This is a genomic window from Clostridium sp. C8 (assembly GCF_001010885.1).
GTDB lineage: Bacteria > Bacillota > Clostridia > Clostridiales > Clostridiaceae > Clostridium > Clostridium sartagoforme.
This window is the reverse complement of record NZ_LBMX01000092.1, coordinates 57672-115342: the sequence shown is the minus strand read 5'-3', so window position 1 is coordinate 115342 and position 57671 is coordinate 57672. Positions and strand designations below refer to the sequence as shown.

At 28.1% G+C, this 57671-nt stretch carries 64 protein-coding genes (2 of these 64 cut by a window edge); 50 read left to right on the top strand and 14 right to left on the bottom strand.

Annotated elements, in window-relative coordinates; genetic code table 11:
* Positions 1-838, bottom strand: the 5' portion of a protein-coding gene (locus tag AAT22_RS15210; protein ID WP_047001843.1) for a DnaD domain protein. It extends 167 nt beyond the left edge of the window; 838 of the gene's 1005 nt are visible here — the first part of the coding sequence; its start codon is at positions 836-838; the stop codon falls past the left edge of the window.
* Between the two features lie 165 nt (positions 839-1003).
* Between AAT22_RS15210 and AAT22_RS15205 the strand changes: the two genes are divergently transcribed.
* Positions 1004-2107: a peptidoglycan DD-metalloendopeptidase family protein gene (locus AAT22_RS15205; protein WP_052953978.1), complete on the top strand. Its 1104-nt coding sequence runs from the start codon at positions 1004-1006 to the stop codon at positions 2105-2107.
* Between the two features lie 48 nt (positions 2108-2155).
* Here the strand turns inward: AAT22_RS15205 and AAT22_RS15200 are convergent, their stop codons facing one another.
* The 4 genes from AAT22_RS15200 to AAT22_RS15185 form a co-directional block, all read right to left on the bottom strand.
* Positions 2156-3349: a S8 family serine peptidase gene (locus tag AAT22_RS15200; protein WP_047001842.1), complete on the bottom strand. Its 1194-nt coding sequence runs from the start codon at positions 3347-3349 to the stop codon at positions 2156-2158.
* Between the two features lie 127 nt (positions 3350-3476).
* Positions 3477-3908: a DMT family transporter gene (locus tag AAT22_RS15195; protein ID WP_047001841.1), complete on the bottom strand. Its 432-nt coding sequence runs from the start codon at positions 3906-3908 to the stop codon at positions 3477-3479.
* 82 nt (positions 3909-3990) lie between these two features.
* Positions 3991-4446, bottom strand: coding sequence for a dUTP diphosphatase (locus tag AAT22_RS15190; RefSeq protein WP_016207917.1), 456 nt, complete (start codon positions 4444-4446; stop codon positions 3991-3993).
* Between the two features lie 148 nt (positions 4447-4594).
* Positions 4595-5137, bottom strand: a complete 543-nt coding sequence (locus tag AAT22_RS15185) for a hypothetical protein (RefSeq protein ID WP_016207916.1) — start codon at positions 5135-5137, stop codon at positions 4595-4597.
* Positions 5138-5418: 281 nt separating this feature from the next.
* Between AAT22_RS15185 and AAT22_RS15180 the strand changes: the two genes are divergently transcribed.
* From AAT22_RS15180 to AAT22_RS15035, 33 genes are all read left to right on the top strand, one after another.
* The gene (locus AAT22_RS15180; protein WP_016207915.1) at positions 5419-6678 is read left to right on the top strand and encodes a UDP-N-acetylglucosamine 1-carboxyvinyltransferase; all 1260 of its coding nucleotides are present in this window, start codon (positions 5419-5421) and stop codon (positions 6676-6678) included.
* A gap of 22 nt (positions 6679-6700) precedes the next feature.
* A complete protein-coding gene (locus AAT22_RS15175; RefSeq protein ID WP_016207914.1) occupies positions 6701-7492 on the top strand; it encodes an MBL fold metallo-hydrolase in 792 nt (263 codons plus the stop codon).
* Positions 7493-7515: 23 nt separating this feature from the next.
* The gene (locus tag AAT22_RS18880) at positions 7516-7677 is read left to right on the top strand and encodes a CxxH/CxxC protein (RefSeq protein ID WP_016207913.1); all 162 of its coding nucleotides are present in this window, start codon (positions 7516-7518) and stop codon (positions 7675-7677) included.
* 46 nt (positions 7678-7723) lie between these two features.
* A complete protein-coding gene (locus tag AAT22_RS15170) occupies positions 7724-8221 on the top strand; it encodes an SEC-C metal-binding domain-containing protein (protein WP_047001840.1) in 498 nt (165 codons plus the stop codon).
* A 175-nt stretch (positions 8222-8396) separates the two neighbouring features.
* Positions 8397-9038, top strand: a complete 642-nt coding sequence (locus AAT22_RS15165; protein WP_016207911.1) for a lactate utilization protein — start codon at positions 8397-8399, stop codon at positions 9036-9038.
* A 204-nt stretch (positions 9039-9242) separates the two neighbouring features.
* Positions 9243-9857, top strand: coding sequence for an Hsp20 family protein (locus AAT22_RS15160; protein WP_047001839.1), 615 nt, complete (start codon positions 9243-9245; stop codon positions 9855-9857).
* Between the two features lie 73 nt (positions 9858-9930).
* Positions 9931-10410 carry a 23S rRNA (pseudouridine(1915)-N(3))-methyltransferase RlmH gene (gene rlmH, locus AAT22_RS15155; protein ID WP_047001838.1) on the top strand — a complete coding sequence of 160 codons (480 nt, stop codon included), beginning with the start codon at positions 9931-9933 and terminating at the stop codon, positions 10408-10410.
* 173 nt (positions 10411-10583) lie between these two features.
* Positions 10584-10844, top strand: coding sequence for a hypothetical protein (locus AAT22_RS15150; protein WP_052953977.1), 261 nt, complete (start codon positions 10584-10586; stop codon positions 10842-10844).
* 123 nt (positions 10845-10967) lie between these two features.
* On the top strand, positions 10968-11810 hold the full coding sequence (locus tag AAT22_RS15145) for a DNA adenine methylase (RefSeq protein WP_047001837.1): 843 nt from the start codon (positions 10968-10970) through the stop codon (positions 11808-11810).
* Positions 11803-13095 (top strand): hypothetical protein, encoded by a 1293-nt coding sequence (locus tag AAT22_RS15140; protein ID WP_047001836.1) that lies wholly within the window; start codon positions 11803-11805, stop codon positions 13093-13095. The genes AAT22_RS15145 and AAT22_RS15140 overlap by 8 nt, the downstream gene beginning before the upstream one ends.
* Positions 13096-13189: 94 nt before the next feature.
* Positions 13190-13528: a hypothetical protein gene (locus AAT22_RS15135; RefSeq protein ID WP_047001835.1), complete on the top strand. Its 339-nt coding sequence runs from the start codon at positions 13190-13192 to the stop codon at positions 13526-13528.
* 17 nt (positions 13529-13545) lie between these two features.
* Positions 13546-13857, top strand: a complete 312-nt coding sequence (locus tag AAT22_RS15130; RefSeq protein WP_084820783.1) for a hypothetical protein — start codon at positions 13546-13548, stop codon at positions 13855-13857.
* 142 nt (positions 13858-13999) lie between these two features.
* Positions 14000-14308 carry a DUF960 family protein gene (locus tag AAT22_RS15125; protein ID WP_047001834.1) on the top strand — a complete coding sequence of 103 codons (309 nt, stop codon included), beginning with the start codon at positions 14000-14002 and terminating at the stop codon, positions 14306-14308.
* A gap of 17 nt (positions 14309-14325) precedes the next feature.
* Positions 14326-14682 carry a hypothetical protein gene (locus tag AAT22_RS15120; RefSeq protein WP_047001833.1) on the top strand — a complete coding sequence of 119 codons (357 nt, stop codon included), beginning with the start codon at positions 14326-14328 and terminating at the stop codon, positions 14680-14682.
* Positions 14683-14826 carry a hypothetical protein gene (locus tag AAT22_RS19180; RefSeq protein WP_156174342.1) on the top strand — a complete coding sequence of 48 codons (144 nt, stop codon included), beginning with the start codon at positions 14683-14685 and terminating at the stop codon, positions 14824-14826. It abuts the gene before it with no gap.
* Between the two features lie 218 nt (positions 14827-15044).
* Entirely contained in the window at positions 15045-15302 is a 258-nt protein-coding gene (locus AAT22_RS15115; RefSeq protein WP_047001832.1) for a Mor transcription activator family protein, read from the top strand.
* Between the two features lie 33 nt (positions 15303-15335).
* Positions 15336-15662 (top strand): hypothetical protein, encoded by a 327-nt coding sequence (locus AAT22_RS15110; RefSeq protein ID WP_047001831.1) that lies wholly within the window; start codon positions 15336-15338, stop codon positions 15660-15662.
* A gap of 2 nt (positions 15663-15664) precedes the next feature.
* Positions 15665-16492, top strand: a complete 828-nt coding sequence (locus AAT22_RS15105; protein WP_047001830.1) for a hypothetical protein — start codon at positions 15665-15667, stop codon at positions 16490-16492.
* 643 nt (positions 16493-17135) lie between these two features.
* Positions 17136-19691: a hypothetical protein gene (locus AAT22_RS15100; protein ID WP_047001829.1), complete on the top strand. Its 2556-nt coding sequence runs from the start codon at positions 17136-17138 to the stop codon at positions 19689-19691.
* Between the two features lie 78 nt (positions 19692-19769).
* Complete coding sequence (locus tag AAT22_RS15095) at positions 19770-20129, top strand: hypothetical protein (protein WP_047001828.1); 360 nt, start codon at positions 19770-19772, stop codon at positions 20127-20129.
* A gap of 23 nt (positions 20130-20152) precedes the next feature.
* Positions 20153-20533 carry a hypothetical protein gene (locus AAT22_RS15090; RefSeq protein WP_047001827.1) on the top strand — a complete coding sequence of 127 codons (381 nt, stop codon included), beginning with the start codon at positions 20153-20155 and terminating at the stop codon, positions 20531-20533.
* Positions 20534-20792: 259 nt separating this feature from the next.
* Complete coding sequence (locus tag AAT22_RS15085) at positions 20793-22490, top strand: recombinase family protein (RefSeq protein ID WP_047001826.1); 1698 nt, start codon at positions 20793-20795, stop codon at positions 22488-22490.
* Between the two features lie 172 nt (positions 22491-22662).
* Entirely contained in the window at positions 22663-23175 is a 513-nt protein-coding gene (locus AAT22_RS15080) for a HEPN domain-containing protein (protein ID WP_047001825.1), read from the top strand.
* Between the two features lie 257 nt (positions 23176-23432).
* Entirely contained in the window at positions 23433-23960 is a 528-nt protein-coding gene (locus AAT22_RS15075; RefSeq protein ID WP_047001824.1) for a hypothetical protein, read from the top strand.
* A 95-nt stretch (positions 23961-24055) separates the two neighbouring features.
* A complete protein-coding gene (locus tag AAT22_RS15070; protein ID WP_047001823.1) occupies positions 24056-24262 on the top strand; it encodes a hypothetical protein in 207 nt (68 codons plus the stop codon).
* Positions 24263-24349: 87 nt separating this feature from the next.
* On the top strand, positions 24350-25507 hold the full coding sequence (locus AAT22_RS15065; protein WP_047001822.1) for a helix-turn-helix domain-containing protein: 1158 nt from the start codon (positions 24350-24352) through the stop codon (positions 25505-25507).
* Positions 25508-25549: 42 nt separating this feature from the next.
* Entirely contained in the window at positions 25550-26236 is a 687-nt protein-coding gene (locus AAT22_RS15060; RefSeq protein ID WP_047001821.1) for a hypothetical protein, read from the top strand.
* Between the two features lie 317 nt (positions 26237-26553).
* The gene (locus AAT22_RS15055; RefSeq protein ID WP_047001820.1) at positions 26554-27285 is read left to right on the top strand and encodes a DUF5986 family protein; all 732 of its coding nucleotides are present in this window, start codon (positions 26554-26556) and stop codon (positions 27283-27285) included.
* Between the two features lie 32 nt (positions 27286-27317).
* Positions 27318-28463 carry an XRE family transcriptional regulator gene (locus AAT22_RS15050; RefSeq protein WP_047001819.1) on the top strand — a complete coding sequence of 382 codons (1146 nt, stop codon included), beginning with the start codon at positions 27318-27320 and terminating at the stop codon, positions 28461-28463.
* A gap of 49 nt (positions 28464-28512) precedes the next feature.
* The gene (locus tag AAT22_RS18635; RefSeq protein WP_052953976.1) at positions 28513-29469 is read left to right on the top strand and encodes a hypothetical protein; all 957 of its coding nucleotides are present in this window, start codon (positions 28513-28515) and stop codon (positions 29467-29469) included.
* Positions 29470-29785: 316 nt separating this feature from the next.
* A complete protein-coding gene (locus AAT22_RS15040) occupies positions 29786-30361 on the top strand; it encodes a hypothetical protein (RefSeq protein ID WP_047001818.1) in 576 nt (191 codons plus the stop codon).
* A 162-nt stretch (positions 30362-30523) separates the two neighbouring features.
* On the top strand, positions 30524-30664 hold the full coding sequence (locus tag AAT22_RS19175) for a hypothetical protein (RefSeq protein ID WP_156174341.1): 141 nt from the start codon (positions 30524-30526) through the stop codon (positions 30662-30664).
* Positions 30645-30953 (top strand): methylated-DNA--[protein]-cysteine S-methyltransferase, encoded by a 309-nt coding sequence (locus AAT22_RS15035; protein ID WP_047001817.1) that lies wholly within the window; start codon positions 30645-30647, stop codon positions 30951-30953. The genes AAT22_RS19175 and AAT22_RS15035 overlap by 20 nt, the downstream gene beginning before the upstream one ends.
* 220 nt (positions 30954-31173) lie before the next feature.
* On the opposite strand, the gene AAT22_RS15030 is transcribed toward AAT22_RS15035, so the two are convergent.
* The 6 genes from AAT22_RS15030 to AAT22_RS15005 all read right to left on the bottom strand — a co-directional run bounded on the left by AAT22_RS15030 (position 31174) and on the right by AAT22_RS15005 (position 37375).
* Complete coding sequence (locus tag AAT22_RS15030) at positions 31174-33198, bottom strand: FtsX-like permease family protein (protein ID WP_047001816.1); 2025 nt, start codon at positions 33196-33198, stop codon at positions 31174-31176.
* Complete coding sequence (locus AAT22_RS15025) at positions 33188-33955, bottom strand: ABC transporter ATP-binding protein (protein ID WP_016207905.1); 768 nt, start codon at positions 33953-33955, stop codon at positions 33188-33190. Before AAT22_RS15025 ends, AAT22_RS15030 begins: the two co-directional genes overlap by 11 nt.
* A gap of 62 nt (positions 33956-34017) precedes the next feature.
* Positions 34018-34434 carry a hypothetical protein gene (locus AAT22_RS15020; RefSeq protein WP_047001815.1) on the bottom strand — a complete coding sequence of 139 codons (417 nt, stop codon included), beginning with the start codon at positions 34432-34434 and terminating at the stop codon, positions 34018-34020.
* Positions 34435-34626: 192 nt separating this feature from the next.
* On the bottom strand, positions 34627-35640 hold the full coding sequence (locus tag AAT22_RS15015) for a sensor histidine kinase (protein ID WP_047001814.1): 1014 nt from the start codon (positions 35638-35640) through the stop codon (positions 34627-34629).
* Complete coding sequence (locus tag AAT22_RS15010) at positions 35637-36305, bottom strand: response regulator transcription factor (protein WP_016207902.1); 669 nt, start codon at positions 36303-36305, stop codon at positions 35637-35639. The genes AAT22_RS15015 and AAT22_RS15010 overlap by 4 nt, the downstream gene beginning before the upstream one ends.
* Positions 36306-36430: 125 nt before the next feature.
* Positions 36431-37375 carry a WYL domain-containing protein gene (locus AAT22_RS15005; protein WP_047001813.1) on the bottom strand — a complete coding sequence of 315 codons (945 nt, stop codon included), beginning with the start codon at positions 37373-37375 and terminating at the stop codon, positions 36431-36433.
* Positions 37376-37503: 128 nt separating this feature from the next.
* Between AAT22_RS15005 and AAT22_RS15000 the strand changes: the two genes are divergently transcribed.
* The gene (locus AAT22_RS15000) at positions 37504-38034 is read left to right on the top strand and encodes a dihydrofolate reductase family protein (RefSeq protein ID WP_047001812.1); all 531 of its coding nucleotides are present in this window, start codon (positions 37504-37506) and stop codon (positions 38032-38034) included.
* Between the two features lie 133 nt (positions 38035-38167).
* Here the strand turns inward: AAT22_RS15000 and AAT22_RS14995 are convergent, their stop codons facing one another.
* A complete protein-coding gene (locus tag AAT22_RS14995; protein ID WP_047001811.1) occupies positions 38168-38848 on the bottom strand; it encodes an ABC transporter ATP-binding protein in 681 nt (226 codons plus the stop codon).
* Positions 38841-39998, bottom strand: coding sequence for an ABC transporter permease (locus AAT22_RS14990; protein ID WP_047001810.1), 1158 nt, complete (start codon positions 39996-39998; stop codon positions 38841-38843). Before AAT22_RS14990 ends, AAT22_RS14995 begins: the two co-directional genes overlap by 8 nt.
* Before the next feature lie 177 nt (positions 39999-40175).
* On the opposite strand from AAT22_RS14990, the gene AAT22_RS14985 reads away from it, so the two are divergent.
* The 10 genes from AAT22_RS14985 (at position 40176) to AAT22_RS14935 (ending at position 51092) form a co-directional block, all read left to right on the top strand.
* The gene (locus AAT22_RS14985; protein ID WP_047001809.1) at positions 40176-41063 is read left to right on the top strand and encodes a cobalamin-dependent protein; all 888 of its coding nucleotides are present in this window, start codon (positions 40176-40178) and stop codon (positions 41061-41063) included.
* A gap of 91 nt (positions 41064-41154) precedes the next feature.
* The gene (locus AAT22_RS14980) at positions 41155-41826 is read left to right on the top strand and encodes a response regulator transcription factor (RefSeq protein WP_047001808.1); all 672 of its coding nucleotides are present in this window, start codon (positions 41155-41157) and stop codon (positions 41824-41826) included.
* Position 41827: 1 nt separating this feature from the next.
* Positions 41828-42841, top strand: a complete 1014-nt coding sequence (locus AAT22_RS14975; protein WP_047001807.1) for a sensor histidine kinase — start codon at positions 41828-41830, stop codon at positions 42839-42841.
* Between the two features lie 870 nt (positions 42842-43711).
* Positions 43712-44836 (top strand): RNA-guided endonuclease TnpB family protein, encoded by a 1125-nt coding sequence (locus AAT22_RS14965; RefSeq protein WP_016207892.1) that lies wholly within the window; start codon positions 43712-43714, stop codon positions 44834-44836.
* 184 nt (positions 44837-45020) lie between these two features.
* Positions 45021-45788: an ABC transporter ATP-binding protein gene (locus AAT22_RS14960; protein WP_016207891.1), complete on the top strand. Its 768-nt coding sequence runs from the start codon at positions 45021-45023 to the stop codon at positions 45786-45788.
* A complete protein-coding gene (locus tag AAT22_RS14955) occupies positions 45781-47754 on the top strand; it encodes an ABC transporter permease (protein ID WP_016207890.1) in 1974 nt (657 codons plus the stop codon). The genes AAT22_RS14960 and AAT22_RS14955 overlap by 8 nt, the downstream gene beginning before the upstream one ends.
* A gap of 476 nt (positions 47755-48230) precedes the next feature.
* Positions 48231-48839 (top strand): hypothetical protein, encoded by a 609-nt coding sequence (locus AAT22_RS14950; protein WP_047001806.1) that lies wholly within the window; start codon positions 48231-48233, stop codon positions 48837-48839.
* Between the two features lie 106 nt (positions 48840-48945).
* On the top strand, positions 48946-49503 hold the full coding sequence (locus tag AAT22_RS14945) for a hypothetical protein (protein WP_016207888.1): 558 nt from the start codon (positions 48946-48948) through the stop codon (positions 49501-49503).
* Positions 49504-49741: 238 nt separating this feature from the next.
* Complete coding sequence (locus tag AAT22_RS14940) at positions 49742-50080, top strand: metalloregulator ArsR/SmtB family transcription factor (protein ID WP_016207887.1); 339 nt, start codon at positions 49742-49744, stop codon at positions 50078-50080.
* 13 nt (positions 50081-50093) lie between these two features.
* Positions 50094-51092 carry an NADP-dependent oxidoreductase gene (locus AAT22_RS14935; RefSeq protein WP_016207886.1) on the top strand — a complete coding sequence of 333 codons (999 nt, stop codon included), beginning with the start codon at positions 50094-50096 and terminating at the stop codon, positions 51090-51092.
* Between the two features lie 213 nt (positions 51093-51305).
* On the opposite strand, the gene AAT22_RS14930 is transcribed toward AAT22_RS14935, so the two are convergent.
* Positions 51306-51824, bottom strand: a complete 519-nt coding sequence (locus AAT22_RS14930; protein ID WP_016207885.1) for a GNAT family N-acetyltransferase — start codon at positions 51822-51824, stop codon at positions 51306-51308.
* 231 nt (positions 51825-52055) lie between these two features.
* On the opposite strand from AAT22_RS14930, the gene AAT22_RS14925 reads away from it, so the two are divergent.
* The 5 genes from AAT22_RS14925 to AAT22_RS14905 form a co-directional block, all read left to right on the top strand.
* Complete coding sequence (locus tag AAT22_RS14925; RefSeq protein ID WP_047001805.1) at positions 52056-54293, top strand: excinuclease ABC subunit UvrA; 2238 nt, start codon at positions 52056-52058, stop codon at positions 54291-54293.
* A gap of 116 nt (positions 54294-54409) precedes the next feature.
* Positions 54410-54886, top strand: coding sequence for a flavodoxin (locus tag AAT22_RS14920; protein ID WP_047001804.1), 477 nt, complete (start codon positions 54410-54412; stop codon positions 54884-54886).
* A gap of 23 nt (positions 54887-54909) precedes the next feature.
* Positions 54910-55275 (top strand): hypothetical protein, encoded by a 366-nt coding sequence (locus tag AAT22_RS14915; protein ID WP_047001803.1) that lies wholly within the window; start codon positions 54910-54912, stop codon positions 55273-55275.
* Between the two features lie 316 nt (positions 55276-55591).
* On the top strand, positions 55592-56755 hold the full coding sequence (locus AAT22_RS14910) for a 5-bromo-4-chloroindolyl phosphate hydrolysis family protein (RefSeq protein ID WP_047001802.1): 1164 nt from the start codon (positions 55592-55594) through the stop codon (positions 56753-56755).
* A 22-nt stretch (positions 56756-56777) separates the two neighbouring features.
* Positions 56778-57671 carry the 5' portion of a toxic anion resistance protein gene (locus tag AAT22_RS14905; RefSeq protein WP_047001801.1) on the top strand. The gene runs 249 nt beyond the window's last position, so 894 of the gene's 1143 nt are visible here — the first part of the coding sequence; it begins with the start codon at positions 56778-56780; the stop codon falls past the right edge of the window.

Here is a 57671-nt window from a genome sequence, read left to right as displayed (position 1 = left end):
CTATTTGTTTTAAGGTTCTTAAGTTATCCTTATTCCAGCTTGCTAATATTCCATCTATATATTTAAAATCTGCTCTATTTAACCTTTGAAAGCATATATCACAAGCTTTTTTTATGATATCTAAAGAAAAATTATAAGTTGTAGTCCATTTTTCTAACATATCTTCTTGCGGTTTCATTATTTCTGTATTTCTAATACCTAAAAATTTAAGAATTTCTCTATAAGTGCCCCACTTATCTTCCGTTTTTCTTATATAATTTTGAGCATCATAAATAGTTTTTATATTCATTTCATTCCAAGCTAATGCTACCTTTTCTATATATCTGTGATTTGTTTTTCCTTTGGAAGCACAAAACTCAATTAGTAATAGTATCAATTCTGAAGAAAAGTCAAAATCTTTTTTCCATCCTATATAAGTAGCAAACTCACTAGGGGATAGAGGACGGCCTAATAATTTTTCAATATCCTTTAGCATACCATTATTAGTTTCATCTGATAATTCTTCTAATAAATTGAATTGATTTTTACCAACAGATTTATCCTCAGAAAGATCTATAAATTCTATTTCAAAGTTTCCCATTCGATCTATTGGAATTAATTTAATAATACCTTCCTCATTCCAATAGTTAAGTGCATTTATTATATCAGACTCTAAAAGATTTAATGTAGTAGCTAATATTGAGGCGTTAACGCCTATTTCACCAGTAAAATTATATTTAAGCATTAAAAGATATACTTTAATAAATTCCCCTCTAGCTTTTGGTATATACTTTTCAATAAATATATTGCTTACAGGAGTAAAGTCTAAAGGCTTTGATTTAAGCATAAAAGTGCTCATAATTACATCTACCTTTCTAAAAGTAATATTACAATAAGTTAATTATAACAAAGTGAAGTAATAGGCTCAACATAACTAAGGAATATAAAAAAAGAATATTATTTCTAAATTTGGCAAAACTAAAAGATGTGTTGCTTAACATTATTAAAAATGAAAGGAGTTTTTATGGATAAAAAAGGAGACTCGATAAGGTTAGTTGAAAAATTTACAGTATCGATATTTATAATTATACTTGTAGTAAATATTAATTTAATTAAAGCAAATGCAAAGATAAATGAACCATTTAGTAATATGAACTTAAATAACAAAACATATACTATATCTAATAGAATATCTAATAATAATATAATTGATAATCTATTAGTTGCATTAACAGGAAAAGTAAATGGATATGAGTTAGTTTTAGAGGATAGGGTAGTAGGATATACTTCACTAGAAAATAATATGAATAATATAAAAGATTTAGTATTACAAAAATATATAAATGAAATTAATATTAGACAAGATGCAGTATTATCTTTTGAAATAGAAGGAGATATTAAGCTAAAGGAAGATAGATTTGATGTATCTTTATTACAAACTAATAAAGAGTTATCTGATTATATATATGACTTATCAAAGGAAGATAAAAATAACATTAAACTAAGTTTAAAGTGTATTGATGAAGAAATAGTTAAGGTGCAGCCTAGCACAACGATAATCCCTACTGAAGATATGTATTTGGGAGAAAGTAAAGTCGAATATGGAGAAGTAGGATTGAAAAACCAAGTAAGGGAAGTTACATATAAAAACAAGGAAATTACAGAAAGCAATATAATAAGAGAGGAAATTATAAAAAAAGAAGTAGGTAAAAAAATATATAGGGGAACTAAGAACCCTTATGATTATGGTATGGCTTTTTTAAAAAGTCCAACTAGGGGGGGATATATGACCTCTGGGTATGGAGAAAGATGGAATTCATTTCATAAGGGGATAGACATCGCGGGAAATATAGGAGACGATGTTCTTGTTGCTATGGATGGAGAAGTAATTTACTCTCAATATAATGATGGAGGCTATGGTAATTTAATAATTGTTAAGCATGAAGATAATATGAATACATATTATGGACACTTAGATGATTTTTATGTAAAGGTTGGAGAGAAAGTTAAAAAGGGCGATATAATTGGAGCTATAGGAAATACTGGCTTTAGTACTGGTCCTCATTTACATTTTGAACTTAGAGTAGATGATGAACCTGTAGATCCAACAAATTATATAGTACAATAATATTAAATATACAAATATAAAATGAAAGGTACTACTTTAAGTAACCTTTCATTTTACTATAGACTTAATATTTACTTTACCATCGCCTTGATAATTCTTTGGAATCTCTACTGGTTCGCAGGCAATTTTTAAAAGAGACCTTATATCTTTTGGTGTTAAGCTTTGATCACCTTCATAGACTAAAGCACATATACCGGAAACATAAGCAGCAGCTAATGATGTACCAGTAAATGTCTTGTATGAGCTATCAAGCTTTGAAGGGTATAATTTAATACCATCTCTTTCAGAGATATAATTGGTATTAGAGTTTAAAGATACTATATTAACACAAGCAGCGCATAAGTTAGGTTTGGAGTCTTTCTTTAAGCCTCCTATTGATGAATAAGTATAAGGTTTAATTTTGGAAGTGGAATCATATCCTGAAACAGTTATACAATCGTTACATAGTGCGATTCCTGTAATAGATCCATCAAAGTTTCTATTGCTGCCACTTGGAACTATACAAGTTATATTTTTACTATTTTCTAAAGATACCATTGAGCTAAAACATTTTTGAACAAATACATTATAATTTAAAAGCTCAAAGGGTAAACATAAAACTTTAATATTATTTTTTTCACTTGTTTCAGCTATAAGTTCCATTGCATAAAGTATGTCAGATATAAATCCTTTGCCACTTTTATCAAAGGCTTTATAGCAGTGAATATTACAATTTGGAGCAATACCACGATACATTCCATTGGATTTTTCACCATTTCCAGCAATAATTCCAGCGGTACAAGTTCCATGGCCATTATCATCATAAGGATATTTAAGATTATCTATTATATCTACAAATGTAGATATTCTATTTATTGGAGTAACTAAATCAGGATGAGGATATACTCCAGTATCTATTATAGCGACACCAATGCCATTACCCTTACTTTTTGTTTTGTTAGATAGTCTAACCTTATTTGCAGTACTAACACTCATACCACATAAAAATAAGTACTCATCAAAGCAAATATATTCTACTTCAGGATATTCCAATAATCTGTGAATAGCCTTAGAATTTAATTTTGCACAAATTAAATTACAATGTTTTATATTATTTATAAGCATACCATTATATGAGGATATTTTTTTTATTAAACTTTCCTGAAATCTTTTATATTTAATAATTACCCTATAATTATTATAGGGTTTTGATAACATACAGTTTTTTAAGTTTAAGTCTAATTTTTTATTAGAAGAAAACATAATATACTCCTAAAATTGATTACAATATATAGTATATTAAAAGTATGATTTTTGTTAATAGTTATAAATTAATATATAAAAAAAGGTAATATGTAAGTTTTCTTAAAGAGTAAAAAAAAGAGAAGTATTAACTTCTCCATTTAAAAATAATAATTCCTAATATCATAATAGCTATACCTATAAATTCCTTTAAGTGAAATGATATTTTTTCTGTTCCAAACAAGCCAAAAGCATCAATCATGCCAGCAGAAGCTAATTGGGCAACTAAAATTATACCTATACCACATGTTGCTCCCATAGCACCAATACTTTTCATAACAGTAAATATAATTATAACACCTAAAAATCCACCTAATAAATAAAGCTTATTTACATCTTTTATAGCTTTAAAATTACCTTTCCCAAATAAGGTTACAATAATTAGAGTAACTATTAAAGCAGTTCCTTGAACTATAACATTTGTTTCCCAGGTTCCTACCTTTTCTTCTAACTTAGTATTAAATATACCTTGTAATGTCATGGATATGCCTGAAATTATTGCATAAATAATTGCCAACATTTAAATCACCTCTAAGATAGTATTCCATTTAAAGATGATAAATATGAAAAAACCTTCTATGTTTTTTATAGAAGGTTTTTTGTTATATACTAATAAATGACTCTGTGATTTTAGATTCTGAATAACCTAAAGTGATTCCTAAGCTAATAAAATCTTCAATAAGAGTTATATAATGATCTTCAGATGGTGATATTATTAAATCATTTAAGTCTATAAATAAGTTTAAAAATTGATCGCTTAAACAGTAATCATTTGGCTTTATAATAATTTCTTGTATACTGTCATAATGTCTATAAATTCCAAGATTAATTATATGAGAAAAACAATCTAAGTATTTTTCAAATAATATAGACTTATTTACTGGAATATCTTCTGATAACCAATATTTATAACATTGGGTCTCGTCAGCTAGATAACTAAGCTTTGTATGTAATTCTAAGTGTTTTCTAGCCCAGATTTTATATTCGCTTAAAGTGTTATCAATAATAATATTTTTATTTTTTTCCTTTTGTGCTTCAAAAAAAGCTATTATTTCCATAAATATCCCCCTATTTTTAAGGATTTACTATTATATATTTTACAAAAATATTTTACAAATGAAAAGCGGGGTAAACGAATACAAAAAAATAAATTTTTTTATGTTAAGAAAAATAAAAAAAGTGTTTAAATTTAAACACTTTTTCAACTTATAAATATAAATTCTTTTTTAATGGATAACTTTTTATTAAAGTTTCCCTTTTATTGGTAGATACCTTCCAAATTTCAATTCTATCAACTTTAAGAGTTTCACAATTAGATTTAAAGTTAACTTCGCCATCAAATTTTTTCATATCCTTAGGTATATAGTTAAGATTAGCTAAGGATATATGCATTGATAATTCACTATTATAATTTTGTATATTAAACCCATGTAATTTTAATGTATCACTCATTAATCTATTAAGCCTTTTGATATATCCTACATCTTCTATTTTCATATTTAAAGTCTTATTGGTTTCAGAAACTGAAACTTCTGTAGATAATTGAACTTTAAAGTTTTTATAGGGCTTAACTATCTTATCTATCACAACATCTAATTTATCTATATTAGGATTTTCAATTATTTCTAAGGGAATATAAGGTGTTGGCGAATTCCTATTTGCTCTAAAACGTTTAGATAGATTTTTTTGGATTGGATTTAAACTTTTATAAGACTCATCATCAAATAATGCCACTAAATAGTATTTCATAGCTTTAGCCTCTCTTATTAAATTAATTTGTATAGATACAAACTATGTTATAAATTATAACATATTACAAAAAAATTAAAAAGGAAATATAAATAAAAGTTCAATATTATAAAGGTTAGTAAAAAAGCTTTTATTTGGAAGAAAAAACTCTATTTCCTTAAATTATTTTTATGTTATAATGAGTATTGTAAGTTTTTAAGAATGTCACAGAAAAATGGTTAATAGTTGAAATAATAGGAAAGATTAATATATATACATAAAATATGATAAGGGTGAAATGGATGGAAAAATTAGTTATAAGCGGGGGAAAATCTCTAAAAGGTTCAGTAGATATAAATGGTGCCAAAAATTCAGCTGTAGCTATATTACCAGCAGCAATAATGGCAAGTGAAGGAAAATGTACAATAGATAACGTACCAGATATAGAAGATGTACATTGTCTTGAAAGAATATTAAGAAGTCTTGGATGTACAGTAAATAAACTAGATAACAATACTTTAGAAATAGATGCTACAGATGTAAGAAGTGTGGAAGCGTGTACTGATGATGTAAGAAGAATGAGAGCTTCATATTATTTTATTGGAGCTTTATTATCAAGATTCAAAAAAGCAAGAGTGGAACTTCCAGGGGGATGCCCTATAGGAGTTAGACCAATAGATCAACATATAAAAGGATTTGAAGCATTAGGAGCTAGTGTAACTATAGAACATGGAGCAGTTATTGTTGAAGCTGAACATTTACATGGAGCAAATATATTTTTTGACGTTGTAACAGTTGGAGCAACTATAAATGTTATGATAGCAGCAACACTAGCAGAAGGAACAACAGTACTTGAAAATGTTGCAAAGGAACCTCATGTAGTAGATGTTGCAAATTTTTTGAACTCTATGGGAGCAGATATAAAAGGTGCTGGAACAGATATAATTAGAGTAAAAGGTGTAGAAAAGTTATCAGGATGTAATTATAGTGTTATACCAGATCAAATTGAAGCAGGAACATTTATGATAGCAGCAGCAGCTACTAAAGGTGATGTAACTATAACTAATGTTATACCAAAGCACTTAGAATCAATTGCAGCAAAACTTATTGAAATGGGAGCTACAGTTGAAGAGGGTGATGATAGTGTTAGAGTATATGTTGAGAGAGACTTAAAAGGAGTTAATGTAAAGACAGCTCCATACCCAGGATTTCCAACAGATGTACAACAACCTATGTCAGCTTTATTAAGTATAGTACCAGGTAAGAGTTTAATTGCTGAAAGTATTTGGGAAAGTAGACATAAGCACATAGATGAACTGAAAAAAATGGGAGCAACTATAAAGGTAGAAGGAAGAACTGCTATAATTGAAGGTAGTGAAAAGTTAGCAGGAGCTAGTGTTATAGCTACAGATTTAAGAGCTGGGGCAGCAATGGTTATAGCTGGATTAGTTGCAGAAGGTGTAACAGAAATATTAGAAATTGAACATATTGATAGAGGATATCCGCATATTGAAGATAAGTTTACTGCATTAGGTGCAGATATTGTGAGAGTAATAGAATAGTATCTGCATGGGGGATAGTAAAATGAAATTTTGCTCATTATATAGTGGGAGCAGTGGAAACAGTATGTTTATTGCTTCAGAGCATGCTAAAATATTAATAGATGCGGGTTTGCCAGGAAAAAAAATAGATGACGCTTTAAAAATCATAGGAGAAAATCCAGGAGATATAGATGGAATATTTGTTACTCATGAACATTCAGACCATATAAGAGGAATTGGGGTATTATCGCGTAAATATGATATTCCAATATACACTAACTCAGACACCTGGTCAGCTATGGAGGCAGGAATAGGAAAAATAAAAGAACATAATATAAGAATAATGGATAGAAGGTCCACATTATCTATAAAGGATTTAGATATAACATCATTTAATATACCTCATGATGCAGTTGCACCAGTAGGATATACAATGCATTATAAAAGAAAAAAGATAAGTGTGACTACAGATTTTGGAATATATACAGAAGAGATAAGAGATAATATAAAGGACTCGGATATAATATTATTGGAAAGCAACCATGACGTAAATATGCTAAAGTTTGGACCGTATCCCTACAATTTAAAACGAAGAATTTTAAGTGAAGTTGGACACTTATCTAATGAAGATTGTGGCAAAGCTATAGTTGATTTAATTAGATATAAACCAAACAAAAAGATAATATTAGGACATTTAAGTGGTACTAATAATCATCCAGACCTGGCATTAGAAACTGTTATTGGAGTATTGAGGGAAAATGATATAGTATCAAAATTAGATATAGAATTAACTATGGCTGATAGACACAGTCCAAGTAACATAATAGAAATTTAGTTATTAGGAAGAAGATGATTTATATGGATAGTAGAAAAATATACGCATGTAAGGATCATGTTGAAGATGCAATGGATGATTTTATTAATTATGAAGAAACATTTCCTATTATAGAAGAAGTAAAAGGTGTTAAATGTAATTATTGTGAAAATGATTCATGTTACATAATTAAATCAAAAGAGTAAAACTTATTAAATTAATTATAAAACCATTTAAAAAGGAGAATGAACTATGAGTTTATATAAGCAATGGACAGATATGGTAGTTGAATATGTTAAGACAAAAGGAGAACAAGCTTTTTGGGATGAGTATATGGAAATTGAAAAAGCTATATACAAAGAAATATTATCTAAGCATAAAGATAATTTCAAATTTACAATTAGTGATTTAGCAGCTAAACATAATACAACAGAAGAATTCGTTATGGGATTTGTTGATGGAATAAATGATAGCTTAAAAGAAACACTTGATTTAGAAGTTTTATCAGCTAATGATGAAATTTCATTACAAGTAGATTTAGAAAAACTTTATATTAATATGTTAGATGCAAAAGCTGAATACTTATATACACTACCACAATGGGAAGGAATATTCTCGCCAGAAAAGAGAAAAGAATTACAAAAAACATATAGAGAATCTGTTATTGTAAGAAATGAAAATAAAGTAGGAAGAAATGATCCTTGTCCATGCGGAAGTGGAAAGAAATATAAAAAGTGTTGTGGAAAATAATTTTATTAAAAGGCCTATGAATTTGGGTCTTTTTTTGTTATAGAATTAGATAATATATAAAGTACAAGTAATAATAAATATTTATATAAATATATTTTAAAAGTATATTAGTTTAAATTTAAAATTCATTTTATTATAATAAATATGAAAATAAAAATTATTGGGGGAAGATTATATGGATAGTAGTTTAAATTGGGTTAATGAACAAAGGATAAAAAGGACAATAGAGTCATTAAATAATAATAATATGAATGGATATTTAGTAAATTCAAAGGAAGAATTATTCTTTAAAATTGAACAATTAGTTTCTGAAGGTTCAGTAGTATCTTGTGGTGGATCAATGTCCTTATTTGAATATGGAGTTATAGATTATCTAAGAAATGGAAGATATAAGTTCTTAGACAGATATAAGGAAGGTTTAACATCAGAACAAATTACTAAAATATTTAAAGAGAGCTTTTTAGCGGATGCATATTTTGCAAGTAGTAATGCAGTAACTGAAGATGGAAAGTTATATAATGTTGATGGGAATGGAAATAGAGTAGCAGCAATGTTATATGGACCTGATAAGGTAATCCTTTTAGTAGGAGTAAATAAAATAGTAAAAGACATAGACGAAGCTATAAAAAGAAACAGAGAAATATGTGCTCCAGCTAATGCAAAGAGACTAAACAAGAAAACTCCATGTACAAAGGTTGGATATTGTATGGATTGTAAAAGTAATGAAAAGGTATGTAGAGAATTTACCGTTATAGCAAGCCAAAATAGGAAAGATAGGATCCACGTAATATTTATGAATGAAAATATAGGATACTAGTACAATTCATACTGGATAATTATTGATGTAACTTATTCTAGATTACTAAAAATAAATTAAACTTAAAAACTTTATTAGAGTTTTTATTAAACTTAATTTTAAGTTCTTAATTTTTATTGTGATATATCTCCTTTTATTGTGTCAAAAAGCCTTATATAAAATAAAATTATATTATATAAGAATTTTTTAAGTAGGAGATATAATATGTTTCAGATATTCCCTTTTTTAATGAACAATATGACTGGTGGAATGTTTAATGGAAATAGTAATAATACTAACAATATAAATAATTTTAATAGTAATTATGGATATACTAGTTTTACTAGCAGTAATAATATATTTGGAGCTTTTGGAGGTACGTTTAATACTGTATTTAGTGAAGTTTTTACTTCATTAGTCACAAACGAAAGTTTAATGAATAATATAGTAGACTCAGTATTAAATAGTGAAGCTTTAAATTCGGTCTTTAGCAGCATAGAAGATGAATTAGACTTAAAATTTATTGATTATGGAGATAGATATTTGATAGAAGGAAAGTTAGTTGGTCTAAATAAAAAAGATATAGATATAGACTATGAAGAAGATCACATAAGAATTAAAGTTAAAAAAAATCAATTTTTTAGTAATGAAAATTCAATGGTTGCAATCTTTCAAGAAGGATCAAATTTAGAAAAAAGCTATTATGTTCCTAATGTTGAACCAAGTAAGATACAAGCTGTTTATAATGCAGATGTACTTAGAATTTATTTAAAGAAAAAAATTCCAATAGAAAAAGGAACAACGGTAATAGACGTTGAAAACTTTACTAATGCAGATTAAATTATTTATATCGATAATAGCATAAAGCATCCACTAGTTAGAAAAAGATAAAACTTAAGAGGAGAAAATGGTTATGAATATAACAATAATTTCAGTAGGTAAATTAAAAGAAAAGTATCTAAAGCAAGCAATAGATGAATACTCAAAAAGATTAACCAGATATTGCAAACTAGATATAATAGAGCTTCAAGATGAAAAAACACCAGATAATGCTTCGGAAAAAGAAGAAATGCAAATAAAAGAAAAAGAAGGCGAACTTATACTATCTAAAATAAAGGATAATATGTTTGTGATTGCAATGGACTTAAAAGGAGAAAATCTAACTTCAGAGCAATTTGCAAACTACATAGAAAACTGTGGAGTAATGGGAAACTCAAACATAGCCTTCATAATAGGCGGAAGCTTAGGATTATCACAAAATGTTATAAAAAGAGCAAATTATAAACTGTGCTTCTCAAAAATGACATTTCCACATCAATTATTTAGAGTAATGCTTTTAGAGCAAATATATAGAGCGTTTAGAATAATGAAGGGGGAACCGTATCACAAGTAAATGAGGTTTTTACTAAAATTGTAAAAGTTAATTGAAATATATGACATTCCAATAATAGGCTTTAATACCTTGTAATATATATAATAAGTTAAATTATATATATTTAAAAATAATGTTTATTGTAATATAATTGATGTAAAGGTAATTATATATTTAATGAGAGGTGTTAGTATATGGGGGAATTATGTAAAGTATGTGGAAAAATGTTGAATCGCTCTCAATACAGTAAGGATGGACAGCTTAAATCTTGTCCTAATTGTTCGACAGCAAATGGAGAGGAGCATGTATATTATTCATACCCTGAATATTTTGGCACGACTCCAAAGAGGGCATCAAGCAATAGACCAGATGGACCACAGAGTCACTGTGAGAGTTGTAGATTTGAAAAAGGGAGTTATCCGAATCCTGTATTATGCAGTGAAATTGAAAAATAAGTGTGGTAAGATGTAACCTTTGAACTCTCAAAGGTTATTTCTATGTAGCAAAAGTGTGGAAACGTATGTTCTTTTTAGCGAATTTGATTTATAATTAAATATATAATACTTTGGAGGGATAATATGAAAAAGAATAAAATAGTCTTAGCCGCACCTGTATTGAAGTGGGTAGGTGGAAAAAGACAGTTAATGAATGATATAGTAAAGTTATTACCCAAAACATATACAACATATTATGAGCCCTTTATAGGTGGTGGAGCAGTATTATTTGAATTGCAACCTAATAAAGCCGTTATTAATGATGTTAATGGTGAGTTAATAAATTTATATAATGTAATTAAGTATGATGTAGAATTATTAATAGAAGATTTAAGAAAGCATGAGAATACACCAGAATATTTTTATGAAATTAGAGAACTGGATAGAGATAGAAATGAGTATGGAAAATTATCTGAAGTTGAAAAAGCATCAAGAATAATTTATTTAAATAAGACATGTTTCAATGGTTTGTTTAGAGTTAATAAGGCTGGAGAGTTTAATTCACCATTTGGAAAATATAAAAATCCTAATATAGTTGATGAAGTAACACTTAGAGCTGTGAGTAAGTATTTTAATAAAGCAGATGTAAAAATTTTGAATGGTGATTTTGAAAGTAGTTTAAAGGGAATAAGAAAAGGGTCTTTTGTATATTTAGACCCACCATATGACCCAGTTTCTAATAGTGCTAACTTTACTGGGTATGACAAAGGTGGATTTAATAGAGATGAGCAAATAAGATTAAAAAAGTTATGTGATAAGCTAAATAAAAGGGGTGTCAAATTTTTATTATCTAACTCTGCTACAGACTTTATTAAGGATTTATACAAAGACTATGATATAACAATTGTTAAGGCTAAAAGGGCTATAAATTCAAATGGTAATGCAAGAGGGGAAGTAGATGAGGTTTTGGTGAGGAATTATGAGTAAAGGTAAAAATGATATTGCTTGGGAAAAACTATTTAGTAAATATGATATAATTTCTAAGGTTGAAAAGAAGGGTAAGTTTGAAATATCGTCAAAAGAGATTAATGAGGAAAGGGAAGCTCGATTAATGACTAAATTTGACCATAAAGTAAATTTACCTAAAATATTCACAGATAATAAATTATCTATATTACCTATTACAAGAGGAAATTATATTATAGCAAAATTTGAAACGTATAGTAAATTTGAAAATGTAAATCCGGAGATTGTAAGAGTACAATTTCCGGAACATATTACAAGCATAGATTATGAGAATATAACAAGTGAAGCTATGGCAATTAATTGTGCTTATGTTTCAGGAATAATTCATGATTTTGTAGAGGATGAAGAATTATTGCCAACAGTAAGTGGTAGGATGAGCTCGGATTTATTTAATTTTAAAATAAAAAATATAGCTACAAAAGATGATATGGATATTGAAGTTGTAAACTCTCAGATAGAAATTGATGGAGGATATGAGGGAATTCGAACATTGGCATTAATAGAAGCTAAAAATTCAATATCGGATGATTTTATAATAAGGCAGTTGTATTATCCGTATAGATTATGGAGTAATAAAATAGATAAAAAAGTAAAACCAATATTTATGGTATATTCAAATGGTATTTATAACTTATATGAGTATGAGTTTAAAGATAAAGAAAATTATAATTCATTAGTATTGGTAAAACAAAAAAACTATACAATTGAAAATATAGACATAGAGATAAAGGATATAATAGAGATTTTTGAAAATACAGAGATTATGGACGAGCCTGAGATACCATTTCCTCAAGCAAATAGTTTTAATAGAGTTATTAATTTATGTGAGTTGTTATATAAAAATGATATGATGAAACAAGAAATAACTGAAAATTACGATTTTGACCCAAGACAAACTAATTATTATACTGATGCGGGTAGGTATATTGGTCTTATAGATAAAAGAAGAGAAAAAGGTGGAGTGAGATTTTTTTTGACTCCAGGGGGAAGAAACATATTCAAGTTGAAATATAGGGAGAGACAATTAAAATACGTGGAGTTAATATTTAAGCATAAGGCTTTTAGGGAATGCTTTAAGGAATGTTTAATATCTAGTGAGATTCCAACAAGGGAAGAAGTTGTAAGGATTATGGAAGAATCAGAATTATATAGAATTGAGTCATATGATACTTATAAACGAAGAGCTTCCACTATAACAGGATGGGTTAACTGGATAATAGAATTAACAAAAATAGTATCTGAGTAAAAATTTAAATATATATTATTACTATAGAAAAGCTCTTACTTGTATTGAGATATGCAAGTAAGAGTTTTTTATATTTAGAAGGGAGAAATGTATAATGAAGAAGATTTATTCAAAGGAGCAATTGGAAGAATTAAGATATTATCCAATAGAAGTTATTAATAGTATATCTGAAACTATAGAGATACTAGATGACAATTATGGAGCAAATAGAGATATAGAATCTGACTTAGGTGGATATTTACTTATAGCAGAAAATATCGTAGATATCGAAATATTGAAGCAAGATAAATTACAAGATTTAGTGCCAGAATATACTGATATCATTGAATGTAGTGAGGGAATTAATTGGGTTTCTTCACTATTTTTGATTTCAAGCGATTTTTCAACTGTAGTAATAACAACAGAAGAACTTTCTAAGTTCCTATTAGAATAAAAGGAGGTTAATTTAATGTGAATAAGAAGAATTTAAAAGAGGAAAAAATAATTAAGGAAACTAAGTACTGTAAGATAATGAATCAAGGCAAAGTTGGAGATGATGAATACACATATACAATTGAAAAGATATATATCAAGGAGCTGAAAAGAAATGAAGTAAGATTCTGTGTCTACAAGGCAACTAGAAGAGGTGATGAAACATACATTCCAAGAAGTCTTGATGTCACAGAACTAGAACTAATAGAGCTAATAAAAGAATCAATAAAGAGTAAAGTATTTTCAGAGGAATTTATAACAATGTTAAAACAAGAAATAAGTAAGGTATAAAGTCTTAATTGCTATTGATGTAGTGATTAAGGCTTTTATTATTTTAGGAGGAAAAGTGTAATGAAGAGAATTTTATGTGTAGGTGTAATTAGAAATGGAAAGATAACTATAAAAACTTGTGCTGAAAAGGAGATAAGAAGAAATGTTTAGTAGAAATAATAGATATGTAACTAGAGGAGTAAATGAGGAAGTAGACATAAGATTACAGCTAATTATGTGGAGCATGATTGATAAGTTAAAGGATGAAGGAAATGTTGAATTAGATTACTTACAAGTTTTCAAGATAAGAAAAGAAGGCAATAAGGTTGTAATAAATCAAAGTCAAGAAGTTCCTGAATACTCATGCACATATGAAATAGAGCTAGAAGATATTCAGATAGATGATGGTATTAAAATCTATGTAATTGATAGTGGAGAATATTCAACTATGCTTCTACCATCAGAATACTAATTAAGGAGGGCTAAATAATGAGTAAACTAAGTAAAGAAAAGATATTTAATTATGATAGCAAAGAGCTTCTAGGAGTAATGCGTTTCGACTTCTATGATGGAGTACTAGCGAATCAATGGTTTTCAAGAGAATTAATAATAGAATTGAATGATAAAAAGGAAATAGAGCTAAAGAGGTTACAAGAAGAGCTCAACTATATTCAATTTACATTGATAAAAGAATTTAATAAAGTTGTAGAGCTTTGCAATGGTACAGGTTATAGTAAAGAAACTTTAGTATATATAGATTTAGATATTGCTAAGTATGTAATTAAACTAATACCAGTTAAAGATAATTATTCATATATCTATACGTATTTCAAGGGAAATCAGTAAATGGACATTAATAAAGTATTAGATATAATAATTGAAATTCTTATTTTAATAAATAAAGGAATAGAAGCTAATAAAGCAATTTCAAGTATGGCTACTAAACATGATGTACCAGAGGCAATAATAAATAAGTTTTTAGAGGTTTAATATAGAGGAGGAAGTGAATTGAATTGAATATAGGAACAATACTTAAAGTATTAGGAACTTTAATAACTATAGTAGCTACAATTTCAGAAAGTGTTAGAGATAGATGAGTATATAGAAGTATCATTGGAATTTTACAAGAGATAATTCCAATGATACTTCATTTAATGGTAGTTATTATTAAATATGTAACTATTTTTGACGTAAGGAATTTGTGATATATGAAGTTTTGTAGTAATGATTTTAATGGAATATATGCTGATATGTATGAGCAGTTAGGTGAAGAGCTTGTAAGAGAAATATATAAACATTATAGAGGTCAACAAGTTACTTTTCCAATGAGGATATATTCGAAAGAATATATTATTAGATATATTTCAGAAAAATATGATGGAAATAATTTAAAAGAAGTGGCTAGAGAATTGGGTTATTCAGAGAGGTGGGTGAAAACTTTAATAGATAATAACCTTAAAAAATAATACATTAGGTAAACAAGAGGGGGAAATGAAATTATGAACATTTTTGATGCAGGAGGATTAACAACCTTTATAGCAGTAATAATTACTTTAGTAGTAGGAACAGGAATATTTATATTACTACATAAAATTTTTGATATTGTACACTTTGGATTTGGAGCTATTATAACTATGTGGGTCGTATGTTGTATAATAGGAGCTTTTATAGTTAATTTCTTAGGTGGATTAGTAGGAGGTATATTTTCAGTAATATGGTTTTTAGTGAAGTTGGTAGCTGGAATTGCAATAGTAGGTTCTATTGGAATGTTTATTTACAATAAGCTAAGTGGAACTAAACAAGAAGAATCGAAAGGTAATGAGTAGTTATGAATATAAAGGGAAAAGAGATTAACATTAATAAAAAAATATTAATAGTAGTAGGAATAATAGTGCTTGTTGGTATTGGTTTTATAGGAAAAGGTAAAAATGAAGAAAAGAGAATTATAGAAAATAGCGTAAAAGCTATAGAAGCTGGTGATTATGAATATGCAAGAACTGCACTAGCTAGTGTTGTTGATGGTAGCAATAGTAAAAAGATAGACAAGCTTTGGAATATAGTAACTTGTTATCAAAATGCTACTGACCAATTATATAGTTACAATAATATAGAAAAAGCAAAAGAATATCTTGATAAGATGGATAGTGACTATAAAAAATATGATAAGTTAAAAGCTGATGTTGATAAAGTTAAGGAAGAAGTTAAATCAAGAGAAGATTACATAAAAGAAGTTGATAAAATTATTGAAGAAGTTGAAAAGTTAATGGAAGTTAAGGACTGGGACTCATATAAAAAAGCACAGGAAATGGCTAATATAGATAAGTTAAAATACTATTCAGAGTTACCAGAAAGACAACGAAAAAGACTTGATGAATTATATGGAGAAATTAATGATGGTCTTTCAGAGATAAGAAATGAAATAAATAAAAAGGAAGAAGCTTTAAGAGAAGAAAATAATAAAAAAGCAGAGGAACTAGAAGAACAGCAAGGGACAGAGCCAAGATACTTTGTGCCACATTTAAATAAAAGATTAACAATGGAAGAAATGCAAGAAGAGTATAATAAAACATCAACTCCATTTGATTATATAGGGGATGCTGGAATGACATATATGTTCAATCCAGGAAGTGCTAAGCCAACTGAACCAGCATATTAGTAATAATAGAGTCTTAATTTACTTATAAAGTAAGTTAAGGCTTTATTTTTTTGCCAATGGGAAGTTTTTTCTAAGGAAAATATCGTTGTTATCGTCATTACCGAAATATCTATTTGACGATAACAACGATATTTTCAGTTTAATAATTGGCAATTAGAAATACAATTACATAAAAATAAATATTTATGCAGTTAAGGTGGGGATAATGAATAAATATTCAAATAGGAGTAATTTTCAAGTGATAAGAATAGGTTGAAGATAAGTAATATCAAGGGTTTTAGGGTAATAGACCTTGGAGTAAGGAAATCCTAACTTCGAAAGAGATATCTCCTTAGGGGCTAGGAAGTCTTGGGTCAGGTGACAATTTGCTTGATGAATTAAAATACACGAAAATGTTGGTATGACTGGATTTGAGGGGGTTTACATATAAAAAAATGTTGGTATAATACTAAATATAAGGTAAGCAACCTAATAAGTTATGTATAAATATAAATAGTCTAATTTTTAATTTATCTGCAATATTAGCAGTGATGAGAAAGAGTGTGCAAAGATTAGAAAACGTTTACAAAAGACGGATAGTTAGTTAGGATAGAGTTACATATCTGATAGGGTTTATAACTTAATTATATGAGGAGGAATAAAGATGATAAAGAGAAACAATGAGTTAAAAACTGAGGTTATGAAAGGATTAAAAGCACTTGAAAAAATGAATATGCCTATAGAAGTTAGGATGATTAAGACTAAAAATGGGATAAGAAGTGGGTATTATCAAGATAAGGAGAAGCTTATCAATGATATTCAAAGATATGATGGAGTGGATAACATCTTTTTCACACTAAATGCTTTTTCAGAGGACTTAGTAGCTAGGGGAAAGGATAAATTAATAGCATATGCTACAAACACTACTACTGATAATGAGATAGAAAGAAGGAAGTTACTTCTTATAGATATAGACCCAGAAAGACCAGCAGGTATATCTTCAACTGATGATGAACTTGAATCAGCCAATGAAGTACGAAAGCAGGTAGAAGGATATTTGAGTAATAAGGGGTTTTCAAAGCCAGTACTTGCTTGTAGTGGTAATGGGTATCATCTCCTATATAAGACTGATTTGCCTAATACTAAGGAGGTAACTGAATTAATTAAGAAATTATTAGTTACTTTAGATAAGAAGTTTAGTAATGATAAAGCTAAGATTGATAAAACAACTTATAACGCTTCAAGAATAACCAAGCTATATGGAACAATAGCTTGTAAAGGAGACAACATGGAAAATAGACCTCATAGAAGGTCAAGGATAATAGAAAGTCCTGATGTATATGAGGTTGTCAATGAAGCTTTAATAAGTAAAGTTATCTTGGAAGAAGAAGGTCAATCAATTAATAAGGAAGTAAAAACAAGCAAAAGCTCAACTAAGAAAAATACTAAATATAGTGGCATAAATGTTGAAGAATGGCTTGAAAGATACAACATAGATGTATCATATGTAAAAGAGGAGTCAGATAGAACTTGTTATGTATTGGAAAGATGCCCTTGGAATGAAAACCATACAGATAAATCAGCTTCAATAACTCAATTTCATGAAGGCGGAATAAGTGCCAAATGCCATCATGATAGTTGTTCCCATGAGAGTTGGAAAACTCTCAGGGAATGCTATGAAGGTAAAAAAGACAGAGATACAAATTCTAAAGAGGAAAAGAAAAGTCAAGCTGATGTAATGATTGAGTTAGCAATGGATGCTGGAGATACCTTCTTCCATGACGAGCTAAATGAAAAATATGTAGCAATTGAAAGTGATGGAAATCCAATAGTACATAAAATTAGTTCACAAGACTATAAATCTTTTTTAGTGAAAAGATTCTTCAAGGAAACTAAAAAAGCTCCTTCAAAGGATTCAATTAATCAAGCCGTTGGTGTATTAGAAGCATTAGCTCAATATGATGGAGAAATGATTAATGTTTCAAAGAGATGTACTGAAAGGGATAATGCAATTTACTATGATTTAGGGGATAAGAATTGGACTTTCATTAAGATTACCAAGGATGGTTGGGAGATTGATAATAGTGGTCATATACTATTTACAAGACGTAAGACTATGAAGGAGCAAGTTATGCCAGAAAAATATGAAGATATATCTATAATAAATAAACATTATAGGTTCAAGACAGAAGAAGATAAGATTTTACATACAGTAAGTACTGTTACTAAGTTCTTAAATATAGGTAATCCTATAGTTGTTTATCATGGAGAAAAGGGGGCGTCCAAAACTACTACTATGAGAATGGATAGAAGTATAGTTGACCCATCGGCAAGAGATGTTATATCAATGCCGAAGAGTGCAACTGATTTATCATTAGTTCTTCATAATAATTATTTACCATGCTTTGATAACATAGATACTATTTCTGCTGAAAAGAGTGACATCTTATGTACAGCAGCTACTGGAGGGGGATTCAGTAGAAGAAAGCTTTATACAGATGATGAAGAAACTATATATGAGTATAAAGTACCAGTTATTCTTAATGGAATAAATGTAGTTGCAACAAGACCAGACTTACTTGATAGAAGTTTACTTTTAGGTCTTGAAAGAATACCAGAAGATGAAAGAAAGGAGGAGAGCGAAGTGTGGAAAGACTTCAATGATGATAAGCCTAAAATGTTAGGAGCTATATTTAGCATAATTTCTAAAGCTATAAGAATTTATCCTGATGTTAAGTTAGATAAGCTAGGAAGAATGGCTGACTTTACAAGATGGGGGTATGCTATAGCAGAAGTGTGTGGAATAGGTGGAGAGATTTTTTTGAAAGCCTATCTTGATAACCAAAGCAAAGCTAATGATGAGGCTGTTAATTCTAATCCTATAGCAGTAGCAATAATAAGACTTATGGAAACAACTCAATGTTTTGAAGGAACACCATCTAAGCTTTTAGATACTTTAAGTGTTATTGCAGAAGAAGAGAAGATTGACATTAAATCAAGAAGATGGGTGAAAGAGCCTAATGTTCTAATGAGAAAGTTAAATGAATTGAAATCTAACCTTTTACTTGAGGGAATAACATTTACTTCTACTAACACTAGTAGAGGAAGAAAGGTTGAGATACGTAAAAGTCCTAAAGAACTTATGAATGGACAAGCTAGTGCAGATAGTTCTTCAATTAGCTCACTTATAGCATTAGAGCCAGATAAAATTAATTTTTAATAAGTTAATGACGTTATCTAAGTTCGATACTTCGATAACGTCGATATTTTCAAGATAAAGGGATGGAGGAGAAAGAAGATGAGATTTTTTGAAACATTACAAGATAAAAAGGTTGCATTATATGTAAGAAAAGAGAAAGGTGAGGAAATTACAACTAGTGGATATGGAAGATTACAATGGATAGAAGACGATATAAAGGAGCATGTTGCAGAGATTGATATCTTCATAGATGAGCATGAAGACGTTAGTAATTTATATAAAGTCATTAAAATGGCTAATGAATGTAGAATTGAAGCTATAGTTTTATGGACTATAGATGATATAGATTTATCTTTAATTAAAGAACTTATTGAGGTTTGTTCAGTTAGGGAAGTAGAGTTGATTAGCTTTTGGGAGCATATAATACCTGTTAAAGAGCTAATAAACAATTTTAATTAATAGATAGGAAGGAAGAAATAAAGATGAAAATTTTAAAATCATTAAAAGATAAAAAATTAGGAGTTTACTTAAGAAAAGAAAGTCCAGCTGAAAATATTATAACTGGATACGGAAGGCTACAATGGTTGAAGTATGAACTTGAAGAATACAAAGGAGATAAAAAATTCTTTATAGATAGGTCTAATGAAGATACTAATTTAAACTTTCTAATTAAAGCTATTAAAAGTAAGGAAATAGAAGCAGTGTTAATATGGACATTAGATGATATTGATTTAAATTTAATTAATAGTTTATGGGTAACTTGCTTTATGAATGAAATACAATTAATTAGTTTTTATGAAGGTGTAATAGAAACTAAAGATATTATCAATACATATACTGGACAATTTTCAATCACTAGATAAAAAACACTAAGGAGGAACAAGAGATGAGCAATAAAAGAAATGTAGATGAAATTATTGATATTATATCAGAAATAATACTAAAACACTTATCAGAAGAGAAAAAGACCAAGTATCATAACAATTGTAACCCATTATAAACTGAAAATATTGAAGTTACTGAAGTAACGAAGTGGCTTCAATATTTCAGGTAATTAAAGTAATAAGACAAGTATATATTATAAATCCGATAATATAAAAAGTAAATTGGAGGAGTATAAAGATGGATTTTAAAACTTTAGCACATAATATAATAATGGAAAAAAGAAAAAAGCGTATAGCAATATATTGTAGAGTTTCCACTGTTGAACAAGCGGAAGAAGGTTACAGTATTGCTGAACAAGAAAGGCTATTAACTGAATGGTGTAGTAAGATGGATTACGTAGTAACCAAGTGCTATTCAGATAGGGGAATTAGTGGAAAGGCTATTAATAATAGACCAGCCTTGAAGGAATTATTAAAGGATGCAGAAGAAAAAAAGTTTGACATGGTGCTTGTATGGAAGATAAATCGTATTAGTCGTAAATTAACTCATGTATTAGAAATAGCTGAAACATTAGAAATGAACAACATAGCTTTTAAGTCATATTCAGAGGAGTTTGATAATAGCACTCCAGCTGGTAAAATGCAGTTTCAGATGATGGCTTTAGTTGGAGAATTTGAGAGAGGAACTATAGCTCAGAATGTAAAGATGGGAATGTGTGCTAAGGCGAAATCTGGAGAATGGTGTGGTGGACAAGTGTTGGGATATGATTTAGTTCCAGTTGAGAAGCAACAAGGAGCTAAAAGAACTAAAACAGTACTTACTATTAATGAAAGAGAAGCAGAGTCAGTTAGATTTATATTCAATGAATATGCTAGTGGTAAAGGATATAAAGCTATTACTAATCAATTAAATAAGCTATGTTATAAGACTAAGAAGGGTAATAACTTTTCAGTAGGTTCAATAAGAGATATACTAACTAATCCAGTTTATATAGGTAAAATAAGATATAATGTAAGACAGAATTGGTCAGAAAAAAGGAGAAGAAATATAAATGCTAATCCAATAATAACTGATGGAATACATAAAGCTATTATTGATGAAAAGCTATGGGATAAGGTACAAGCAATTTTAGAAAGCAAGAAGGGTAAGCCTTCAAGAATATATGACGGAGAATATCCACTAACAGGAATACTAAGATGTCCTAAATGTGGAGCTGGAATGGTAATAATGAGAACAACAAACACATTAAAAGATGGAAGTAAAAGAAGAATAGCTTACTATGCTTGTGGAAATTGGAAGAATAAAGGTATAGCAATATGTAGCAGTAATTCAATAAGAGTTGATAAGGCTAATGAGTATGTATTTAGTAAGTTATCAGAGTTATTATCTAATGATAAAATGGTGAAAACAATAGTTGATAATGTTAATAAGGAAAGAATTAGAAAGGTAAATCCTGCAAAGAAAGACTTATCAAAAATAGATAATGAATTAGAGAAGCTAGATAAAAAAAGGGCTAAGTTATTTGAAGCTTATGAAGATGAGATTATAACTAAGGAAGAGTTTAAGTTAAGAAAAGAAGAACTAATGAAGAGAGTTAAGACTTTAGAAGAAGAGAAAGCTCCATTATTAGTAACACTTTCAGATGATGTAAATGAGGAAGTGCCATATGAACTTGTTAAAAGTATCTTAGAAAACTTTAGTAAGGTATTAACTGAAAGTTCAACAAGAGAGCAACAGAAGAAGTTATTACATATGATAATTTCAGAAATAACTATTAATGAATTAAGGGAGATTGATTCAATTAAGATTAAATTAGATGATAACTTAATAAATTATTTAAGTAATGAAGAAGGAGTATCTATGAAGGGTACTCCTTCTTCATTTATGTTAAGAAATGTTGGGATAAAGACATTGAATTTAGATATCGCTATATAGATATCACCAGAATGTAATATTGAGGTTGTTATTAGATGAAATTATAATATATAGTATATAGAGTTAATTTATATATAAGAGTATATAATAGTAAGAAAATTGAATATTATAGTAGAATTAGTTGTATATAAATTTAATGATATAAATATATAATTTTACAGGGAGAACCTCAATGAGAAAAGAAAACATGAATTTAGGAAGAACTACATATATTAACAATGGTATAGATATGGCAAATATTTTCTTTAATATTTCTCAAGAAGATGAGAAGACATCAAAAATTTTATATGAAAAAGGATATTATAATCAATCTGTTTATTTTTGTATACAATCTATGGAAAAGTATGTGAAGTTTTTTATTTGTAAAAAAGTTGATATATCAAATAAATATTTTGCAAATAAAATAAGAGAAACAGGACATTCAATAGATAGTTCAATAGATTTTCTTATAGAAATTATAGCTGGTAACGATAATTTACTAAGAGAGCAAATCAGTAATCAAATTAAAAATCAAATATTGCATGGAGTAAAGCTTTCAAGATTGTATAATGCAGTTAGATATCCTTTTTACAGTGAATATAATAAAAGCTATAAAATTTTAAAAATGTCACTAATAGATTGTAAAGAGATGTATATGATGTTTGAAGCACTTAAAAAAATGTTACAAGATTTAGGGAGAATTTAAATATATATTTTTTATGTTAAAAATATTAGTATAAAGAATTTTAATTTAAATAAAACTTAATAAATTATTTAAGCAATGAAGAAGGAGTATCTATGAAGGGTACTCCTTCTTCATTTATGTTAAGAAATATTGAGATAAATACATTGAATTTAGATATTGCTATATAACAATAAAAAATAAAATGAAAAAATATTGAGGATAGTATATAAGAAGGTATATTATTTTAGTATAAAGAATTTATTGGAGGTAATAAGCCTATGACATTAGAAATTAATTTTAAAAAATATATAGAGGAGATTGAATTAATAGATGCTCAAAATCGTGTTGAGTGTGATTTATATTCAATAATTGCATATATTATAAGGGCCAGTAAACAAGGTGTGAATATTTCTTTAAGAGATGTTTCTACAAGGAGAGGAACTGAATTTTCTAAAAGGTTTATAGGTGATTCGGGATTTCCAGACTTTGTAATAAGAGCAAGAGAGATGAGTAATGACGCGAAAGTTCTTGGAGCAATTGAGGTAAAATATGTAACTGAAGATTTAGATTTGGAAAAACATTTAGAGCAGTTAAGTGGGCATATTAACTCATATAAGCAAGTAATTTATACAAATGGACTTGTATGGAGATTTTATAAGTTAGATAAATATAAAAAAGATGAACAACCTGTATGGGAATTTAGACTTGCAGAGGAGAGGAAAGGCAGAATTGAATGGGGAGGTGGTGATGAATGGAAAAAATTATCAAAAAAATTAGATGATATAGATTGGATAGGACAAAAGTAATTTGTAAATATTAAATTTAAGTTTAAATAATAGATAAATATTATAAGAATTCATAAAGAGCATAAGAAAGAATTTTAGGGAAGTATTGGAATAAAGTGCAACAAAAGAAATTGGTTCATATGATATTATCAGAAATAAGAATAAATGAAGTAAGAGAAATAGATTTAATAAAATTAAAAATAAATGATAGTCTAGTAGATTATCTAAGTAAGGAAGAAGGAGTATCTATAAAGGGTACTCTTTCTTCTTTTATGTTGAGAAATCTTGATATAAATACATTAAACTTAGATATTGCTATATAAATTTTATGTAATATGTTGGGAAGCTAGATATAAATGTCAATACTATACATATAAGATTTAGCAGTATCTATGGGAGGTATTTATAATATGTTAATAGTATTGGAAAGAAAAAAATTATATGAAGAAATTTGGAATATCAAGATGAAGGATTTAGCCAAATCTTATGGTATTTCAGAAGTAAGTTTAAGAAAATATTGTAGGCAGTTAAATGTCCCATTTCCTCAAAGTGGTTATTGGACAAAAGTTAGAAATGGAAGTAATCCTAAAAGAATAGCATTACCTAATTTTGATGGCGATAATAAGATAGTTATACAAAGATACGAATATAACAAAAAAACTACTTATAATAAAGATGACAGATTAAAACATATGGAAGAAGATGAAAAAAATAAAGTATTAGAATTTTGTAATAATATAAAAGTTCCTGAAAAATTATATAAACCACATTCATTGCTTAAGGAAATCAAGTTCTATAGTGATAATAGAGATATGCTAAGAGATGGTAGAGCTAAGAATATAGATTTAAAAGTATCAAATGAATTAAGAAGCAGAGCTATTAGGCTAATGAATACAATTTTGAAAAATCTAGAAGCGTTAGGATTTCAGATAAAAAGTAAAGATAAAGATACTAGGGTATGTATAGGAAAAGAAGAAGTTAAAATTGGTTTAAAGGAAAAGCTCGTTAGGGTTGAACATATAAAAACTGATAAAGATTCTTATTGGAGTCCAGCATATGACTATAAGTACTCTGGAGAATTAACATTGTTTATTGATGATTATGAAGCTCCAAGGAAAAATTGGAGAGATTTAAGTAATAAAAAGTTAGAAGAGATGATAGGTGATTTTATAATTACGGTTATTGATACTGCTGAAATTATTAGAGTTAAGAAGGAAAAGAGAGCAAGAGAAGATGAAGTAAGGAGGCAGCAAGAGATTGAAAAAAGAAAACTAAAGAAGAGACAAGAGTATGATATGAAAAAAATAGATGAATTAAAAGTATGTGCTGAAAATTATATATTATCAGTTAAAATGGAAGAATATATAAGGGAATTAGAAAAAGGGATAACCAATATTATAGACAATGAAAAAAGAGATAAGATTTGTAGCTATATAGAATGGGCAAGAGAGAAAATAGAGTGGCTAAATCCAATTAATCAGAAACATGATGAGTTGCTTGGTAAAAAATATAATGATAATTTGTATGATGTTAAATTTCAAGATAGTGATGATGAGTGTTGGTGGTAGATGTATTTTTAATATTTATTAATGCCTTGGGAGGTTAAGTTGATGGAAATAAGTTTAGAAAATATCCATATTTTTGATGAAAGAGTATCACAGAAGTTTAGAGGGTTTATAGAATCACATAAGGATGAGTTTAATATAGATAAAAGTTACAAGTTTAAAATTATTTATAATGCAGAATCTGTATTAGATTATGAAGAGTTTAATTTTGAAAATTCAATATATAAAAATGTAACTTTAAAGTTTAAAAGTGATAATAAAAAAAGTACTGCTTTAAGTATTCAATTAGAAAAGTGTAGAGATATATTAAAAGAGTATAATATTGAATGTTACAATCTATCAATAGAAGGAGATTGTATAGATGAAAATAAGGTAATATTCACTTTAGAAGAAGATAACAGTGAACCTTCATATTTTGGACGTGGAAAGAAGAAAGGTAGAAGCACAGTAGTAATGATAATGCCTAACAAGAAATTTACAACAGACACAATATCTAAATTTTATAATGAAAGGATGAGTGAACTATTTAATAGATTTTATGAGTGTATTAATATGAATAGTGAAATCATGTGTAATATTTTAGAGGTTGAACATAAAGATGATATAAATTATATCTATAGAGAGTTTTGTGAACAATATCATGATTGGTGGTTCGCTAATGAAAACAAGAGTAATGAATTAAGAGATAGATTATTAAACAAAACTAAGTTAGTATTAGGAATAGAAGATTAATAAAGAGAAAGTCCATAATTATTAATGATACTAAGGTTACAGTAAATGAGCTAAGAGAAGTGGAAGAAAAAGACTAAAAATAAATTATAGGTTAGTAAAATATTTAAAGTAAAGGAGGAGGAATATCTATTAAGGGTACCCTTCTTCTTTTATGTTAAGAAAAATTTGAACAAATACGTTGAATTTAGATATTGATATATAAATATATTAGATTTAAATGGTAATAATGATTAATTATAAAATAATAAATGGAAAGTTACTTGACAAAATCAATAAAAATAGTAAAATTAGATTATAGAATTTATGGAGGTGAGAAAATGTCTAATGATTTAATCATTGATATGAAGGAAGAAGATAAAAAAGTAATAGTTCAAGCATTACAAAATGGATTGGAAAGATTTAATGAGCATATGGGCAATACTAGAACTGTAACTAATATGGGATATACGGGTACTAAGTGGGACATGATAAATACAGAGTGCCGAGACGCATTGCCAGAAAAGAAATATGATGTAGTGGTTTGTAAAAGGGGTGTTTGGCAATTAATATTAATGTATGATAAAGATACTAAGACATTATATACTTTAATGAAAGAAAAAAGATATGAAGAGGTATGTAAAACAGTAAAAAGCAATAAAGTACATTATTTAGAAGCGATAGCAACTGTAAATAAAGGATTGGTAGAAGAAAGGCAAGAACAAATAGCTTTCTTCGAAGGATTTAATGAATTGAAAGTTGAGAAGATGCAAAATACAGTAGAACAGCTATTAAATAATATTGATGGTGAAGTCAAAAAGCATGTATTAATTACATTTACAGATAAAAGCTTAGAATTATGTTCAATTTCAGCTTTAATTGTCACACCTTCGTTACAAATATTATGTAAGGAAGATTGGACAGAATACATTGAACCTAAATATAGTCTTGATGTAAGTACTATAGATATATATAGTGAAGATGAAGAGATTGAGTTAGGACTTAAAGTTACAAAAGAAAATATTGATAATATGAGAATAAAGAGAAATAGAGAAAAGAGAAATAGAAATTAGTAACCAGATAGTTTCTCTTTGGAGGAATAACTATGATTAAAAATATGGAGTTTAATGGTGAAAGATTAAAAAATGCCAGATTATATAGAGGAAAAACAATAACAGACCTAGCTGATGAAACAGGGATTTCAAAGCAGGCTATATCGCAATTTGAAAATGGAAAGGCAACACCAAGCATAGAAACATTATTAAAGATAATGAATGTTTTAAAATTCCCAAGAGAATATTTCAGACAAGTTGATGAAGATATAACAGTAAATACTTTCTTTAGAGCATTATTAACAACTAGTAAGAAAGAACAATTAGTTCAAGTAACAAGAACAAAAACACTTGCTAAAATTTATGAATTTTTAGAGGAATATATAGATTTTCCAGAGTTTAAGATTCCACAAATAGATATAGAAAATATTGATATTGAGGAAATTACATTAGAACTAAGAGACTATTGGGGATTAAGTGTTAATCCTATAGTAAATATAGTTAATGTTATGGAGAAAAACGGGGTAGTAGTTAGCTCATTTAAAACTAATGAAAGCAAAATTGATGCATTTACACAAATTCATAAAGTACACAATGTAGATAGACCATTCGTTGTTGTTGGAGATGATAAGGAATCAGCTGTTAGAAGGCAGTTTAGTATGGCTCATGAATTAGGACATATAATACTTCATAATAGTAGTATTGAGGTAGATGAGTTAGGTAGGGAAGAGTATAAAATGATGGAGGAAGAAGCAAATAATTTTGCTGCTGCATTTTTGCTTCCTAAAGAAAGTTTCTTAGCTGATGTTATGCAATATCCTAATAAGTTAGAATTTTATGTAGAACTAAAAAGGAAGTGGAAGGTATCTATTTCAGCAATGATAATAAGAGCATTTAAATTAAATGCTATTACACATAATCAATACCAATATTTAATGAAACAATTATCAAAAAAGGGCTGGAGAGTTAAGGAACCTTTAGATGATTTAATTGTTACACCAAAACCAGCATTATTAAAGAAATCTATAGATATGTTAATAACAAATGATGTTATGAATGAAACAGAGATAGTTAATGAACTAGCTAATTATGGAATGGCTTTGGATACTGATGATATTGAAATGCTATTATCATTGGATAAAGGAAAATTAACTAGTAAAAATAATAATAATATAGTTATAAATTTAAAAAGAGAGTAATAGTTAATAAATTACTCTCTAATATTATATATTTAAAGGGGAGAAGAATATGGGAATAAAAATGAGCAAAGCAAGATTGATAACCACTAATGAAGAGATAAAAGTTAATAATGCAACATTAGAGATGAGAGAAAAAAAGTTGCTGAAATGTTATACAGAGAATTGTAATGCAAAAGTAACTTGGGTTAGATTAAGTAAAGAAAATTATGAAGTTAAAAATAGATATTACAGATTACTTAATGGAGAACAACATTGTATGGAATGTTGTTATAATACTTTAGGAAGAGTTACGATTATAGCTAAAAAGGCGGATAAAAAAATAATTGAGAATATAAATAATAATAAATTTGAATTTAGAGTTAATATAGTCTACGAGGCATTAAAGACTAATAATTCCAAAGAGGAATTAAATACTAACATACATAATACTAGTGATGTTAATAGGAAGAAAAAGGTATATAAGCCTATTGGTGTTGCATCACCACATCTTGCTGTTATGAAAGATATAATGAAATTGCGTAGCGAAATAGAAGATAAAAAGGAACTTGAGGATATTATAAAGATAAAAAGCAAAGGTAAAAGTATAGCATGGAAAAATTTTTATTATGAATTAGGTGAAGAAGAAACTTTATATAAATATATAGATAATAACGGATATGTATATAAAGAAAATTTGAGAAAACTAAGTTATCCAATATGTATAGAGGGAATAATAGATAGTGAAATAGAGTATAATGAAGCTGGTAGTTCATTTATTAATTTTAAACTATCTAAGTATATTAATCCAGATGAAACTGGTAATTTGAATTTTTATAAGTGCACACTATTTACTGGAAATAAAAATCTAATTGATAGCATAAATAATTCAATAAGAGAGAATAAAAGAATTAAAATAGTTTCTTATTTTATCCCTACTATAAGTTATAAGGCTAATGGCAAATATAAAAATTACCAAATAAGTGGATGGGTAAATCATGAACAACAAATATATATAGAATCAATATAATGCTAATAGATAAGAAAAGCTTTATATAAGCTAATTATAAAAACCTCACTTACTACCGATACGGAGAACCGTATCATAAGTGACACCTCAAACCTCCGATTTGATCGATGGAACTTACTCAGTGAACGCATGTGAGTGGAGTTTCCTTATAAATGATTTTTATAGTCTTAGCTAATTAATATCAATGGCTAAGGCTATTTTTATATGTAAAAATAGCCTATCATAAGAAAGCCTATATTTACAAATTGTGTTATAATTAATAAATAATAAATTTAGAATTAAAGTTAAAAGAGGAATTTATAAAGGGGGTTAATAGGTGAATAATGATAGAGACTGGACGGTTTTATTTATTGGTGGAGCTTCGGGAACCGGTAAATCAAGCCTAGCGTATGAAATTGCAAAGTTTTACGGTGTTAATGTTCTAGAAGTAGATGATATTCATCTATCTGTAGAAAAGGTTACAACTAAGGATAGTTTTCCAGCAATACATTATTGGGATGATGGTTTGAATTGGGAGGATGTTGGAGTTGATGACAATGTGAACTGGTTGATTGATGTAAGCAAAGAGATGATTCCAGTATTGAAAGAGCTTGTAAACAGGCATATTAAAGACAACTTACCTATTATTATTGAGGGCGATTTTATCTACCCAGAGTTCACAAATTCATTTAGGGAACCAGAAGTAAAGTCAATTTTTGTAAACGAAACAGACATTAATCAAATATTACAGAATTATTTATCAAGAGAAGGTGATAATATGCAACACTACAGAGCCGAAATAAGTATTGCATATGGAAAGTGGATAGCAGATATTTGTAATCAAAATGATATTAGGATGATTGAGTCAAGACCCTGGGATACTGTTTTAACAAGAGCACTAAATAGACTTTAGTGATGCAAGTTTTTCTCATGATCTAAGGATAGGTTAGTTAGGGAAGATATGAGTATAATTAATGAACCTTATTTTAATATTAGAGCAGAAGCTGTAGAGTCATTTTCTTTCTCTAAATATTCAGTTATAAGTAGAGAGCCAGAATAGAATGCTATAAAACATATGCAAGATTGGGCTAATAGTAATGGAATTAATAGACCACGAATAATAGGATGGGATTTTCCATACGTATCACAGGAGCAAATTAAAAGAAAAGAGTATCTTTATTATTACAGGAGAATATATGAAAAAGATTATGAATGAACAATTGATTTATCAAATACTTTCTGTTGTTGAAGAAATCCCAAAAGGGAAAGTAGCTACGTACGGACAAATTGCAAGTCTTATTGGTAGAGACAAAAATGCACGACTTGTAGGGAGGGTCCTTAGCAAGGCAGAATTTTATGGCAAATATCCATGTCATCGTGTGGTAAATCATGCTGGAAGGTTAGCACCAGGATGGCAGGAACAACGATATCTACTGTTAGAAGAAGGTGTATCTTTTAAAGATGAGAATCATGTTGATATGAAGAAAAATAAGTGGGATTGCTAGGAGCGAGGAATGCAGAATAAAGATAATTTTATAGAACAGTATAATATTAATATAAATAAGAATTTAAATTTTCAAAAGTAATAAAAGGAGCTGTCGCAACAGTGCGACAGCTCCTTTTATTATCCAATAAGATAAAAATTGAATTACATAAATCTAAAGTTACTTAACTTAGTAGTAATTAATAAAATAAAATTATCAACTATGAGATAAAGGTAAAATACTATTTACTATTTCTAACTATATTTTTAAAGCTAATATAAGTTGTATAGAAATATCCACCGTAGATTATAGTAAGAGCTAAAGCTATTATTATAGAAGAGTTACTGAATAAATTTTTATTATAAGTAGCAAAGACTTCATTTACTACTTTCATACCAATTATTGAATGTATAATAGCTAGTGATAAAGGTGCCATAAAATAAATTAAGGTTTGTTTTAGTATTGATTTATTTATCATTTTTTCAGTAACACCTATTTTCTTAAGAGAATTATATCTACTAATACTATCACTTGCTTCTGATAATTGCTGTAATGCTAACACTGCAGCACTTGATATTAAAAATACTACGCCTAAATATATACCCAAGAATACAACCATTGCAGATGAACCATACACTAGGGAATATAATTGTTCCAATGTGTTTCCAAGAACTAAAGCAGTTGAACCATCAGGATTTCTATTTTCTAAAATATTAACATAGAATTTTGAAAACTTTTCTTCTGATTTTGCATAGTTACTTTTATCATATATTACATTAACATTTGATTGTTCTAGTGTTAATTTTCCTTCAAAGTTATCAGGTATTATGAAATATATAAATTTTAATTCACGGGCCACACTAGATATATTATCTTTAACTGTACTCCCATTTTTAATGATATAAGTATTATTATCGATTACTACAGAGTTTTCATTTTTAATAAATTTATGGAAGGCTTTGTTAAATTCATCATAGTTTGACACAATTAATATCTCATTATCTTTTAAATCTATAGAATCTTTATCTAAAAGTTTATTTATAGAATTATATTCAGATACTTTTACTGCTGGTATAGTATGATCTGAATAAGAAAACTTCATTTCATCTATCTCTTTTTTAGTTAAATAATCATTTAGTAGTTCGCTTAGATAAATATCAAGTTTGTATTGATTGAAAAAAACATATTTTTCAGAAGAATCAAAGTTAAAGTTTATACTATTTAAAAGCTCTTCCATATCATTAATTTCTTGGACATCAGTATCAACATAAAGCTTTGCAGAACTATCAAAGTAAGTATTACCTTTTAAGGATTTATCAAAGGTACTTTTATAGCTAAACATGCTAAATAAAAGCGTTATAGTTAAAAAAAGCATAAGACATATAGTAGTCATGGATATAAAGTTAGTTGTTATTTTATTATTAATTTGTCTTAAAACAAATATATTTAATTTTTTAAAATATATATTTTTATTCTTTTGTATAATTTGAATTAAAAAGCTTGAGAGACTAAAAAACCATAGTATAGTTCCAATAATCCCTAAAACAATTGAAAGCATAAAACGATAATCATCAACAGATAACCCAATTTTCATTATTAGAGTATATGCAGATATAAGTGATGCTAGGGATAAAATAAACATAATTATTGAAATAATAGGATTATTGATCTTTACTTCCTCATTCTTCTTTGCTGCATTAAGCATGTCTATAAGTTTATACTTAGAAATAGTAACTTGATTAAATATCATTACTAAAATGAATATTACTCCAAAATATAATGAAGACTTAGCTATTGAACTTATTGATATAATAAATTTATAGTTATTCATATTAACTGATAATAATTTAGCTGTAATAACTGATAGCCCTTGAGAAACTATAATTCCTAATAAAATTCCAACAACTAAGGATAATAAGCCAATAAAAAAGGTTTCTAGAATTAGGATTCTAGAGATTTTCCTCTTAGACATACCTAATGTCATGTATATACCTAATTCTTTTTTACGCTTTTTTATAAGAAAATTATTAGCATAAACTATAAGACCGCCTAGAATAAAAGATACAAATATAGAGGCTCCAGCTATTAGTTTATTTAACATTATCATGTATTCTTCAGTACTAGTATTTATATCAAGTAGTGACTTTTGAGATTCAATAGAATTAAAGCTATAAAAAATACATACTGCAAATGTTAGAGTAAGAAAATATATAGAATAATCCTTAAAGCTCCTTTTTACATTATTTATTGCTATTTTAGAAAACATCGCTAGCATCTCCTCCAAGTAAAGTTACAATTTCAATTATTTTATTGAAAAATTCTTTTCTAGAGTCATTTCCACGAATTAGTTCATTAAATATCTTGCCATCCTTAATAAATAAAATTCTATGAGCATAGCTAGCTGTAAAAGCATCATGAGTAACCATTAGTATAGTAGCTTGAAGCTCTTTATTTAACTTTTCAAAAGAATCCAAAAGAAGTCTTGAGGATTTAGAGTCTAATGCTCCAGTAGGCTCATCAGCTAGTATAAGTGAAGGTTCAGTAACTAGAGCTCTAGCAGAAGCTACTCTTTGCTTTTGACCTCCTGACATTTGGAATGGATATTTAGTTAAAACATCTAATATCTCTAGTTTTTCTGCTACCTTTTTAATAAGGCTATCTATTTCAGTAACCTTTCTATCTTGTATTGTTAGAGCCAAAGCTATATTTTCATAGGCAGTAAGAGTATCTAAAAGATTAAAATCCTGAAATATAAAGCCTAACTCATCACGTCTGAATTTTTCTATGGACTTAGGTCTAAGCTTAGTAATATCCTTATTATTTATAATAATATTACCTGTTGTAACATTATCTATAGTTGAAATACAATTCAATAGAGTAGTTTTACCACTACCTGAGGGCCCCATTATTCCAACAAATTCTCCCTTATCCACAGTAAAACTTATATTATCTATAGCCTTTGTTATATTACCTTTATTACCATAATATTTTTCAATTTTTTCTACCTTTAATATATTTTCCATTGCTTTCCTCCAAAGTCTTTCCCCCTAAAGAGATTTAATATTTACAGTTATTCCATATTACTTTAATTTTTTACTTTAAATTCAATTTTTTGTTCTATAATATCATTATTGCCATTAAAGATTGCTACTCCATATTCACCTTCTTCAAGACCTCCAGGAATAGATAGCTCGGCAGTAAAATATCCAGAGTTATTTATTTTTATATTTTCCTCTACCTTAAATCTATTTTTTGTTAATATCTCACCCTTGTACCAAACAACAGTTGCTTCTTTTATAGCAAACTTTTTTCCCTTTGCAGAAAGGTAAATCTTATCTTTGGAAGTAAAAGTATTAGTTGCCTCATTAGCTTTTCCTTTGTCATCAACAGATTTAGTTAGTGTAATTTCTATAATTTTAGGACCGAAGAAATAATTATAAGCAGAGTTCAATCCGGTCCATATTAAAATTACTAGTAAAATAGGTATTAAAAATTTTTTCATAAAAAATTCCTCCAAGCTTTGATTAATAATTTCTTTATGTATATTATTTTACTAACACTTCTGCTAGATGCATATTAGTTTATATTTCATTAAGGTTACATTTTTGAAAGATAAAAAATCTAAGTGAATAAAAAATAATGGACTCATAGCTATTTTAAATATAATTGCTATGAATCCATTATAAATATAAATTTAATTTATTAAGTTAACCTTGCCAATTGGAAAGACAATACTAACTTTTGTTCCCTTCCCAAGTTTAGAAGTTAAACTAAGGCCTAAGCCTAGTTGATCACAAAGCTTTTTGCATAAATAAAGTCCTATTCCAGTAGACTTACCAAGTTTTCTCCCATTATCCCCAGTAAAGCCTTTTTCAAAAACCCTATTGATATCCTTGTTTATTATACCTATTCCATTATCTTCTATAGTAAGAATTATATTATTTTCATTTAAAGTAGTATAAACTTTTATCCTTCCTTCATTTTCTATGCTATATTTAATAGAATTTCCTATAATTTGATTTAATATGAATTCAAGCCACTTGGAATCACAGTATATATTACCTTCTACTGAGTCCATGTCAACAGAAATTCTTCTGTTTATAAAGTCTCTTGAATTTTTCTTGATAGTATTTCTTACTACAGAGGCCAAAGAAATCTCTTTTATTATATAATCTTTGCTTACATTATTACTTTTTGAGTAATATAGTACTTGCTCAATATAATCTTCAATTTTTCTTATTTCATAATCAATACTCGTAGTAACCTTATTTTCATTATTTTCTATGATAAGTCGCGTTGAGGAGATAGGAGTCTTTATTTCATGAACCCAAGTCTCTATATACTCACGGTATTCACTTTGCATATCCTTATATTTTTTTACATGCTCATGCATAGCTTTGTTTGTTTCTTTTAACATATTGTAGACAGTTTTTCCTTCAATAAAATCAGGTTCCTTTATAATTTCAGAGATAAGATATTTTTCATCTAAGTTTTCCATAGTATTATTTAAGTCCTTGTAAAACTTATTTGTTTTTATAAACTCAGTAATAATAAAAGAAAAAAGGGGGAAGAACCATATTGAGAAAACTAGAATTATTATATTGCTATTAACATTAATAAGTAGCATTATTAAACAGATGATAATGAATAATATAAAATTAATTAAAAGAAATAAGAATCTGTCTTTTAAATAATCTTTTAAACTCATGGCAGTATATATCCAAGTCCACGTCTAGTTTCTATATTGTCTTTCATTCCAATCGCCTCTAATTTCTTTCTTAATCTTGTAACATTAACAGACAAATTATTATCATCTACAAAAATATCTGAATTCCACATAAAATTCATTAGCTCATCTCTAGATACTATCTTCCCCTTATTTTTAATCATACATGAAAGTATTTTAAGCTCGTTTTTAGTTAACTCTACTGTATTTTCATTGTAAGTAATTGAGCTATTAGACAAATTAAGTTTTAAATCATAATAATACATTGTATCTTGAAGAGATGACCCTTGAGATCTTCTTAAGAGTGAAGAAATCCTCGCTAAAAGAATTTGAGTATTATAAGGTTTTGTAATAAAATCATCAGCGCCTAAATTCATACTCATAATTTCATCCATTTCACTGTTTCTGCTTGTAACTACTATAATAGGCATATTTGAACTTTTTCTTATTTCTCTACATATGTGATAGCCATCAAATACAGGAAGATTTATATCTAGAAGTAATAAATCAGGATTTTCTTTTAGGATGTAATGAATAATGTTTTCAAAATTTGATGGAGCAAGAACTTCATAATCATATCTAGTTAAAAAGATATTTAATTCCTTTCTTATTGTTTCAGTATCTTCAATAATAATTATCTTTGACATAAATTCACTTCCCTTATAAGAATATTAAGATTAATGATATTATAATTTATTATAAGTATTACTGCAAAAATAAATCTAGATATTAAAGAAAATTGTTTTAAAGCTTAGAATACAATGATATATATTTAATACAAACCAATTACTTCTAATGCTTTTTTCTTAATTTCAGAGATAGCTTCAATAGGTTCAATAATTTTAATATCTTTACCATATCCAAAAGCAAATTCTATACCTTGCCATATTGCATCAAACTTTATTTTAATATAAAGTTCATCTTCTTCAATAAAGGTATCAATAATAGTTATGAATTGCCTTTCTTTTATATTATTTAATATATTTCGGTTAATTTTAAATGTAAAAGTATGTTTAGGAATTAACTTTTTATAATTGGTAGTAGAAGTTCTCCAGTAGTTTTTAAGATTAAAATCATGAGGTCTAATAAAAGAATCCATTAATAAAGCTGATTCAATAGATTTAACTTTATATGTTTTAATAATTTCATTGTTTATAGCTACTAAATACCAAATACTTCGTTTGCAAACCAAGCCAAGTGGGTTTAACTCTACTTCTTTTGTCTCATTTACTTTTCTATATAATATTTTTAAGGACTTTGAATTCCATATAGCATTTTGTAATATAGAAAGAATATTTATGTTAACTATATTATTAGATTCATTCCAAGTATACATATCTATATAAATATAGTTTTGAATATTTTCTAATTCTTGTATTTCATTAGTTGTAGATGTTCCTAAGATTTTAAGAACTGCAGAATATTTAAGGTTTTCTATACCTAAATCTTCTAAAATCTTATCACTAGTAGGAATGAATAGTGATAAAAGTTCTTTTTTACTTATTCCATTAAGTGATGTCTTATAGTCTCCTAAAAGTTTTATTCCACCATTTATGCCCTTATCAGTAAAAATAGGAACTCCAATTCGACTAAGTGTATCAATATCTCTGTAAATAGTTCTTATAGAAACTTCAAGCCTTTTTGATAGTTCGGAAGCAGTTAACTTTTTATTTATTTGCAATAACATTATTATAGAAATTAATCTATCAGCTCTCATTTTTTTCCTCCTATCACATGACATAAGATGTCAACTATTATGAATTATAATTAATTATATATTAAATAATAATGATAATAAAACATTTAAAAATTAAAATAATTTGTATAATTAAGGAGGCATTTAATATGAAAAGAAAAATAATTTTGAATTTGGCAATAAGTCTTGATGGGTATATAGCATCAGATGATGGAGGATATGATTGGATAGTTGGTGCTGGAGACAGCATATTAAATACTAAAGATAAATTTGATTTTGATAAGTTTTTGGAAGGTGTAGATATAGTGGTTATGGGAAAAAATTGTTATGATCAAAATATGCATAATGATTATAAAAATAAAAAAGTATATATAGCAACATCTAAAAATATTCATGATAAAGATAATATACACTTTATTAATGGCGATATAGTTAAAGTAATACAAGAAGAAAAAGAAAAGAAAGGAAAGGACATATTTCTATTTGGTGGAGGTGTACTTATAGATAGTTTTATTAAAGCTGATGTTATTGATGAATATATTATTGGGATAATTCCAATAATATTAGGTTCCGGAAGACCTTTATTTTTAGGAAATAATCCTACGATAAAATTGCATCTAAATGAATATATAGTAGATAACGGTATTACTATATTAAAATATACAAAAAGAGATAATTAAAACAGACTAATATTTTTATATTAATTTTAAATAGTATATAAAGATTAAAAAATATGGAGGAGACTTGAATATCCTCCTCCATAATACTAGAATATCACTATTTGTAAGCATGTTTAAATTAAAGTATTGCTTACTATATATCCATGATTATTTTACCATCTTTTATTTCTATAATCCTATCAGCCTTTTCAGCTATTTTTCTATCATGAGTTATTACTACAAATGTTGTATTAAACATTTTATTTATATCTCTCATTAAATTATATATAATTTCCGTGGATTCAGAATCAAGATTACCAGTAGGCTCATCTGCTAATATTATCTTTGGATTATTCATTAAGGCCCTTGCTATTGCAGTTCTTTGCTGCTGACCTCCAGACATTTTAGTTGCAATATTATTTTTAACCTTATCAAGACCAACAAGACATAATAGTTCTTCAGCCTTTTTAATTATTTCCTTTGAAGGTTTAGAATGTTTAATATTATATGGCAATAAAACATTCTCTAGTGCGGTAAATTCAGGAAGAAGATGATGAAACTGAAAGATAAAACCTAAAGTTTCATTTCTAAGTTCTGCAAGTTCATTTTTATTCATAATGGAAGTTTTTTCTCCATTGATAAAGACATCTCCGGTAGTTGGTTTATCTAGAGTTGCCATTATATTTAAAAGAGTACTTTTACCACTTCCAGAAGAACCTATTATAGAGTTAAAGCTACCTTCTTCAATTGATAGATTAATATTATTTAATACTTTAGTTTTTATTACATCACCATAAGTTTTATTTATATTATTTAAATTAATTATATTAGCCATTACGTATCACCTCTATTGGATTAAGTTTTGAAGATCGTTTTGCCGGTATTAATGAAGCTACAGTAGCAGATATAAGTGCAATTATTGCAGAAAGTGCTATGAAGCCATAATCAATATAAAGATCTACAACTGGGGTTCCATCAGGATTTAGTGCAAATTTGGTAAATACTACTCCTAATAGAAGCCCAAGTAACACGCCAAGGATTGCTCCCATAACTCCAAGCAAGAGTCCTTGGAATAAAAATATTAAACTTGCGGATCTATCTTTTATACCCATTGCTTTAAGAATACCAATCTGCTTTGACTTCTGAATAACTGTAATAGCTAGAATGCTAGCTATTGCTAGTGAAACTGATATTAGAACAAAAACTTGTATCATTATGCTTGAAATGCTTTGACCATTAAGTCCGCTAAGTAACTCTGCATTTTGAGCTTTCCAGTTATCAACTTTAAAATTATTATCAAGAGTAGGGATTAATTTTGATGCAATCTCATCTGCTTTAAAAACTTCATTAACTTGCATTTCAATACCTGTTATCCTATTATCAAGTGAAAATATCCTCTGTGAGGTTTCTAGGGTTGTAATCATCCAAGATTTATTTATAGAAGCCACATTAAGATTATAAAAACCAGTTATAGTCAATTCATTAATTTCCCCTGAATTAGTTATAATTTGGAGTTTGTCCCCGATTTTAGCTCCTAATTCTTGTTGAAGCTCTTTACCAATAATAGTTTCAAGCTCACTTTTTGGCTCTCTTCCTTCATATATTCTTTTTTTTATATTATAAATTTTATCGGAATCTTCTATATTCATTCCTCTTACTAAAACAGAATAGTTTTTTTCATCTTCATTAACAAGTGCTGGAACATCAGATGCTACAGAAATGTTTATAATTCTGCTATCTGAAGTTTTAATCTTATCAATAATTTTGCTATAGTCTTTTATAAATTTATCTTCTGTATTTGATGAAATGGTAACTTGTGATGAATTGCCTATAGTTTTATTTATAAGGCTTTTTTGAAGACCTTGTATTAAAGAGCCAATAAATATCTGAACTGATACACCAACTGCAATTCCCAGTGCAATAAGTGTAGTTTGACCTTTACTTGACTTTAAAAAACGTACTGCTATTTTAAATGGTAGTGTCATATTCTATCCTCCTATGCAAGTATAGTTATTTCTAAAATGGATAATCATTATTAGTTAAATATTGATATTATTATATATCACAATATGAATTAAAGCAATGACAAATACAAAAAATATTTATAAAATACACGAAATGTGATATAATTAATTAATGATATAAAAGAAAAGGAGTATAGTATGAATAACGGGTTTGCAAATCGTATGAAAGAACTTAGAAAGAATAAGGGATACACGCAAAAAAAACTTGCAAGTTTACTTAATATAGGGCAGACTACTGTAGCTAATTACGAGCAAGGAACTAGAGTTCCAGATATGGAAAAGCTTAATAAGATGGCTGACTTATTTGAGGTTACTCTGGATTATCTTTTAGGAAGATCAGAGGAAATAGCTCGTTCTACGAAAGATGCTAAAAGTAAGGGTATAGATTTAAAAACTGCTGATAAAGTCTATTTAAATTATCTTTTACAAGGAGATAGTGAAAATGCAAGAAAACTTATAGTAGGTTTTCATGAAGATGGTGTGAATATAGAATATATATTTTTTGATATATTAGATAAGGTCTTGAAGGAAGTTGGTGTTTTGTGGGAGAAGGGTACAGTAGATGTATGGAAGGAGCACTTTATATCAGAGGTAACAATTGATGTTATGAGAGAGATAAAATTTAGAGAGAAGAGAAAAAGTATTAAATCAAAATCAATGATATCCTTAAATGCAGGTGCAGAGCTTCATAATATTGGATTAAGAATGATAAGTGATATATTAGAAGTTGAAGGATGGAATGTAATTTATTTAGGTTGTAACGTTCCAGTACAGAGTGTTGTCAAAGCAATAGATATTGAAAAACCAAAATTTATCGCAATTTCTATTACATTGGAATATCATATAGACTCTGCAATATATATGATAAGCGCTATAAAAAAATATTTCGGTAAAAATTCACCTATAATAATATTAGGAGGTTCAGCCTTCTCAAATTATGAGAAGGTATGTGAGAAAACAGGTGCGGATTATTATGCTAGAGATATTGATGATATCAGAGATATATTGAAAAAGAATAAACTTTAACATAAATAAATACAAGAAATCAATGTATAAAATTAGTTATGATATAATTAGGTTATTATTTGGATTAAAAAGGAATTGAGGAGATAAGTAAATGTATAAGATTCTTATAGTAGAGGATGATTTAATAATTTCTAAAGCTTTAAAAAATCATATAAAATCATGGGGATATGAAGTGGACTGTGTGACTGATTTTAAGGATGTACTTTCTATTTTTGCCTCCTATGATCCACAGCTTATTCTTCTGGATATTACCTTGCCCTTTTTCAATGGCTATCATTGGTGCAATGAGATTCGAAAAGTTTCAAAAGTTCCTATTATATTTATATCATCAGCTTCGGATAATATGAATATAGTTATGGCTATGAATATGGGGGGAGACGATTTCATTGCAAAACCCTTTGATCTTAATGTCCTAACAGCTAAGGTGCAGGCTTTACTTAGGCGAACTTATGATTTTACAGGACAGACTAATCTACTTGAGCATAGAGGAGCAATACTTAATATGAGCGATTCTTCCTTAACCTATAATGGGAATAAGGCTGAGTTATCAAAAAATGAAAATAAAATATTACAAACACTTATGGAGAATAAAGGAAAAATTGTATCTAGAGATATTATTATGACAAGATTATGGGAGACAGACAGTTATATTGATGATAATACATTAACTGTTAATATAACAAGATTACGCAAAAGGCTACAGGAGATAGGGTTATACGATTTTATCGTAACTAAAAAGGGTATAGGATATTTGGTGGAATGATATGAAAAAGACAGAGATTTTTAAGATTATAACTTTTTATATTAAGGCTAGACTTAAGGGCGTTATTTTTTTGATTTTGAGTTGTCTAACTTTTGTAATTGTATTTTCTTTATATAATCTTCCAGTAGAACCTGTAGCCTATGCTAGTATTCTTTGCATAAGTATAGGGTTCCTTTTTCTTATAGTAGATTTTTTTTATTTCTACAAGAAACATAAGCTGCTTCAAGAGTTAAAGGATAATATTATTTTAAATTTTGATAATCTTCCTGAGGCTAAAGATTTGATTGAAAAAGACTATTATGATTTGCTTACTATAACTTACAAGCAAAATCTTCAAACAGCTTATAATGCAGATATAAGTCGGAGCGATTTAGTAGATTACTATACTTTATGGGCTCATCAAATAAAGACACCTATTTCAGCTATGCATTTGATTCTTCAGTCGGAAGAAAGTGATTTAAGTTCAGAACTTTCTATGGAATTGTTTAAGGTTGAGCAGTATGTAGAATTTGTATTGCAGTACTTAAGACTTGAGAGTATGTCTTCTGATCTTGTATTAAAAAAGCAAAGCCTCGATAATATAGTAAAGCAGGCAGTACGAAAATACGCAAGAATGTTTATAAGAAGAAAAATTAAATTGGATTTTAAAGAGTTGAACTGTGAGGTTTTAACTGATGAAAAGTGGCTGGTATTCGTTATCGAGCAGCTTTTATCAAATGCATTGAAGTATACCAAAGAGGGGACTATTTCAATATACATGGATAGTCCTTCTGAAAAAACTCTTGTTATAGAAGACACAGGTATTGGTATAAGGGAAGAGGATTTAGTGCGTATATTTGAAAGAGGTTTTACAGGGTATAATGGGCGATGGGATAAAAAGTCTACAGGCCTTGGCTTATATCTATGCAAGCAGATTTTAAATAAGCTTTCTCACAGTATAACCATAGAATCAAGGGTTGATGAAGGGACAAAAGTAAAAATTAATTTAGAAACAATTGAGTTAGGAATAGAATAAGCTTTAATTTCAACCTTACAAAGGCGTAAGGTTATAGGAAGAAATGTAAGCCAAAGTTAAGGCAGGCATTTCTTCCTTTTGCTATACTGAACATAATAAGAAGTTTGGAGGTAACTTAACAGTTACAAAAACGTTATAAGAGTTTATAAAACCTTATAATGACTTTATAACATTAGCCTCCCACATTCATAAAGAGTGTGGAGTGATAGTTTAAAACTATCCAAAATCCTTTGAATTGCTGGAAGTTCCTAAAGCTAACTAAACCACAACGTAAGTTTGAAATAAAGCTAAGCGTGATGGTTACGAAAGTAGAAAAAATTAGTTAGATAGCATAAGGTTAAATCCTAAGTGTTAGTACAATGGATAATCAGCAGGTAAGCTCCGAACAGGAGAAACTTCAACGACTATCCCATAATGGGAGTACATCACAAGCTATTGGTGGTGGAAGTAGAGGATACCCAACCTATACTATATGTATAACGGGTAGTGATATAGTCTACGCTCGTATCCGAAAGGTCGAGGTCATTAACGTGAGTGAAATGGCATTATAGAAGTAGCGTTCTGTAGTAAATAAACATAAACTTTAAAAAAGTTCTTTGAAAACTTTATATAACTTTATAAAAAATAACGCTCTATTTTTCAGGGCGCTAGATACAAATTTCTTAAGAATAGTAATTATAAATCTCAAAATATTAATTTATTCTTCTTAATATAATTAAAAAAATTTTATGTTTAGTTAGTTCAAAATTGTTGTAATATCTATTAAAGCTTTTCATCTTCAATAATTTTTATATTTTACTTAGTACCATAAAAAGTACTTAAAATGGAAAAACTAAGTATATAAAATATAAAGTTAAAGGAGGTGAACTCTTGGTAAAAGCAAGAAAAATAAGATTATTACCAACAAAAGAACAAGAAATATTAATGTTTAAATCAATAGGTTGTAGTAGATTTACTTATAATTGGGCTTTGAATAAATGTATTTTAGCTTATGAACAAGGTGAAAAATATTCAATGTCAAGCATAAGAAAAGAATTTACAAAACTAAAAAAAGAAGAAGATTTTAAATGGCTAAATGAAGTTTCAAATACAACAATGGTTGAAAGTATGAGAAATTTAAATAAAGCATTCAAGTCTTTCTTTAAAAATAAAAGTTGTTATCCTAAATTTAAAACAAAGAGAAAATCTAGTAAATCTTTTTATGTTAGATATGATCATCTTTATTTTAAAGGTGATATTTGTAACATAGAAAAGATAGGAAAAGTAAGATTCAAAACAAATTATAAAATACCTAGTTGTAACTATAGTAACCCTTATTGCAGCTTTGACGGGAAGTACTGGTATTTAAGTTTTACTTTTGAGGACAACGAAAACCAAGTTGAACTTAATGAAGATTTATCTATTGGAATTGATTTAGGAATAAAGGATTTAGCAACTATAAATGTGCTAGATAAACCTATTAAAAACATTAATAAAACTAAACGAGTAAAAAAATTAAAGAAAAGATTAAGAAGATTGCAAAGACAAGTATCAAGAAAATATGAAGCAAATAAGGAAGGAAATAAATTTGTTAAAACTAATAATATTATAAAATTAGAAAAACAAATTAAATTGCTTTACAGAAAATTATCTAATATAAGAAAGAATCACATTCATCAAGCTACAAATAAAATAATAAAAATGTACCCATTTAGAATAGTAATGGAAAATTTAAATGTAAGTGGAATGATGAAAAATAAACATTTATCTAAAGCAATAGCAGAGCAAGGCTTTTATGAATTTATAAGACAAATAAAATATAAATGTGAATTTAATAAGATAAAATTTATTCAAGTAGATAAGTTTTATCCTAGCTCAAAAACTTGTAGCTGTTGTGGAAGTGTAAAGAAAGATTTAAAATTAAAGGATAGAGTTTATAGATGTGAAAAATGTGGTTTAGAAATAGATAGAGATAAAAATGCTTCAATTAATCTTGGTAATTATGGGTTAGCATAGGTGAATTTTGAGAAATTACTAATCTTAGTAGGATGCGTTGTATCCGAATTTAAGCCTTTTGAGAACTACACCAAACTAGAGTAGATTTTTAAATTAAAATAGAGTTTGATGAAAAAGGAATTAAAATAAAATTTATAAGGTTATATAAAGCTTTTATAGAGTTTATGCAACGGTTGAATGATTTATGTCAATATTAGAAGTAAAAAAACTTAAAAAAATATATACCAGCCGTTTTGGAGCAAACCATGTTCAGGCCTTAGCAGATGTATCCTTTTCAGTGGAAAAAGGTGAATATGTAGCTATCATGGGGGAATCTGGATCAGGTAAGACAACACTGTTAAATATTATTGCAGCTCTTGACAAGCCAACAAGTGGAGAAGTAGTGCTTAATGGAATAAGCAGTATTAACATTAAAGAAAAAGAGATTTCTAAGTTCCGACGTGATAATTTAGGATTTGTATTTCAAGACTTTAATCTTCTTGATACTTTTTCACTACAAGATAATATATTTTTACCTCTTGTTTTATCCGGAAAGGCTTTTAATGAAATGAATAGTCGTTTAAAACCTATAGCTAAAAAGCTTGGTATAGATGAAATATTACACAAGTATCCTTATGAAGTATCTGGAGGACAAAAGCAAAGGGCTGCTGTTGCAAGAGCTCTAATAACTAATCCGCAACTTATTCTTGCAGATGAGCCTACAGGAGCGTTAGATTCTCATTCTAGCGATGAGCTTTTACGTTTATTTAATGATATAAATAAAGAAGAACAAACTATAATAATGGTTACTCATAGTACTAAAGCAGCCAGCCATGCAAGTCGTGTACTTTTTATAAAGGATGGAGAAGTTTTCCACCAACTGTATAGAGCATCCATGTCTCAAGAGGAAATGTATCAAAAAATTTCTGATACACTTACTATAATTGCTACAGGCGGTGCAAAAAATGAGTAATATGTTCTATCAAAAGCTGGCAGCTACTAATATTAAAAAGAATGGGAAGACTTATTTCCCATATATTTTAACTTGTATATCTTCCATTGCTATGTTTTATATAATGCATTTTATATCAGTAAATGATGGTCTAGACGTTATGTCTGGGGGAAGAGAACTTAAAATTATACTAAACTTAGGAACTTATGTTATTGGTTTATTCTCTATTATTTTTCTTTTTTATACTAACAGCTTTCTTATTAAGAGACGTAAAAAAGAGCTTGGTTTATATAATATACTAGGTATGGAGAAAAGGCATATTGCTAAAGTACTATTTTGGGAAATATTTTTTGTAACTCTTATAAGTATGGTACTAGGACTTCTTTTAGGAATTGGAGTAAGCAAGCTTATCTTTTTGGTGCTTCTTAAGATTTTACATTTTAAGGTGCCTATGGGCTTTTTTATTTCAACTAAGTCTTTAATTATAACAGCTGCTTTATTTGGTTTTATTTTTGTATTAACACTTTTAAATAATCTAAGACAAATTTATCTTGCAAAACCTGTTGAGCTTCTTAAGGGTGGTCAGGTTGGAGAAAAAGAGCCAAGAACAAGGTGGGTTCTTACATTGATTGGACTTACTAGCCTTGGCTCAGGATATTATATTGCAGTAACAACAGAAGCACCTTTAGCTGCACTTAATAGGTTCTTCCTGGCAGTAATTCTTGTTATGATAGGAACTTGGGCACTATTTACTGCAGGAAGTATAGCGCTTTTAAAAATGCTTAGAAAGAATAAGAAATTTTATTACAAGACTAATCATTTCATAAATGTATCTGGTATGATTTATAGAATGAAACAAAATGCAATAGGACTTGCTAATATTTGTATTCTTTCAACAACAGTTTTAGTAATGATATCTACTACAGTATCATTATATATTGGTATGGAAGATGTCCTTAGAACAAGATATCCAAGAGATATTTCAATAAGTGCAGAAAATGTATCGAAAGAACAGGCAGAAGAGCTTAATTCTATGATAAAAGAACAGGCGGAAAAGAATGGTACGGCTATGGAAGATATAGTTAAATACCGATCATTTTCTTTAGCTATGATACAAGATAAGAATTATTTTACAGATGATTCTAATGATTTGGATGCAAATAATTTATGCTTTTTAGAGCTTATACCATTAAGTGAATATAATGACTTGGAAAATAAGTCTATAACTTTAAATGAAAATGAAGTACTTCTTTTTACTTATAGAGGAGGAATAGCTGAAGACAGCCTTAATATCTTAGATAATGAGTTTAAAATAAAGGAACGTATAAATAATATGACAGTGGATGGAATTGCATCTGCAATAGTTGCTAATGGTTACTTTGTTGTAGTACCTGATGAGAAAACAATTGAAGAAGTATATGATTCCAGTACTCGAGCTGATGGAGATATGGGAGAGTTATCTTATTATTTTGCATTTGATACTGATGATAATGCAGAAAAGGAAATTACTTTAACTAATGAAATTAATAATAAAATACAAGAATTATCTGTTAATGGTAGTTGTGAAGGGGTAGAGGAGTCTAGAGAATCTTTCTTTTCTCTATACGGTGGACTTTTCTTCCTAGGTATATTCCTTGGAGTACTATTTATTATGGCCACAGTACTTATTATCTACTACAAACAAATTTCAGAAGGCTATGATGACAAAGAGCGTTTTGAAATTATGAAAAAGGTTGGAATGAGTAAAGAAGAAATAAAAAAATCAATTAGCAGTCAAGTGCTTATGGTATTTTTCATGCCTCTTTTAACCGCTATTATTCATATTGCCTTTGCTTTTAAGGTTATAGTGAAGCTTTTAGCAGTATTAAATCTTACTAATGTTACATTGTTTGCATTTTGCACAGCAGGAACAATTTTTGTATTTGCTATTTTCTATGCCATTGTGTATGTTCTTACTTCAAAAGTTTACTACAAAATTGTTAGTTGATCTAATTATATAATCACCACTAAAGACCAACTAAAAAAAGTCAAATAAAATATTAAAAAGTATTTATATTAAAGTTTTGCATAACGAATAGATCATTTGAAAATACGAACAATTATAAAAATTGTAAAAAAGGCTGTATGTTTAAAGAATATCCTACAATGAATTTGAGGACCTCTTTGAGCATATAGCTTTTAATTTTTTATTACGGAAAATACATATCTAACAATCTTGTGCATTAATGCATCTATTGTTATGGTGGTTAATTATCTAATTTTAGGAATTGTTGTTAGTGATGGTGATGGATATTCACTTAAAAGATCTAGTGATGTTTTAAGTATTAATAAACCGATTACACGATTCACATGAATAGAAATTTATTTTGTATTTATAATATAATTATGATACAATTTACAATAAATTCAATATAAAGGAAAATTTATATTGAATTTATTACACATTTATGAAGGATGGGGATTATGGATAGAAAAAAAAGTGATATTATTGAGATTATGTTAATTATAGGTTTATGTTTTGCTAATATAGTTGAGAGTAATAAAATATATCTTTTTAACAGTTTATTAATTATTTCTTATGTTATTTATTTTAGATTAGTTAAACCAATTTTAGTTAGAAATAAGTTTAAAAATGAAATATTAACTGTTAAGCAATATGGAATAATGTTAAATTATATTATTATTTTGGTAATAATTCTAATTTTGGGATCAAGATTATTAATAAATGTTAGGACTAATGGAGCCTTAGAGTTTGAACAAATATCATTTAATAAATTTTCTAGTATGATATTTTTTGGGACAATAGTTAGCATAAGTATATTTTTACTGGTTAGTTATTTAATTAATATTAGAAATAAAGCTAATATTTACAAAGAAGGTTTTTTATTAAGAGATGCTAAACTAATTGCTTGGACGAATATTAAAAATGTAAGAAGAAGTAGTTCGGGAAATATAATTAAATATAAAATTTTTACTAAAAATAAAATTGATAACTTTAATATTAAATTAGATATTAATGAAAATGATAAATTTATAGAATTACTTTTAGAGCATAAAATTAAGGTGAATTAAATAATGGTCAAATAATTATTAATAAAAATCTTTACACAATGGAAATTATAGGATATAACACATAATATGTAATAAATACAATATTATGTTAAGGGGGACTGAGGTTATGAAAAAATATACAAACAGTTTAGTTTTGGGGTTAATTATGACATTACTAGCTACAACTATTACACCAGGTAAAGTAGCTAATGCAAAAACAAGGAGTTTAAAAGAACCAGTTACAATTACTTATACAGATGAAGAAAATTTACAAAAATATGGATTTCCACCAAGTAGTGAAACATCAGAATCAGGGATTGGAATATTTGCCTTGCCAAATGATAATCCAGATTCAAAATTAATTGTTGCGCCAGTCTATAGAACTTATACTAATCAAGAATTGAGAGTTGTAGCTGATATATTTACATCTTATATAGTAAGTAAAATACCAACAGCAATTACTAAGAATGTTCTATTTAATTACTATATCAGTAAGTTAACTAAAATTTCACAAAGTATACCAGTAACTTATGTTGGATCATGGGTATATGAAACACATGATTATAATAGACAGTTACATATTAGATATGCAACTGTAGTTCATTATTCAGATGCAACGTATTCAAAGCCAATAAGTGTTGAACTGATACAAGTTGATTACTATTCAATAGATTATCATAAATAAAATACTCCAATTATAATAGAGTTAATTTTAAATTTATTAATACAAGGGGCTGTCGTATAGGCGGCCCAATTAAGAATTAATAATTAAAAATAATTTATTTTTGAAAACTCCTAAGGGAGTTTTTTTATTAAATTTTCATTCGTCTCGATTTTCTTTCCCAATGTTGAAGTTGAAAAAGACATAAGCTATACTCATATTAGTTTAAATGTTTAAACCTATTATGTTAAGGAGAATTCAAATGAATAATAATGATAGATTTAATATTCTTAAATCAGATTTCAAATCATGTACTCAAGTATTGACTGCTATTGGTGATGAAACACGTCAATTGATAGTAATTGTACTCATTGGTTCAGGCTGCAGTGGAATGAGAGTTGGAGAAATTACATCTCAAACTCACTTATCCAGACCAGCAGTATCTCATCATCTGAAAATTTTAAAGGATGCAGGAATTGTTGATGTTCGCAAGGTGGCAACAATGAATTATTATTATCTTGAGCCATCAAGCAAGCTTATGAATTTAAAAAAACTGATTAATAATATAGAAGAATTAATAAATGATCATGGGAAGGAGTAAGGGGGATAGTATTATGAAAGCGATGATTATAGAAAAGTATGGAAAAGTATCGTTAAAATTAGCTGATATGCCAGTACCGGATATTGGAAAGAAGGATGTTTTAGTAGAAATAGTTGCAGCAAGTATTAATCCTGTTGATTTTAAAATAAGAGATGGCAAGGTACGGATGCTGCTAAAATATAAAATGCCACTTATTTTAGGCAATGACTTTTCTGGTATTGTTAAACAGGTAGGAAAAGATGTAACAAAGTTTAAAGTTGGAGATCAAATATATGGTCGAGCTATGAAGGATAGAATTGGTAGTTTCGCTGAATATATCTCAATAGATGAAAATGCCATAGCAATTAAGCCTAAAAACCTATCCTTTGAGGAAGCTGCATCGATTCCATTAGTTGGACTTACTTCCTATCAAGCCTTACATGATATATTAAAGATGTCTCCCGGACAAAAAGTGTTAATTCAAGCTGGAGCCGGAGGTGTTGGAAACTTTGCCATTCAGCTTGCTAAAACAATGGGTGTTTACGTAGCAACTACAGCAAGCAAAGCTGGATACGAACTCGTCAAGTCACTTGGTGCAGATCAAATTATTGATTATAAAAGTGAATCCTTTGAGGAGGTTCTAAAGGATTATGATGGGGTATTTGATACAATTGGCGGAGAAACATTGGAGAAAGCATTTAATATGCTAAAACCAGGAGGGCAGGTTGTTTCTGTTTCAGGGCTGCCAAATGCACGTTTTGGAAAAGAGTATGGTTCAGGTTTTCTTAAAACTAATTTATTTAGGCTGCTTACTCTTAAAATATCGAAGTTGGAAAAACAACATAATGCCACATACACCTTTTTGTTTATGAAACCAAGTGGAGAGCAGTTAAAAATAATTACTGAGTTAATTGAACTTGAAAAAATTAGACCTGTCATTGATAGAGTATTTCCTTTTGAGGAAGCACAAAAGGCTTTAGAATATTCTGAAGCTGGGAGGGCAAAAGGAAAAGTTATATTAAAAATAAAATAAATAAAAAAGAAGATACTACAAATGATGCAAATTTTTAGGGGCTGTCGTATAGACAGCCCAATTAAGAATTAATGATTAAAAATGAATAATTATTGATGTAATTTGTTTTTGAAAACTCCTAAGGGGGTTTTTCATTAATTTTTCAGTGTGCGACAGCACCCTTAAAGCATCTTATAAGAATATTAAGACTTAGTTTATTTATTATAAACAAACTTATAACATTAATTTCATTAAATTATCTGTCTGTTCATCTTCACCCAATTTGAAAATATGTGTATCAAATTTTTCAAATCCTTGCTTTTCATAAAATTTTATTGCATTAATATTGTTTTCCCATACACCTAACCAAATATAATTTAGGCTATTGTTTTTTCCAATTTCTATAGCTTTTTGTATTAATTTTTTACCAATGTGCTTACTTTTATATTCTTGTAATACATAAATTCTTTGAACTTCTAATGTATTATCATGTCCTGTTTCTGTTTGAGCTTTGTCAAAATTAACTTTCATATATGCAACTACTTCTTCATTAGTTTCAACTATGTAAAATTTTGAGCCATTATTTTTAATTTCACCTTCTAACTTCTCATAAGAAAAGTTTTCTTTTAGATAATTTTCCATATCTTCTTTCGTGTTTTCACCAGAAAATGTTTCATAGAATGTCTTTTCACTTATATATTTAACTTTTTCTATATCCTTTAAGCTACATTCTTTAATTGATAAATTGTTCATAATTTTTATTCCTCCAAAAACATATTTTTCTTATTAATTATATAACAAAAAAGTTTACACTATCCCCCAGAGTTTTAGTTATATGTTACAATCAATTAATGTAATCAAGATTTAAACAGGAGATAATTAATGAAAAGTTATACAACAGCTCAAATAGCTAAAATTATTAATGTTCATCCTAATACAGTTATATATATAGAAACGATAATTTAAAAGTAATGGAGGGATAAAATGGCTGATGAATTTATTTATTTAAAAGGATGTAGAGAAAATAATCTAAAGAATGTATCTTTAGAAATACCTAAAAGAAAAATAACAATTTTTACAGGGGTTTCTGGGTCAGGGAAATCATCAATTGTTTTTGAAACAGTTGCTAAGGAAGCGCAACGCCAATTAAATGAGACATTTAGTGCGTTTATAAGAAATTTCTTACCTAAGTATGGGGATGTAAAAGCTGACCACATTGAAAATCTTTCCACACCAATTATTATTGATCAAAGCAGACTTGGTGGTAATTCAAGATCAACTTTAGGTACTATTACAGATATAAATTCATATCTTAGAGCTTTATATTCGAGATTTGGAAGTACATATATCGGAAAGGCAAATATGTTTTCATTTAATGATATAAATGGAATGTGTCCTGAGTGTGAAGGCCTTGGGAAAAAGTTAGTTCCTAATATGGATGAAATAGTTGATACAACTAAATCCTTAAATGAAGGAGCAATATTACTTTCTGGGTTTGGGATTGGGTCTTGGAATTGGAAGTTGTTTACTGAATCAGGGTTCTTTGATAATGATAAAAAAATATGTGACTATTCAGAAGATGAGCTGCAGAAGTTTTTATATGGCGAAGCAGAGAAGATAAAAATAGATGAAGTAGGAACAATGAACTTAACATATGAAGGTTTAATAGTTAAGTTTAATAGGCTTTATTTAAAGAAAGAAGGAGAAGTTTCTGAAGCTGCTAAAAAGAAGTTAAGTAAATTGCTTATAGAGGGGGAATGTCCTCTATGCAAAGGAAAAAGACTTCATGAAAGAGTTTATAATTGTTTAGTTAATGGATATAATATTGCAGATTTAACTAGTATGCAAATTGATACCTTGGTTAAAGTAATTGCAGAAATTAAGGAACCAGAGGCAGAACCTTTAGTTAAGGGGATTATTGAAAAGTTAGGTAATATCATTGATATAGGTCTTGGATATTTAACTTTAGATAGAGAAACTTCATCATTATCAGGTGGAGAATCACAACGTATTAAAATGGTAAAACATCTTAATAGTAACCTTATAGATTTAATGTATATATTTGATGAACCAAGTATAGGTCTTCACCCAAGAGATGTTTATAAGTTAAATAACCTTTTAAGAAAACTACGTGATAAAGGAAATACTGTAATTGTTGTTGAACACGATCCTGATGTTATTAAAATTGCAGACCATATTATTGATGTGGGACCTCTAGCAGGAACTAATGGAGGGGAAGTAGTATATAAAGGAAGTTATGAAAATTTGCTCACTTCTGGAACTTTAACAGGCAATGCCTTAAATAAATCCCTTGATATCAAGGAAAATGTAAGAGCACATAATGGATATTTAAAAGCTGTTAATTGTAAGAAAAATAACTTGAAGAATATATCTGTTAATATACCAAAAGAGGTATTAACTGTAGTAACAGGAGTTGCAGGTTCAGGTAAAAGTACATTAATTAAACAAGAGTTTTTAAAGCAAAATAAAGAAGCTGTATTAATAGACCAAAGTCCTGTAGGAGCAAATTCAAGGTCGAGTTTAGCAACCTATAGTGGAATTATGGATAATATAAGAAAGGCTTTTGCAAAAGAAAATGGTGTTAATGTATCATTATTTAGTGCAAACTCAGAAGGTGCTTGTGAAAATTGTAAGGGGAGTGGAGTAATAGAAACAAATCTTGCCTTTATGGAAAATATTAAGAGTACTTGTGATGTTTGTGATGGTAAGAAGTTTAAGAAAGAAGTTTTTGAGTATAAATTCCAAGGTAAAAATATTATTGAAGTTCTTGAAATGACTGTTACAGAAGCTATAAAATTCTTTAATATAAAAGCAATTAAAACAAAGCTACAATCTATTGAGGATATGGGAATTGGATATATAACTTTAGGTCAAACTTTAGATACACTATCAGGTGGTGAATGCCAAAGATTAAAGCTAGCAAGTGAATTACATAAAGAAAGTTCAGTATATATAATGGATGAACCTACCACAGGTCTTCATATGGCTGATGTTGAAAAGTTTGTAAATATAGTTGAAAATATTGTGGATAATGGAAATACAGTTATTATTATTGAACATAACATAGACGTAATTAAAAGAGCGGATTGGATTATAGATCTTGGACCAGATGGAGGAACTAAAGGGGGAGAAATAATATTTGAAGGAACTCCTCTAGAACTAAGAGAATGTAAAAAATCATTAACTGCTAAATATTTATAATTGTATTACTTAAATTTTTCTTTGAATTTAGGATTGACTATGACCTTACGTCATAGTGTAGAATGTGATAAAGAAGAGTAATATAAATTGGAGCTTCACGAAGGGAGATAACATAAATGAGTAATACACTTATTGTTTATTATTCGCTTTTCCAAAATACAAAGAATTTAGCGTTAGAAATATCAAAGCATACTGGTGGCATTATAAGAGAACTAATTCCAGATAAGAAGTATTCTTTTGACTATAATACAGCATGTAAAGAAGTGAGAAGCGAAATTTCACGGGGTTTTTGCCCTAAGTTAATATCTGGGAATGAGCCGATAGATGATTATAAAACAATATTTATAGGTACACCTAATTGGTTTAAAAAAGCAGCACCTCCAGTTACGAGTTTCCTTAAACAACATAACTTTGAAGGGAAAACAATAATTCCTTTTTGCACTCATGGGGGTGGAGGATTTGGCCAAATTGAAAATGATATAGCAAGAGAATGTAAGGAGGCCATAATTCTACCGGGTATTGATATAAATGGTAACACTACATCTGAAGAAATTTTAAATTGGCTTGAAGCAATTGGATATGAATTAGAATAAATTTAAATTTGAGGTGAAATACTATGGGCAAATATACGATGGAAGAACTGGAAGAAGCGCTACGAGTTGTTTCCTCAACTATAAGTAAGTGTGAAAAAGCACAACAAAAGTTTATGGAAGGAACTTCTCAGCATACACTCTTAAAAAACAGAATAAAGGCAATGTATATTTCAAAATCGTTTATAGGAAATGAAAATAATATGAACAAATATACAAAAGAAGAATTGCTTGAAGCACTACGCCCTGTATCATCAATTATAAGCAAATGTGAAAAAGCACAACAAAAATTTGCAGAGGGAACATCCCATAATACACGTCTTAAAAACATTATAAAAGCAATGTATATTTCAAAAGCATTGATAACAGCTGAAATTACTAAAAGAGGTTAACTTGTGTTTTATGGCAGCATTATAATCAAAGTTTGAAGTATGACCAACCGCCAATATATTTGCTAGTAGGCTAATAGGATTGAATCTTGTAAACATACAGGATCAATCCTTTTTTTGATATGAAAGTAAAATAAAAATAAGAATTGATTTGTTATAAATTGTAATGAATATAAGAATAAGATATAATTAATCTAAATGATGGTTCAATTAATGATCTACATTAGTACTATATTATAGAAATGCAGATTAATAATATTATTTAAAAAGAATGGTAAATTTGAAAGCATATATAAGTAAATAATCTGGAGGCATGGCTATGGATAAGAAGGAATTTTCTGACTTAGAAGATCAAATTATGAATACTGTAAAAAATGCACTTAATGCAATAGATTTTGCTACACTAAAAAGGGATTTTACAAATAAAGCCGATGATACCATGAGTAAAGTTAAGAGTAAGCTTAAGGAATATAATGAAAAGGTGGAAAGTAAATATACCGAAATAGATAAAAGTGCTAAAAATAAAATATCGTTATATGTTGATAAAAGGCCAGCGGGAACTGTGTCAGGAATACTTTATATAGTGATTGGTTCTGTGGTAAGTGTACCATTAGGAATTTTATTAATTATATATATGTTATGGACTTCTCTTATAAGCGGATTTTTAGTAAGCAGTACTATTGGACTAGGAATTTTAGTAGCTTTTTTTGTAGGAAGCATTGGGTTAATTTTTCGAGGTGTAAATTTAAGAAAAAGAATAAGACGATTTAAGAGATATGTGAGATATCTTGATAATAAGGGATATTGTTTAATTGAAGACTTAGCTAATACAGTTAGATTGAAAAATAAATATGTAATCAAAGATTTAAAAAGAATGATTGAATTAGGTATGTTTAAGGAAGCTCATATTGATGAAGAAAAGACTTATTTAATGATAAATGATGATGTCTATAAAGACTATTTAAATTTAAAAGCTCAGGAAGCTAATAGAGATAAGCAAAGAGAGGAGCAAGAAGTTAGAGAAGAAAAATTCAATTCAGAAGGTGAAGAGTTAAGAGCTGTAATTCAAAAAGGGAAAAATTACACTGAAGAGATAGAAGTTGTAAAAAATAAAATTAATAATAGAGAATTTATATTGAAATTAGATAAATTACGAAATATTGTGATTCAGATACTAAATTATATAGAGAAAAACCCTAAGAAGATACAAGAAGTTAATAAGTTTATAAATCATTATCTTCCTATTACAATAAAATTAGTTAATTCATATAAGGAGCTAAATGAGCAACAAGTTCAGGGAGAGAATATTAAAACTGCAAAAAATGAAATTGAAAAGAGTATTGATGTTATAAATATAGCCTTTGAAAAGTTGTTAGATGACTTATTTGAAGATGTTGCTTTAGATATTTCTACAGATATTTCTGTTTTAAAAACACTATTTACTCAAGAAGGTTTAACAGATAAATCTGATTTTAAAAAGTGATGAAAAGTGGGAGGATTTTATAATGAAGGACGAATTTAAGGAGAATATTGATATACAGCCAGAATTAACTTTTGATACTTTTCAGGAAGTGGTTCCTGCAATTAAAGTAGAAGAAGAGAAAGTAGAAGATATAATTAATGATGCTAATTTAACTGAAGAAGAAAAAAGGATGGTAAATCAATTTGTAGATAAGATTGAGATAAAAAATTCAAATTCAATTCTACAATATGGAGTGGGTGCACAAAAGAAAATTGCTGATTTTTCAGAATCAGCTTTAAATAATGTAAGAACAAAAGACTTAGGTGAAATTGGAGATATGCTTTCAAATGTAGTGCATGAGTTAAAGAATTTTGATGAGTCAGAAGAAAAGAAGGGTATATTAGGCTTATTTAAAAAAGGGAAAAATAAGATTTCTCAAATGAAAGCTAAATATGAAAAAGTGGAAGATAATATAAATAAAATGTGTTCTACCCTTGAAAGTCATCAAATACAGCTTTTAAAAGATGTTGCTATGCTTGATAAAATGTATGAAATAAATAAAGTTTATTTTAAAGAGCTTTCAATGTATATTTTGGCTGGAAAAAAGAAGCTTAAGAAGCTAGAAAATGAAGAACTTAAAAAGCTTCAAGAGAATGCAATAAGAAGTGGTTTGCCACAGGATGCTCAGGAAGTAAATGATTTTATTTCTCTTTGTCATCGATTTGAAAAGAAAATTCATGATTTAGAACTTACTAAAATGATATCTCTTCAAATGGCTCCCCAAATTCGATTAATCCAAAATAATGATTCTCTAATGGCTGAAAAAATACAATCTACAATTGTAAATACAATTCCACTTTGGAAAAATCAAATGATATTATCCCTTGGAGTTGCTCATTCTAGTAATGCTGCAAGGGTACAAAATCAAGTTACCAAT

Bases quoted from the DNA above. Each gene is read 5' to 3' on its own strand.
- AAT22_RS14910 (WP_047001802.1), top strand. From the start codon at position 55,592: ATGGATAAGAAGGAATTTTCTGACTTAGAAGATCAAATTATGAATACT.
- AAT22_RS15115 (WP_047001832.1), top strand. From the start codon at position 15,045: ATGAAGTTTTGTAGTAATGATTTTAATGGAATATATGCTGATATGTAT.
- AAT22_RS18635 (WP_052953976.1), top strand. From the start codon at position 28,513: ATGGGAATAAAAATGAGCAAAGCAAGATTGATAACCACTAATGAAGAG.
- AAT22_RS15195 (WP_047001841.1), bottom strand. From the start codon at position 3,908: ATGTTGGCAATTATTTATGCAATAATTTCAGGCATATCCATGACATTA.
- AAT22_RS15005 (WP_047001813.1), bottom strand. From the start codon at position 37,375: ATGAGAGCTGATAGATTAATTTCTATAATAATGTTATTGCAAATAAAT.
- AAT22_RS19180 (WP_156174342.1), top strand. From the start codon at position 14,683: ATGGACATTAATAAAGTATTAGATATAATAATTGAAATTCTTATTTTA.
- AAT22_RS15200 (WP_047001842.1), bottom strand. From the start codon at position 3,349: ATGTTTTCTTCTAATAAAAAATTAGACTTAAACTTAAAAAACTGTATG.
- AAT22_RS15165 (WP_016207911.1), top strand. From the start codon at position 8,397: ATGGATAGTAGTTTAAATTGGGTTAATGAACAAAGGATAAAAAGGACA.
- AAT22_RS15025 (WP_016207905.1), bottom strand. From the start codon at position 33,955: ATGGAAAATATATTAAAGGTAGAAAAAATTGAAAAATATTATGGTAAT.
- AAT22_RS15150 (WP_052953977.1), top strand. From the start codon at position 10,584: ATGGGGGAATTATGTAAAGTATGTGGAAAAATGTTGAATCGCTCTCAA.
- AAT22_RS19175 (WP_156174341.1), top strand. From the start codon at position 30,524: ATGCAAGATTGGGCTAATAGTAATGGAATTAATAGACCACGAATAATA.
- AAT22_RS14925 (WP_047001805.1), top strand. From the start codon at position 52,056: ATGGCTGATGAATTTATTTATTTAAAAGGATGTAGAGAAAATAATCTA.
- AAT22_RS15060 (WP_047001821.1), top strand. From the start codon at position 25,550: ATGGAAATAAGTTTAGAAAATATCCATATTTTTGATGAAAGAGTATCA.
- AAT22_RS15135 (WP_047001835.1), top strand. From the start codon at position 13,190: ATGAAGAAGATTTATTCAAAGGAGCAATTGGAAGAATTAAGATATTAT.
- AAT22_RS14975 (WP_047001807.1), top strand. From the start codon at position 41,828: ATGAAAAAGACAGAGATTTTTAAGATTATAACTTTTTATATTAAGGCT.
- AAT22_RS18880 (WP_016207913.1), top strand. From the start codon at position 7,516: ATGGATAGTAGAAAAATATACGCATGTAAGGATCATGTTGAAGATGCA.
- AAT22_RS15120 (WP_047001833.1), top strand. From the start codon at position 14,326: ATGAGTAAACTAAGTAAAGAAAAGATATTTAATTATGATAGCAAAGAG.
- AAT22_RS14940 (WP_016207887.1), top strand. From the start codon at position 49,742: ATGAATAATAATGATAGATTTAATATTCTTAAATCAGATTTCAAATCA.
- AAT22_RS14995 (WP_047001811.1), bottom strand. From the start codon at position 38,848: ATGGCTAATATAATTAATTTAAATAATATAAATAAAACTTATGGTGAT.
- AAT22_RS15160 (WP_047001839.1), top strand. From the start codon at position 9,243: ATGTTTCAGATATTCCCTTTTTTAATGAACAATATGACTGGTGGAATG.
- AAT22_RS15175 (WP_016207914.1), top strand. From the start codon at position 6,701: ATGAAATTTTGCTCATTATATAGTGGGAGCAGTGGAAACAGTATGTTT.
- AAT22_RS14915 (WP_047001803.1), top strand. From the start codon at position 54,910: ATGGGCAAATATACGATGGAAGAACTGGAAGAAGCGCTACGAGTTGTT.
- AAT22_RS15015 (WP_047001814.1), bottom strand. From the start codon at position 35,640: ATGAGTTTAAAAGATTATTTAAAAGACAGATTCTTATTTCTTTTAATT.
- AAT22_RS14930 (WP_016207885.1), bottom strand. From the start codon at position 51,824: ATGAACAATTTATCAATTAAAGAATGTAGCTTAAAGGATATAGAAAAA.
- AAT22_RS15020 (WP_047001815.1), bottom strand. From the start codon at position 34,434: ATGAAAAAATTTTTAATACCTATTTTACTAGTAATTTTAATATGGACC.
- AAT22_RS15170 (WP_047001840.1), top strand. From the start codon at position 7,724: ATGAGTTTATATAAGCAATGGACAGATATGGTAGTTGAATATGTTAAG.
- AAT22_RS15110 (WP_047001831.1), top strand. From the start codon at position 15,336: ATGAACATTTTTGATGCAGGAGGATTAACAACCTTTATAGCAGTAATA.
- AAT22_RS15055 (WP_047001820.1), top strand. From the start codon at position 26,554: ATGTCTAATGATTTAATCATTGATATGAAGGAAGAAGATAAAAAAGTA.
- rlmH (WP_047001838.1), top strand. From the start codon at position 9,931: ATGAATATAACAATAATTTCAGTAGGTAAATTAAAAGAAAAGTATCTA.
- AAT22_RS15010 (WP_016207902.1), bottom strand. From the start codon at position 36,305: ATGTCAAAGATAATTATTATTGAAGATACTGAAACAATAAGAAAGGAA.
- AAT22_RS15095 (WP_047001828.1), top strand. From the start codon at position 19,770: ATGAGATTTTTTGAAACATTACAAGATAAAAAGGTTGCATTATATGTA.
- AAT22_RS15100 (WP_047001829.1), top strand. From the start codon at position 17,136: ATGATAAAGAGAAACAATGAGTTAAAAACTGAGGTTATGAAAGGATTA.
- AAT22_RS15205 (WP_052953978.1), top strand. From the start codon at position 1,004: ATGGATAAAAAAGGAGACTCGATAAGGTTAGTTGAAAAATTTACAGTA.
- AAT22_RS15190 (WP_016207917.1), bottom strand. From the start codon at position 4,446: ATGGAAATAATAGCTTTTTTTGAAGCACAAAAGGAAAAAAATAAAAAT.
- AAT22_RS14980 (WP_047001808.1), top strand. From the start codon at position 41,155: ATGTATAAGATTCTTATAGTAGAGGATGATTTAATAATTTCTAAAGCT.
- AAT22_RS15140 (WP_047001836.1), top strand. From the start codon at position 11,803: ATGAGTAAAGGTAAAAATGATATTGCTTGGGAAAAACTATTTAGTAAA.
- AAT22_RS15105 (WP_047001830.1), top strand. From the start codon at position 15,665: ATGAATATAAAGGGAAAAGAGATTAACATTAATAAAAAAATATTAATA.
- AAT22_RS15035 (WP_047001817.1), top strand. From the start codon at position 30,645: ATGAAAAAGATTATGAATGAACAATTGATTTATCAAATACTTTCTGTT.
- AAT22_RS14920 (WP_047001804.1), top strand. From the start codon at position 54,410: ATGAGTAATACACTTATTGTTTATTATTCGCTTTTCCAAAATACAAAG.
- AAT22_RS15000 (WP_047001812.1), top strand. From the start codon at position 37,504: ATGAAAAGAAAAATAATTTTGAATTTGGCAATAAGTCTTGATGGGTAT.
- AAT22_RS14955 (WP_016207890.1), top strand. From the start codon at position 45,781: ATGAGTAATATGTTCTATCAAAAGCTGGCAGCTACTAATATTAAAAAG.
- AAT22_RS15180 (WP_016207915.1), top strand. From the start codon at position 5,419: ATGGAAAAATTAGTTATAAGCGGGGGAAAATCTCTAAAAGGTTCAGTA.
- AAT22_RS15075 (WP_047001824.1), top strand. From the start codon at position 23,433: ATGACATTAGAAATTAATTTTAAAAAATATATAGAGGAGATTGAATTA.
- AAT22_RS15185 (WP_016207916.1), bottom strand. From the start codon at position 5,137: ATGAAATACTATTTAGTGGCATTATTTGATGATGAGTCTTATAAAAGT.
- AAT22_RS14935 (WP_016207886.1), top strand. From the start codon at position 50,094: ATGAAAGCGATGATTATAGAAAAGTATGGAAAAGTATCGTTAAAATTA.
- AAT22_RS15030 (WP_047001816.1), bottom strand. From the start codon at position 33,198: ATGTTTTCTAAAATAGCAATAAATAATGTAAAAAGGAGCTTTAAGGAT.
- AAT22_RS15090 (WP_047001827.1), top strand. From the start codon at position 20,153: ATGAAAATTTTAAAATCATTAAAAGATAAAAAATTAGGAGTTTACTTA.
- AAT22_RS14950 (WP_047001806.1), top strand. From the start codon at position 48,231: ATGGATAGAAAAAAAAGTGATATTATTGAGATTATGTTAATTATAGGT.
- AAT22_RS15065 (WP_047001822.1), top strand. From the start codon at position 24,350: ATGTTAATAGTATTGGAAAGAAAAAAATTATATGAAGAAATTTGGAAT.
- AAT22_RS14945 (WP_016207888.1), top strand. From the start codon at position 48,946: ATGAAAAAATATACAAACAGTTTAGTTTTGGGGTTAATTATGACATTA.
- AAT22_RS15085 (WP_047001826.1), top strand. From the start codon at position 20,793: ATGGATTTTAAAACTTTAGCACATAATATAATAATGGAAAAAAGAAAA.
- AAT22_RS14990 (WP_047001810.1), bottom strand. From the start codon at position 39,998: ATGACACTACCATTTAAAATAGCAGTACGTTTTTTAAAGTCAAGTAAA.
- AAT22_RS15145 (WP_047001837.1), top strand. From the start codon at position 10,968: ATGAAAAAGAATAAAATAGTCTTAGCCGCACCTGTATTGAAGTGGGTA.
- AAT22_RS14960 (WP_016207891.1), top strand. From the start codon at position 45,021: ATGTCAATATTAGAAGTAAAAAAACTTAAAAAAATATATACCAGCCGT.
- AAT22_RS14985 (WP_047001809.1), top strand. From the start codon at position 40,176: ATGAATAACGGGTTTGCAAATCGTATGAAAGAACTTAGAAAGAATAAG.
- AAT22_RS15080 (WP_047001825.1), top strand. From the start codon at position 22,663: ATGAGAAAAGAAAACATGAATTTAGGAAGAACTACATATATTAACAAT.
- AAT22_RS15050 (WP_047001819.1), top strand. From the start codon at position 27,318: ATGATTAAAAATATGGAGTTTAATGGTGAAAGATTAAAAAATGCCAGA.
- AAT22_RS15125 (WP_047001834.1), top strand. From the start codon at position 14,000: ATGTTTAGTAGAAATAATAGATATGTAACTAGAGGAGTAAATGAGGAA.